Origin of the sequence: Paenibacillus sp. GM2 (assembly GCF_900069005.2) — a bacterium.
GTDB lineage: Bacteria > Bacillota > Bacilli > Paenibacillales > Paenibacillaceae > Fontibacillus.
In genome coordinates, this window is sequence record NZ_LN831275.1 from 1 (window position 1) to 57,347 (window position 57,347).

At 45.8% G+C, this 57,347-nt stretch carries 64 protein-coding genes, 1 rRNA gene and 1 pseudogene (1 of these 66 running past the window's edge); 8 read left to right on the top strand and 58 right to left on the bottom strand.

Features of this window, described 5'->3' with window-relative positions; translation table 11 throughout:
* From BN1360_RS01710 to BN1360_RS01735, 6 genes are all read right to left on the bottom strand, one after another.
* A 16S ribosomal RNA gene (locus BN1360_RS01710) occupies window positions 1-126 on the bottom strand; the annotation flags it as partial.
* A 293-nt stretch (window positions 127-419) separates the two neighbouring features.
* Window positions 420-800: a VOC family protein gene (locus BN1360_RS01715; protein ID WP_068778186.1), complete on the bottom strand. Its 381-nt coding sequence runs from the start codon at window positions 798-800 to the stop codon at window positions 420-422.
* A gap of 551 nt (window positions 801-1,351) precedes the next feature.
* Window positions 1,352-2,074 (bottom strand): TraX family protein, encoded by a 723-nt coding sequence (locus BN1360_RS01720; protein ID WP_068778187.1) that lies wholly within the window; start codon window positions 2,072-2,074, stop codon window positions 1,352-1,354.
* Between the two features lie 260 nt (window positions 2,075-2,334).
* Window positions 2,335-2,685 (bottom strand): DUF2200 domain-containing protein, encoded by a 351-nt coding sequence (locus BN1360_RS01725; protein ID WP_068778188.1) that lies wholly within the window; start codon window positions 2,683-2,685, stop codon window positions 2,335-2,337.
* A gap of 348 nt (window positions 2,686-3,033) precedes the next feature.
* Window positions 3,034-4,023, bottom strand: coding sequence for a tRNA dihydrouridine synthase (locus BN1360_RS01730; protein ID WP_068778189.1), 990 nt, complete (start codon window positions 4,021-4,023; stop codon window positions 3,034-3,036).
* A 287-nt stretch (window positions 4,024-4,310) separates the two neighbouring features.
* Window positions 4,311-4,463, bottom strand: coding sequence for a hypothetical protein (locus BN1360_RS01735; RefSeq protein ID WP_157259330.1), 153 nt, complete (start codon window positions 4,461-4,463; stop codon window positions 4,311-4,313).
* A gap of 535 nt (window positions 4,464-4,998) precedes the next feature.
* On the opposite strand from BN1360_RS01735, the gene BN1360_RS01740 reads away from it, so the two are divergent.
* Window positions 4,999-5,151 (top strand): hypothetical protein, encoded by a 153-nt coding sequence (locus tag BN1360_RS01740; protein ID WP_157259331.1) that lies wholly within the window; start codon window positions 4,999-5,001, stop codon window positions 5,149-5,151.
* Between the two features lie 144 nt (window positions 5,152-5,295).
* Here the strand turns inward: BN1360_RS01740 and BN1360_RS01745 are convergent, their stop codons facing one another.
* The 17 genes from BN1360_RS01745 to BN1360_RS01825 all read right to left on the bottom strand — a co-directional run bounded on the left by BN1360_RS01745 (window position 5,296) and on the right by BN1360_RS01825 (window position 17,896).
* Window positions 5,296-6,069: a DUF3800 domain-containing protein gene (locus BN1360_RS01745; protein ID WP_082789897.1), complete on the bottom strand. Its 774-nt coding sequence runs from the start codon at window positions 6,067-6,069 to the stop codon at window positions 5,296-5,298.
* Between the two features lie 151 nt (window positions 6,070-6,220).
* Window positions 6,221-7,365, bottom strand: a protein-coding gene (locus tag BN1360_RS01750; protein ID WP_420707865.1) for an IS3 family transposase whose coding sequence is annotated in 2 segments (ribosomal slippage) — window positions 6,221-7,071 and window positions 7,071-7,365 — 1,146 coding nt in all. Because the reading frame shifts where the segments join, the coding sequence is not laid out codon by codon here.
* A 1,664-nt stretch (window positions 7,366-9,029) separates the two neighbouring features.
* Complete coding sequence (locus BN1360_RS01755) at window positions 9,030-9,356, bottom strand: hypothetical protein (RefSeq protein ID WP_068778193.1); 327 nt, start codon at window positions 9,354-9,356, stop codon at window positions 9,030-9,032.
* Window positions 9,356-11,290 (bottom strand): tape measure protein, encoded by a 1,935-nt coding sequence (locus tag BN1360_RS01760; RefSeq protein ID WP_068778194.1) that lies wholly within the window; start codon window positions 11,288-11,290, stop codon window positions 9,356-9,358. Before BN1360_RS01760 ends, BN1360_RS01755 begins: the two co-directional genes overlap by 1 nt.
* Entirely contained in the window at window positions 11,278-11,475 is a 198-nt protein-coding gene (locus tag BN1360_RS01765; RefSeq protein WP_068778195.1) for a hypothetical protein, read from the bottom strand. The genes BN1360_RS01760 and BN1360_RS01765 overlap by 13 nt, the downstream gene beginning before the upstream one ends.
* 1 nt (window position 11,476) lies before the next feature.
* On the bottom strand, window positions 11,477-11,866 hold the full coding sequence (locus BN1360_RS01770) for a hypothetical protein (RefSeq protein ID WP_068778196.1): 390 nt from the start codon (window positions 11,864-11,866) through the stop codon (window positions 11,477-11,479).
* A gap of 60 nt (window positions 11,867-11,926) precedes the next feature.
* Window positions 11,927-12,538, bottom strand: coding sequence for a hypothetical protein (locus BN1360_RS01775; protein ID WP_068778197.1), 612 nt, complete (start codon window positions 12,536-12,538; stop codon window positions 11,927-11,929).
* A complete protein-coding gene (locus BN1360_RS01780; RefSeq protein ID WP_157259332.1) occupies window positions 12,531-12,701 on the bottom strand; it encodes a hypothetical protein in 171 nt (56 codons plus the stop codon). The genes BN1360_RS01775 and BN1360_RS01780 overlap by 8 nt, the downstream gene beginning before the upstream one ends.
* 64 nt (window positions 12,702-12,765) lie before the next feature.
* The gene (locus tag BN1360_RS01785; protein WP_068778198.1) at window positions 12,766-13,092 is read right to left on the bottom strand and encodes a hypothetical protein; all 327 of its coding nucleotides are present in this window, start codon (window positions 13,090-13,092) and stop codon (window positions 12,766-12,768) included.
* A gap of 29 nt (window positions 13,093-13,121) precedes the next feature.
* A complete protein-coding gene (locus BN1360_RS01790) occupies window positions 13,122-13,532 on the bottom strand; it encodes a hypothetical protein (protein WP_068778199.1) in 411 nt (136 codons plus the stop codon).
* Window positions 13,489-14,769, bottom strand: coding sequence for a replicative DNA helicase (locus tag BN1360_RS01795; RefSeq protein WP_068778200.1), 1,281 nt, complete (start codon window positions 14,767-14,769; stop codon window positions 13,489-13,491). The genes BN1360_RS01790 and BN1360_RS01795 overlap by 44 nt, the downstream gene beginning before the upstream one ends.
* Entirely contained in the window at window positions 14,726-15,535 is an 810-nt protein-coding gene (locus tag BN1360_RS01800; RefSeq protein ID WP_229520748.1) for a conserved phage C-terminal domain-containing protein, read from the bottom strand. Before BN1360_RS01800 ends, BN1360_RS01795 begins: the two co-directional genes overlap by 44 nt.
* A gap of 42 nt (window positions 15,536-15,577) precedes the next feature.
* Window positions 15,578-15,850: a hypothetical protein gene (locus tag BN1360_RS01805; RefSeq protein WP_068778202.1), complete on the bottom strand. Its 273-nt coding sequence runs from the start codon at window positions 15,848-15,850 to the stop codon at window positions 15,578-15,580.
* A 93-nt stretch (window positions 15,851-15,943) separates the two neighbouring features.
* A complete protein-coding gene (locus BN1360_RS01810) occupies window positions 15,944-16,381 on the bottom strand; it encodes a helix-turn-helix domain-containing protein (protein WP_068778203.1) in 438 nt (145 codons plus the stop codon).
* Between the two features lie 25 nt (window positions 16,382-16,406).
* Window positions 16,407-17,360, bottom strand: a complete 954-nt coding sequence (locus tag BN1360_RS01815; protein WP_195714217.1) for a hypothetical protein — start codon at window positions 17,358-17,360, stop codon at window positions 16,407-16,409.
* Window positions 17,361-17,498: 138 nt separating this feature from the next.
* The gene (locus BN1360_RS01820; RefSeq protein WP_068778205.1) at window positions 17,499-17,687 is read right to left on the bottom strand and encodes a hypothetical protein; all 189 of its coding nucleotides are present in this window, start codon (window positions 17,685-17,687) and stop codon (window positions 17,499-17,501) included.
* Window positions 17,684-17,896, bottom strand: coding sequence for a helix-turn-helix domain-containing protein (locus BN1360_RS01825; RefSeq protein ID WP_068778206.1), 213 nt, complete (start codon window positions 17,894-17,896; stop codon window positions 17,684-17,686). Before BN1360_RS01825 ends, BN1360_RS01820 begins: the two co-directional genes overlap by 4 nt.
* A 262-nt stretch (window positions 17,897-18,158) precedes the next feature.
* Here BN1360_RS01825 and BN1360_RS01830 point away from each other — a divergent pair, with 262 nt between their 5' ends.
* Entirely contained in the window at window positions 18,159-18,710 is a 552-nt protein-coding gene (locus BN1360_RS01830) for a helix-turn-helix domain-containing protein (RefSeq protein WP_068778207.1), read from the top strand.
* A gap of 147 nt (window positions 18,711-18,857) precedes the next feature.
* On the top strand, window positions 18,858-20,096 hold the full coding sequence (locus tag BN1360_RS01835) for a site-specific integrase (protein ID WP_068778208.1): 1,239 nt from the start codon (window positions 18,858-18,860) through the stop codon (window positions 20,094-20,096).
* Between the two features lie 168 nt (window positions 20,097-20,264).
* Here BN1360_RS01835 and rlmD read toward each other — a convergent pair whose 3' ends face one another.
* The 4 genes from rlmD to BN1360_RS01855 all read right to left on the bottom strand — a co-directional run bounded on the left by rlmD (window position 20,265) and on the right by BN1360_RS01855 (window position 24,250).
* Window positions 20,265-21,785: a 23S rRNA (uracil(1939)-C(5))-methyltransferase RlmD gene (gene rlmD, locus BN1360_RS01840; RefSeq protein WP_068778209.1), complete on the bottom strand. Its 1,521-nt coding sequence runs from the start codon at window positions 21,783-21,785 to the stop codon at window positions 20,265-20,267.
* 417 nt (window positions 21,786-22,202) lie between these two features.
* Window positions 22,203-23,090, bottom strand: coding sequence for a diacylglycerol kinase (locus tag BN1360_RS01845; protein WP_068778210.1), 888 nt, complete (start codon window positions 23,088-23,090; stop codon window positions 22,203-22,205).
* A gap of 21 nt (window positions 23,091-23,111) precedes the next feature.
* The gene (locus BN1360_RS01850; protein WP_068778324.1) at window positions 23,112-23,900 is read right to left on the bottom strand and encodes a sirohydrochlorin chelatase; all 789 of its coding nucleotides are present in this window, start codon (window positions 23,898-23,900) and stop codon (window positions 23,112-23,114) included.
* Window positions 23,901-23,959: 59 nt separating this feature from the next.
* Complete coding sequence (locus BN1360_RS01855; RefSeq protein WP_068778211.1) at window positions 23,960-24,250, bottom strand: YerC/YecD family TrpR-related protein; 291 nt, start codon at window positions 24,248-24,250, stop codon at window positions 23,960-23,962.
* 242 nt (window positions 24,251-24,492) lie between these two features.
* On the opposite strand from BN1360_RS01855, the gene BN1360_RS01860 reads away from it, so the two are divergent.
* Window positions 24,493-25,056, top strand: a complete 564-nt coding sequence (locus tag BN1360_RS01860) for a hypothetical protein (RefSeq protein WP_324254217.1) — start codon at window positions 24,493-24,495, stop codon at window positions 25,054-25,056.
* 138 nt (window positions 25,057-25,194) lie between these two features.
* On the opposite strand, the gene BN1360_RS01865 is transcribed toward BN1360_RS01860, so the two are convergent.
* The 13 genes from BN1360_RS01865 to BN1360_RS01925 form a co-directional block, all read right to left on the bottom strand.
* Entirely contained in the window at window positions 25,195-26,418 is a 1,224-nt protein-coding gene (locus tag BN1360_RS01865) for a glycosyltransferase family 8 protein (protein ID WP_068778213.1), read from the bottom strand.
* Between the two features lie 112 nt (window positions 26,419-26,530).
* On the bottom strand, window positions 26,531-27,424 hold the full coding sequence (gene galU, locus BN1360_RS01870; RefSeq protein WP_068778214.1) for a UTP--glucose-1-phosphate uridylyltransferase GalU: 894 nt from the start codon (window positions 27,422-27,424) through the stop codon (window positions 26,531-26,533).
* 543 nt (window positions 27,425-27,967) lie between these two features.
* Entirely contained in the window at window positions 27,968-28,933 is a 966-nt protein-coding gene (corA, locus tag BN1360_RS01875) for a magnesium/cobalt transporter CorA (RefSeq protein WP_068778216.1), read from the bottom strand.
* Window positions 28,934-29,018: 85 nt separating this feature from the next.
* Window positions 29,019-30,008 (bottom strand): inorganic phosphate transporter, encoded by a 990-nt coding sequence (locus tag BN1360_RS01880; RefSeq protein WP_068778217.1) that lies wholly within the window; start codon window positions 30,006-30,008, stop codon window positions 29,019-29,021.
* A gap of 88 nt (window positions 30,009-30,096) precedes the next feature.
* Window positions 30,097-30,711 carry a DUF47 domain-containing protein gene (locus BN1360_RS01885; RefSeq protein ID WP_068778218.1) on the bottom strand — a complete coding sequence of 205 codons (615 nt, stop codon included), beginning with the start codon at window positions 30,709-30,711 and terminating at the stop codon, window positions 30,097-30,099.
* A 223-nt stretch (window positions 30,712-30,934) separates the two neighbouring features.
* The gene (locus BN1360_RS01890) at window positions 30,935-32,008 is read right to left on the bottom strand and encodes a DUF3048 domain-containing protein (RefSeq protein WP_068778219.1); all 1,074 of its coding nucleotides are present in this window, start codon (window positions 32,006-32,008) and stop codon (window positions 30,935-30,937) included.
* A gap of 168 nt (window positions 32,009-32,176) precedes the next feature.
* Entirely contained in the window at window positions 32,177-32,983 is an 807-nt protein-coding gene (locus tag BN1360_RS01895) for a DODA-type extradiol aromatic ring-opening family dioxygenase (RefSeq protein ID WP_068778220.1), read from the bottom strand.
* 235 nt (window positions 32,984-33,218) lie between these two features.
* The gene (locus BN1360_RS01900; RefSeq protein WP_068778221.1) at window positions 33,219-34,046 is read right to left on the bottom strand and encodes an alpha/beta hydrolase family protein; all 828 of its coding nucleotides are present in this window, start codon (window positions 34,044-34,046) and stop codon (window positions 33,219-33,221) included.
* Window positions 34,047-34,144: 98 nt separating this feature from the next.
* Window positions 34,145-34,360, bottom strand: coding sequence for a hypothetical protein (locus BN1360_RS01905; RefSeq protein WP_068778222.1), 216 nt, complete (start codon window positions 34,358-34,360; stop codon window positions 34,145-34,147).
* Window positions 34,361-34,515: 155 nt separating this feature from the next.
* A complete protein-coding gene (locus BN1360_RS01910) occupies window positions 34,516-35,106 on the bottom strand; it encodes a TetR/AcrR family transcriptional regulator (protein WP_068778223.1) in 591 nt (196 codons plus the stop codon).
* A 47-nt stretch (window positions 35,107-35,153) separates the two neighbouring features.
* The gene (locus tag BN1360_RS01915) at window positions 35,154-35,957 is read right to left on the bottom strand and encodes an ABC transporter permease subunit (RefSeq protein ID WP_068778224.1); all 804 of its coding nucleotides are present in this window, start codon (window positions 35,955-35,957) and stop codon (window positions 35,154-35,156) included.
* Window positions 35,954-36,859 carry an ABC transporter ATP-binding protein gene (locus BN1360_RS01920; protein WP_068778225.1) on the bottom strand — a complete coding sequence of 302 codons (906 nt, stop codon included), beginning with the start codon at window positions 36,857-36,859 and terminating at the stop codon, window positions 35,954-35,956. Before BN1360_RS01920 ends, BN1360_RS01915 begins: the two co-directional genes overlap by 4 nt.
* 43 nt (window positions 36,860-36,902) lie before the next feature.
* Window positions 36,903-37,097 carry a hypothetical protein gene (locus BN1360_RS01925; RefSeq protein ID WP_068778226.1) on the bottom strand — a complete coding sequence of 65 codons (195 nt, stop codon included), beginning with the start codon at window positions 37,095-37,097 and terminating at the stop codon, window positions 36,903-36,905.
* An 88-nt stretch (window positions 37,098-37,185) separates the two neighbouring features.
* On the opposite strand from BN1360_RS01925, the gene BN1360_RS01930 reads away from it, so the two are divergent.
* Complete coding sequence (locus BN1360_RS01930) at window positions 37,186-37,896, top strand: hypothetical protein (RefSeq protein ID WP_229520750.1); 711 nt, start codon at window positions 37,186-37,188, stop codon at window positions 37,894-37,896.
* A gap of 153 nt (window positions 37,897-38,049) precedes the next feature.
* Here BN1360_RS01930 and BN1360_RS01935 read toward each other — a convergent pair whose 3' ends face one another.
* Complete coding sequence (locus tag BN1360_RS01935; protein WP_068778227.1) at window positions 38,050-38,388, bottom strand: zinc ribbon domain-containing protein YjdM; 339 nt, start codon at window positions 38,386-38,388, stop codon at window positions 38,050-38,052.
* Window positions 38,389-38,743: 355 nt separating this feature from the next.
* On the opposite strand from BN1360_RS01935, the gene BN1360_RS01940 reads away from it, so the two are divergent.
* Together BN1360_RS01940 and BN1360_RS01945 are read left to right on the top strand one after the other, a co-directional pair.
* A complete protein-coding gene (locus tag BN1360_RS01940; RefSeq protein ID WP_068778228.1) occupies window positions 38,744-39,475 on the top strand; it encodes a hypothetical protein in 732 nt (243 codons plus the stop codon).
* A gap of 48 nt (window positions 39,476-39,523) precedes the next feature.
* Window positions 39,524-40,825, top strand: coding sequence for a polysaccharide deacetylase family protein (locus BN1360_RS01945; protein ID WP_195714218.1), 1,302 nt, complete (start codon window positions 39,524-39,526; stop codon window positions 40,823-40,825).
* 55 nt (window positions 40,826-40,880) lie between these two features.
* Here BN1360_RS01945 and BN1360_RS01950 read toward each other — a convergent pair whose 3' ends face one another.
* The 14 genes and pseudogenes from BN1360_RS01950 to BN1360_RS02015 form a co-directional block, all read right to left on the bottom strand.
* Complete coding sequence (locus BN1360_RS01950) at window positions 40,881-41,843, bottom strand: aldo/keto reductase (protein ID WP_068778230.1); 963 nt, start codon at window positions 41,841-41,843, stop codon at window positions 40,881-40,883.
* A 122-nt stretch (window positions 41,844-41,965) separates the two neighbouring features.
* Window positions 41,966-42,637 carry a ThuA domain-containing protein gene (locus BN1360_RS01955; protein ID WP_068778231.1) on the bottom strand — a complete coding sequence of 224 codons (672 nt, stop codon included), beginning with the start codon at window positions 42,635-42,637 and terminating at the stop codon, window positions 41,966-41,968.
* Window positions 42,638-43,097: 460 nt separating this feature from the next.
* Entirely contained in the window at window positions 43,098-43,796 is a 699-nt protein-coding gene (locus tag BN1360_RS01960) for an SDR family NAD(P)-dependent oxidoreductase (RefSeq protein ID WP_068778232.1), read from the bottom strand.
* Between the two features lie 23 nt (window positions 43,797-43,819).
* Window positions 43,820-44,296, bottom strand: a complete 477-nt coding sequence (locus tag BN1360_RS01965; RefSeq protein ID WP_068778233.1) for a VOC family protein — start codon at window positions 44,294-44,296, stop codon at window positions 43,820-43,822.
* Window positions 44,297-44,366: 70 nt separating this feature from the next.
* Window positions 44,367-44,822, bottom strand: coding sequence for a VOC family protein (locus tag BN1360_RS01970; protein ID WP_068778234.1), 456 nt, complete (start codon window positions 44,820-44,822; stop codon window positions 44,367-44,369).
* Window positions 44,823-44,853: 31 nt separating this feature from the next.
* Window positions 44,854-45,741, bottom strand: coding sequence for a carbohydrate ABC transporter permease (locus BN1360_RS01975; RefSeq protein WP_068778235.1), 888 nt, complete (start codon window positions 45,739-45,741; stop codon window positions 44,854-44,856).
* A gap of 11 nt (window positions 45,742-45,752) precedes the next feature.
* On the bottom strand, window positions 45,753-46,595 hold the full coding sequence (locus BN1360_RS01980; protein WP_068778236.1) for a carbohydrate ABC transporter permease: 843 nt from the start codon (window positions 46,593-46,595) through the stop codon (window positions 45,753-45,755).
* A gap of 48 nt (window positions 46,596-46,643) precedes the next feature.
* Window positions 46,644-47,984, bottom strand: a pseudogene (locus tag BN1360_RS01985) (ABC transporter substrate-binding protein).
* A 207-nt stretch (window positions 47,985-48,191) separates the two neighbouring features.
* Entirely contained in the window at window positions 48,192-49,232 is a 1,041-nt protein-coding gene (locus tag BN1360_RS01990) for a LacI family DNA-binding transcriptional regulator (RefSeq protein ID WP_068778237.1), read from the bottom strand.
* A gap of 308 nt (window positions 49,233-49,540) precedes the next feature.
* Window positions 49,541-50,302 carry a hypothetical protein gene (locus BN1360_RS01995; protein ID WP_068778238.1) on the bottom strand — a complete coding sequence of 254 codons (762 nt, stop codon included), beginning with the start codon at window positions 50,300-50,302 and terminating at the stop codon, window positions 49,541-49,543.
* On the bottom strand, window positions 50,299-50,997 hold the full coding sequence (locus BN1360_RS02000; protein WP_068778239.1) for an ABC transporter ATP-binding protein: 699 nt from the start codon (window positions 50,995-50,997) through the stop codon (window positions 50,299-50,301). Before BN1360_RS02000 ends, BN1360_RS01995 begins: the two co-directional genes overlap by 4 nt.
* Window positions 50,998-51,013: 16 nt before the next feature.
* Complete coding sequence (locus tag BN1360_RS02005; RefSeq protein ID WP_068778240.1) at window positions 51,014-51,385, bottom strand: GntR family transcriptional regulator; 372 nt, start codon at window positions 51,383-51,385, stop codon at window positions 51,014-51,016.
* 46 nt (window positions 51,386-51,431) lie between these two features.
* The gene (locus tag BN1360_RS02010) at window positions 51,432-52,181 is read right to left on the bottom strand and encodes an ABC transporter permease (RefSeq protein WP_068778241.1); all 750 of its coding nucleotides are present in this window, start codon (window positions 52,179-52,181) and stop codon (window positions 51,432-51,434) included.
* Window positions 52,174-53,154 (bottom strand): ABC transporter ATP-binding protein, encoded by a 981-nt coding sequence (locus BN1360_RS02015; protein WP_068778242.1) that lies wholly within the window; start codon window positions 53,152-53,154, stop codon window positions 52,174-52,176. The genes BN1360_RS02010 and BN1360_RS02015 overlap by 8 nt, the downstream gene beginning before the upstream one ends.
* 203 nt (window positions 53,155-53,357) lie before the next feature.
* Here BN1360_RS02015 and BN1360_RS02020 point away from each other — a divergent pair, with 203 nt between their 5' ends.
* Entirely contained in the window at window positions 53,358-54,113 is a 756-nt protein-coding gene (locus tag BN1360_RS02020; RefSeq protein WP_068778243.1) for a MerR family transcriptional regulator, read from the top strand.
* A 97-nt stretch (window positions 54,114-54,210) separates the two neighbouring features.
* Here the strand turns inward: BN1360_RS02020 and BN1360_RS02025 are convergent, their stop codons facing one another.
* From BN1360_RS02025 to ilvA, 3 genes are all read right to left on the bottom strand, one after another.
* Window positions 54,211-55,263: an NAD(P)-dependent alcohol dehydrogenase gene (locus tag BN1360_RS02025; protein ID WP_420707867.1), complete on the bottom strand. Its 1,053-nt coding sequence runs from the start codon at window positions 55,261-55,263 to the stop codon at window positions 54,211-54,213.
* A gap of 28 nt (window positions 55,264-55,291) precedes the next feature.
* The gene (locus BN1360_RS02030; protein ID WP_068778245.1) at window positions 55,292-56,902 is read right to left on the bottom strand and encodes a glycoside hydrolase family 43 protein; all 1,611 of its coding nucleotides are present in this window, start codon (window positions 56,900-56,902) and stop codon (window positions 55,292-55,294) included.
* A 237-nt stretch (window positions 56,903-57,139) separates the two neighbouring features.
* On the bottom strand, window positions 57,140-57,347 hold the final stretch of the coding sequence (ilvA, locus tag BN1360_RS02035; protein ID WP_068778246.1) for a threonine ammonia-lyase IlvA. Its footprint extends 1,055 nt past the window's final position; 208 of the gene's 1,263 nt are visible here — the last part of the coding sequence; the start codon falls outside the window, past its right edge; the stop codon is at window positions 57,140-57,142.

Sequence of the window (57,347 nt, forward strand, 5' to 3'; positions counted from 1 at the left end):
TACGTGTTACTCACCCGTCCGCCGCTAACCCTCTGGAGAGCAAGCTCTCCATTAAGTCCGCTCGACTTGCATGTATTAGGCACGCCGCCAGCGTTCGTCCTGAGCCAGGATCAAACTCTCCAATAAAGTGTTGCTCATTGAAAAGAGCGATTAGCTCATTTTGAATCTGACTTATTTCTTAGATTTCACTTGACGTGAAACCCGCTCACTCGTTGTTCAGTTTTCAAAGATCAACTTCGTTTTTAGCGTCGCTGCGTTCTCAGCAGCAACTCTTATAATATATCATGTCCAGTTCATCAATGCAAGCATTATTTTTCTTTTCTTTTTAGAAGCTGTCAACAACGCTTCAAATTAACGACCGGACTAATAATGTACCACGGTTATTCGCCCATTACAACACGTAAAATATTCCAATTCCTCTAAATAGCTATCCACCAAAACACACCGAATTTATCGATGAGATTAGAACAACACGGATTCCAATTACAAGAGCCGATGGGATCAATGACAGTGCCTCCATTGCTCAGTACATTATAAGCTTTGCGGACGGCTTCCTCAGTTCCCATATCGTATACATTAAATGCCATGGTCTGCCAAGTTGTTTTTTTATGAACATCGCAATCTTTTGGCGCTTCACTCACTGCCATAAACAGCTCGCCATTTAAAGTCAATTCACAATGCGCATAAGCGTTCTGTGTTTCATCCTTAATCTCCAGGCTTTTCTCTAATCCAAATGCTGAACAATACATATCAACCGCTTCGATACTTCCCCTTACATATGCTTGTGAGCTTATTTTCATTCTTCCTCTCCCTTCGATTATTTTCAATTCTCTTAAACACAAAATATTCCATATTCGTTATTATAACTCTATTATACAGAATCGGGCCCAAATCCTGGTGTTAATTTTGATACAGTTAACTGTTCACTAAGGCCAAAGTATTCACAGAAACTCACGATCCGACTCCATTTGGAAGGATCCACATCATTCGAGTTCACATCCATAAGAAGGGAATCTTCTATATGAACTTTTTCGATGCGTACTTCAATAGCAACCAGCGAGCTTGGTTCTTCGAATGGATGTAATCTCCACAAACCTGGCTTCTAGATGGACGAGGCACTCTTTGACACGTGGTGCATGAACTAGCTGTGTTGAAAGAGAGGTTAGCCATGCGGCGCCAAAATTATCCGCTTCGTACCTATAACCTCTCATTGCTTTGAATTCTGACACCGGATTTTGCCCCTTTAATAGAGTCAACCGATCAATTGCAAGAGTTGAACCAACGGGATGGAAGATTAAGTACACATTCGCCCCCCAAGGATCAAATTTTGAAAAAACCAAATGAAAGGCAGCTAATCCGAAACGATATACGCAATCGTTGTAATTATCCATAAATGAGCCGGATAGAAAACATAGAAGAAATACTTCGCAAATCTAGAGTTGCTTCCTCTTTTACCATTATATATATACAAAAACGGGATAACGAAGATAAACATGAAGTCCGAATTAAATGCCAGCATTTCGATTGTTGTTAACACATCTCCGTAATTTACAAATGACATCAAGAACAAAATAAGCGATAAACATAAATAACCAATATTTCTGTATTTGTTTTTACCGTAGGTGAAATAGGTTATAAGCATAAACGGTAGAATGACCATGCCGCCTTCAGCTATCAATATTCCGACCGCCAGCAAAACAACGGAGCAGATGAACCCCCATATTTTATTATTAATTCGGGTTAGTACTGTTAGCATGAATACACCGATAGCCAAGGTTAAAAATATGTTGTTATGAATGGCAATACCGCGATCCTCAAACATTAAGTTCAGCACATAGTTGCCTGCAAACATCATGACTGCCCATGAGAACAATCTTGTAAAATACTTTCTCAGATTGCTAGTATACATGAAACCTTCCACAGCGATATAAGCAAACCATACTCCAACCACTCTTGTGACAACATGGAAGATCATTACCCAAATTCCAGGTATAAAATAAGCGATATGATCCAGCACCATTAAACACGCCATAATTAATTTAATTTGAAATCCGTTAAGCCTCATTGTTTGCATATTGATCTCCTTTCTCCCTCTTTCCTCCTTATTGTTCTATATCGATTATAGTGATCTATGTAAAATCTTACGATCTACCCAACTTACACTAACATTACTTATTTGTAATAAAACATGTTATGGCCGTAAATCCCTTTGCTACATAAAAAAAGACGCAGTTTCCTACGTCCATCTTAAAAACAAATATTTGATTAACTAGCTTCATTCGATAAAATGACTTCATTTATTTAGCTTTGCGCATTCACTTCGGTTTCTTTATATTATTTCCGCAAAATCTTCTCCATTGCTTTTCCCTTGGCTAACTCATCGATCAGCTTATCCAAATAACGAATTTCCCGCATCGTTGGTTCTTCGATGTCTTCCACACGGACACCACAGACCACGCCTTTGATCAACTCCCGCGAAGGATTTAGTTGGGGAGCATTCGCAAAAAAAGTCTCAAAGTCCGTCGTTTGTTCCAGTTGCCCTTCAAACTCTTCCTGGCTATACCCTGTCAACCAACGGATAATTTCATCAACCTCTGCTTTCGTACGCCCTTTTCTCTCCGCCTTCGTAACATAATGGGGATAGACACTTGCAACACTTGTTGTGAAAATCCGATGTTTGGTCATGATTTGTCCTTTCCGTTCTATGCTTAGTTCTTAGTTCATAACTATCACGAATTTGTCTCTATATCAATGTTACTTCCTTCCGAAAGCCCCAATTCTTCCATCCCAAATCAACTTCCGACCTTCAGACTTACCATGACATGACTTATAGAAGTGCAGTGGAACAGTAAGGGTCTGCCGACAACTTCAAGACCAGACTTGGCCAAACAATAACGCTAAATTTCTATTTCGTCTCGGTAGCAACGCTATAGCCTTTACATATGTCGTACAAGCAAAATCAACATAGATCAATAACAGCTAATGGGATGCCTATACTCGTTTAATACCTAGGCTGTAGTAGAGAATCTGAACTTAATTTTCGGGTTCCTCCACCCCATCATGCTCCTTGCTGTCAAATTCATCAAGCAGCGCACGCACTTCATTTGTTGACTTTGTATTCATTAGGTTATTTCTTAATTCACTTGCCCCTCGGAATCCGCGGACATAGATTTTGAAGAAGCGTTGAAGCGGGCTGAACGAACGTGGTTTCTGTCCCGAATACTCATCATAGAGATCCAGATGCAGCCGCAGCAGACCCAGCAATTCCTCACTGCTATGTTCCTTCGGCTCCTTCTCAAAAGCAAATGGATTATGAAAAATACCGCGCCCGATCATAATGCCATCCACACCATATTGCTCGGCGAGCCTCAGTCCGGTCTGACGGTCCGGGATGTCCCCGTTAATGGTTAGCAGAGTATCAGGGGCCACCTCATCACGAAGCTTTTTAATCTCCGGTATCAGTTCCCAATGAGCATCTACTTTACTCATTTCCTCTCTTGTACGCAGATGAATGGACAGATTCACAATGTCTTGCTTCAGGATATGGGTTAACCAGCCGCGCCATTCGTCTATGCTGCTGAAACCGAGCCTGGTTTTTACACTGACGGGCAATCCCCCGGCTTTGGCAGCCTGGATGATCTCCGCTGCGAGTTCGGGACGGCAGATCAGCCCGCTTCCCTTCCCGTTCTCTGCTACATTTGCTACAGGACAACCCATATTAATATCGATGCCCTTGAATCCTTCTTGCGCCATGCCGATGCTCATCTGACGGAAGTATTCCGGCTTATCTCCCCAGATGTGAGCCACAATGGGCTGTTCATCCTCTGTAAAAGTCAGACGCCCGCGCACAGCCTGGTTTCCCTCCGGGTGACAATAACTCTCTGTATTCGCAAACTCCGTAAAAAACACATCCGGTCTGCCCGCCTCACTGACGACATGGCGAAAAACAACATCCGTCACATCTTCCATCGGTGCCAGTATAAAAAAAGGCCGTGGCAAATCACGCCAAAAATGTTCTGTCATATCAAAAACCTCTCTATCAATACCAGGATAAATCTTCATCCCGAAAAATAAAAACTGCAGAAATGGGCTGTTGCTATTGATAATAACAACGGCATGGAACCTTTGTTAATGATTAACTCAAGTGCAGTGATGCTACGCTCTCCACATGCACCGTATGCGGGCAACGATCCCTTTATAATACATTGTGTTATAGTATAAAGAAACCGTGCCAATTATAGGTTTTCTACAATCCTTTATCATCTTTTGTTATTAAATCCAACCCCATAACATCAAGTTTCACATCAATTTCACATCAATTCATACTTCTTTCCCGTAAAGATTTCCGCTAGGGCTAATTTACATCGATCGGGCAAATCGGTTTTAAAGGGATCGATTAAAACCTTCTCACCATCAATCATTATATACTGCCCAACTAACTTTAATTTTTTCCGCATTGCCATCGTCCTACATCCTCCTTCGTAAAATTCAAGCTTTATAAGTCCCATTCTTGACGGCCCTTTTTATAGCATCTGCACACAACTTATGTATAAAATCCTGGGTTTCTTGTGAGAACTGATTGATGTGTTTAGGACTACCGCTTCCTGGCTTTGGGTTGCTCGCTATGTTCTTGTCCCTCCTTGTTATTTAATCGATTGATTTCTTCTATATACTTTGGTAGCACTCTCCCGAGGAATTTATATAAATTCTTCATAGCTTGTTCGGATGGTTGAATTGTATCCATTTTGTATTAACAACACCTCTTAATTTATTTACTGTAATTATTATTTCTTATCAATCGAACTTTTTAAACCTTTAACTTATTCGTTTTTATAACTGGATTAAGGGGATAAAGGGGATTTAAAGGGGAAAGGCTTGATATATAAGGCTTTATAAGCTCTTCTTATTCCCGCAATTAATTCTGAATAAGTCGGGGGTTAAGTCTTAGCGACGGATAAATTTCCCGCAGATCTCAAACATAGGAGTGTATTGGAGACAATGAATAAACGTTTAGAACCTTATGAAGAACAGGCACTGGAATTGATAGCTAAAGGTGTGAAGCTTTTGTATGACAAGAAGAACAAAAATAGTGTTCAAAATAATAAGGAAGTCAATTTAAAGAACGAGAAGAAAGACAACGATCAGAAATAGTACCGGTTTAAAATAAACGTAAAAAAGCCCACCGACCATATAGGTAAGTGGGCTTGTTTATGAATTTACGAATTAAAAAGAGGCCCGGGTTAGCCCAGTCCCCTTTACTTGTTACTTCAATATTATAACCAAAGGGCAATTAAGTCAATCCTCTTCTTGTTTAATTCTTTGGTAAGTTTGGGATGGAAAAGCCTTTAATCCATATCCCCAAAAATCCCCGTTTGATCTAGTGTAGAACTTAGGTTTGATTTCTATGTATGATTGGTAACCTTTCGCTCTGCTGATTATTTTACGCGCAATGGGATAAATAATTAGATCGGTAAGCTGATTCCCGTTCTCGTTATTTATTTTTGGAATAAACTCCAGGTCAGTGATGCAACTTTTAAATTCAGCGCTAGATATATTTTTGTTGCCAAATTCCATCAATCTCTTAAATACATTGTACAGCCTTTCATTATCAGCATCTTCTCTTGATTCTGCTATAAGTAATGCTTTGTTCCCACTCCCTTTAAAATAAAAATAAAGCCTCTCCATAACAAATTCTAAAGTTAATACATACGGATTTGCAGGAGCTGCATATGTTCTGAAGTGGTCTGATTTGTTGATTCCGGCGGCGATTATTTTATAATCAAGTCCGCTTACAAATCCCGTTATATCATCAAGAAAGTGGGTTCTAATTTCACGATCGCGCAGTATATTAAACATTCCCCTCTGTTTTCTTATATCAACAGAATGGAAAATAATATTTCTATGTTTCCAATACTTATACTTAATCCCATCCATAGTAGGATTAACTAAGTTGTAATAGTATTCCCTTTCAAAAATGACGCTACCTAAAGCAAAAACAGGGAACTGAAGATCAATATGTTGCATGCTATGGTCTCCAGACTCATCCAGAAAAGCTATGTGAGTATGCATTTTGTCACCCCGAAAAATATGATGATTCTATCCTACCATATTTTCCCTCGCATCCATAGGATTAAAGATATTAATAGAACAAAAAAAGCCCCGAGAGCTATTAAGGGACTGACCCCCGTTTGTGAGACAGGGATCAAAACACCTTACAAGTTTAGGCAGCCAGTCGTCGGTAATCTACCGGTGACTGGTTGTTTAGTTTTGTTTGAATGCGAATTGAGTTATAGTAAAAGATGTAGTCTCGAACGGTCTGCTCGACGATTGCCGTCGTCGTACAGGTTAAACCTTCGAGATAGAACGTTTCAGACTTTAGCGTGGAATGAAACGATTCGATGGGGGCATTATCAGCGGGCGTACCCTTGCGGGACATGCTCATGGTAATGCCTTTTCCCTTTACAGCTTCTTGATACGCCTGGGATGTGTAGACGCTGCCTTGATCGCTATGGAGTATTGCGCCTCGTAGAGATGGCAACTGACGGAGTGTGTCAAGCACAAATGTAGTGTCCTGCTTGTCAGCTATACTGTATGCCACAATCTCTCCGTTAAACAAGTCTAAAATACTCGACAGATACAACATTTTCCCACCATACGGCAAATAGGTAATGTCCGTCACGAGTTTTTGCATAGGTGCATCGGCTTCAAACTGTCGCTTTAACAGATGGTCCGCGATATGTACTGGTTGCCCTGTAGGTTTCCGTTTCTTGGTTTTGACACGACATTGCAGCCCTTCACGCTGCATGATCCGTTGCACGCGTTTGTGGTTTACCTTGTCCTCTCTCTGAAGCAAGGCAGTTATTTTTCGGTATCCATAACGATATTTATGCTGTATACATAGTTCGCGAATTTTCTCTACCATGTGGTCCTCAGGTCGGTTCTCATATTCGGCCCTCCAGCGATAATAAGTGGCGCGAGGGACACCTATCCATTCACACGCTTGTTTCACACTAACTTCGCTCCGAACAGACTCGACCCACTCTACTACGATCCTTGACGAAACCTCCTCTCGAGCTCCCTGTACTTTTTTAGCAGATCTACTTGTTGTTTCAGAAACCGGTTTTCAGCTTTTACCCTCTCTAACTCCGAAGTATATTCGGGTCCTTTGCCATAGCTGTATTGTTTACCTACGGGCTGCTCTAACCGGTTCCACTCCCCATTCCGATGCCATCTCATCCAAGTTTTCAATTGTGTCTTGTTTCGTATGTTTAACTGCTCCATGACTTCCTTCACCGGTATACCAGCCAGTCTCATTTCAATAGCTTTCATTTTAACTTCTAATGGATAACTTACTCTTGTTGCCAACGCAAAAACACCTCCAAGGTTGTCTCCATATCTTACGACATGGTTGCATTCTCTTGAAGGTGTTTTAATTTGTCTCACATTATGGGGTCAGTTCCTTAACTCCCAGGGCTTCTTTACCGGTGTTTCCGGATTGCATATCAGGGGTGCTGATATGTTGAGTATAGAATACAGCGTTTGTCTTAATTTGTAAACTATATAAAGTCAGGTTTGCTTCACAAGATTCCTGATCCTTTTATTCTGGCCATACTAAACTACATCGCTACCCCCCTTTTTCTTTATATCATTCATTGTCATTGATCATCTTCCAAGCTGAAAGATTATTACACACCATTCAAATTCTATACCCGTCAGTTTGACGGGAGTTCAAGTTACTGGGAGTCCAATTTTGGACTGTGAACATTAACCAACGTAAAATTGCGTTCGTTGGCCATCAAACGCAACAAACTTGCTCACAAGCGCAAATATACCGAGTATTAACCAACCTGGTTAGTACTGAGGGAGATTTCTCCCTTAGCAGATTGCATCTTTCTTTTATATGTTTTCAACCTCAACATTTCTCAACAAAAGGGATGCAACGCAAAATGCAACGCACTACTAAGAAATACTCAGATAAATTCATGTGATTAGATGACCCCGTGGACCGCGGAGTCATCTTTAAAAGTACGAATTTCGTTCCTTTAATCATGGGGTTAAGGGCGCTTTTTGTGTGCAATTATGTCAGGGTTTGCAAGGTATGTTTGTGTGCACCTGTTAGGCCCCTCTCAAAATCTGAGAACGCAATTTTCCGTTTTCAAAACCAACCAGGTCGGCACAAATCCGTGCTCACCCTGCGCCGTCTTCTGATCCTGAATATATACCGTCCTGGTAGGTACTCACTTACCGTCAAACTGTCGAGTACTGATACTGTCCGTTATGCGGAGTTAAAACCTCGCGACGTCGCGAACTTTGTAAGGGGTGCTTATCTTTCAGCAGCCTTGTTTCTGAAGCAGAAACTCCACAGTAACCCAAGTATTTCCCGATGACCTACTTTCAAAGTATATCGTCCTGGATTCATTTAGCCGGCAGATAGAAGGGCGACCCATAATTGTCCTACCCTCTGAACCGAAAATTCGGCTGAGTAAATTCTCTGTGTTGAAAACGGAATTCAAGTTCGGATATGATCACCACGCTTTAATCAATTAACGTAACCTACATATGTACAAAATTCATATTTTGACTATATGTCTTTCCCTGTTGCTGATTACCACAAACCGCGTCATTATAAGGTTTTGCATTTGGCTCGCTTCTCTAATCACTGTGAATCATAGTTAAAATCGCTTGAAATTGCACTTTCTTGATGTTTTGAGAGGGGTTTTTCACTTAAATTCATCTTCGGATATGGTGATTCGCCATGTCTGAATTTCTAACAGGTTCCCGGAAGTGAAGGACAATTTGACCGGTACTCACCACAATTTTGTTGTCAGTCGAACGGTCCCCTGATTTGGTGAGCGTTGTAATTCTCACCCTCCAAAATTGGAGGATCACTTTACCACGGTCTTTCTTTATATACTTTTAAATGTTGGTGTTCGTTACCCTTGGAATCGTGAATTTCAAGGTTCGCTGAACGCGCACAACAAAGAGGACCCCCTAAACCTCGGGAGTCCTTCATAATGATCACTATTCCTTTACTTCCAATACATCCCCAGTCGCTTCATCATCTCTTTCACTTTGCGATTTAAAATGATCGGTTGGTCTAACACGTGGTTAGGTAGATCAATCCAAATCGCGGACGCTGGCAGGCTTAATTCATCTCTGAAGTGAAATGACAGTGTGACAGCTTCCAGGAGCGTCATCTTATTCTTAGACGTTAGGCCAAGCCCATTGGTGTGCCTAATGTGAAGTTCATACCTTCCGTCATCGTCAGCAGCCGCAATGATGTATTTACCTTCTGGGTAACATTCAAACGGGTTATGCGCGGACACTTCATATGTGTGAAAGTCAACTTTGTCCATTACGTATACACCCCGGCGGCAGATGCGGAGATATCTTCTTCCAGGGCTTTCGAAATGCGATCCATTATCTCATTGATATCAGACTCATTTCTTACATGTGTATCACCAAAGGAAACTGTAGGGGTTAGAGTCACAAAATTCTGAATCGACTTCATTTCGGCCAACTCTCGCATGGTCTTTAGATCCTCCTGGCCTATATCGACAGTATCATCAATTTTCCCAACGCTGTTTACTTTGTCGATCGTTCCACCATTAACAAAAGGACTACTGTTCACAATGTTATTTTGCTTGGACGCATCACTTTCCGCTTTTGCAGCTTTGGCAGCGGCTATCTCGGCATTTCTGGCGGCCGTGGATGCTTTTGATTCGGTTATCATAGCTTGTATTGCCTTTTCTCTACCGGCGATCTGTTCATTGACCTTGTTTGCATACTGAGCTAGCTCGTTATTCCTGGCTTGTTTTGCGGCCTCGTTTTCAATCTGAGCATTTGCACCAAAAGTCATCTGATCAATTAAGTCAATACTGACACCTGGGATTTTATTTAGAGTGTCTATAAACCCGTTGATAATGTCGATCCCACCGTTGACCATGTTTTGCAGGATCGTAAGGACACCGGCTTTCATGTCGCCCATGAAGTTTTGGATGTTTGTACTAACAGTCATAAAGGACAACTGTAGTTTATTGAACAGATTCATGACCCAATTAACACCGGTCATAAACCCGACTTTGACCCAATCCCAAGCAGTTAATAGCGCATTGCATACGATCATCCAAGCGATTTTCAAGCCCCCTACTGACTGGATCCACTTATAAATAGCCATTACTACTACACCAATGAGAAGGACGATCCAAGTTAAAGGGTTAGTAAGAAGTGTTGTGAAAAATGCTTTAGCCGCCCCCGTAGCAATCCACGTAGCTGCGGCCTGTATACCAAGCCCGACTGCTAATGTTGCCGCTCCTGCTGCTACACCAACGAGAACCGGTTCGATTTTAGACCAATTATCATATATGAATTGTGCCCCTCGTCCAATCACCTGTAATAACGGACCGAATGCATCAATCAAGATGTTTTGGATAAGCGTGCCCACCTGCGCGAACGTCATAGGCATAGAATTAAATTTTCGGTTTATTTCTTCTGTTGATGATAACATTGCATTTTTTACAATGTCGGCAGTGATTTGGCCATCTGTAGCCATTTCACGGATAGCACCTATCGGCACTTTCATATAATCGGCAATCGTCTGGATGACGTTCGGTGCTGCTTCGAAGACCGCATTCAATTCTTCACCACGTAGAACGCCTGAACCTAAAGCCTGGGTTAATTGCAGGGAAGCAGATGCCATTTCTGCTTGTGATGCACCAGCAATAACAAACTGCTTGTTCAGGTTTTCTGCAAACTGAATTGTTTGGTCATTGGAGCTGAAAACTGCGCCGGCTCTTTGCCCTAACTTTGCAACCACATCAGCTGTAGTTTGATAAGAGGCGCGTGAACGATTGGATGATTCCATGATTTTATCCTGCAACTGAGCTGTCGACTGCAACCCGTCATTCATCAGATTCAGCCGCGCCGTAGTGTTGCTGTACGCGTCACTAATGTTCATAACCGATTTAACACCTTGGAAGGCAAGATAAGCCCCTGCCATCCCCGTTATATTTCTCATTAGCCCAGAAGATGAAGCTGTCCCATTATTCATAGAACGATTAAATCTTTCTTGTGAGTTTGCTGCGTTTTGAATTTGTCGGTTTATTTCTGCTTCAGCTGAGGCTATTTGCTGTTTCGCTGCAACCAATGATTTATCTATGTTTGTATTCTGATTGGTCACATTCTGCATTCTTTGCATAGTTGAAACCATCATATTCATACTGCTGGTGATGCTTTTGAGCGGTCCGGACATAGCGTCGAACATTTTGAGTGTTGAGCTTACTGTGGCCATTCAATCCCCTCCTGGTCCGGTAGGTCGTCTTCATAGTCAATGTCATCTATGATAATGATTGTTTTGTCTGTTACGCCCGGCGGCAACTCTTCACCGGGGTATATAAATGCCACCGGTATAAATCCTTTATCTCTAATCGTTTGCTCTAACTTTTCTAATCGCTTCTTTAGTGCTTGATTCGCCATGTTATTCACTTCTCCTTTCCAATTCCGTTAATCTGGCTTCTATTTCTTCTAATTCAACCGCTTTAATGGCTGTTTCCAACACTGTTTTGGCAGCCATCACTCTAGCCATAGCAGGGGCCTTTGGATTGTCCATAACGCCCTCTAACGTCTCCACAGCCTTTACAGAAGACTGTTGTATTCTTGATATGGCTTGACCTACCGCCTGACGTTTTGCCCCTCTATAAGCCTCCTGAAAGCTGTTGTCCTGCATCCATCTGCGCAATGTTGTTTCACCAATCCCGGCAACTTTAGCAGCTGCGCTAATAGAAGGCTCTGACAATAAAGCAATAACCGCTTGTTCCTGCTTCCTGCTTTTCTTCTCTCCGTGCCCTGTGGAAATAGTACTTTTCATCTTTATCACCTCTCTCTATACAGAAGGAAGGTGAGATCTTCCCCACCTTCCCCCAGGTCATTACTGGGTCAGTTGTGAATCCAACTCCTTGGCCCAGCTCGGCAGTTCGCCCGTTTGATAGGTTTTATCAAGTTCGCTAGTATCAACAAAGGAAAGGAAATTAGGCAAGTTGCTAAGATGCCGCTGATAATACGGATTTTCAACACCTACCATATCCTCAACAGAACCCAACTCCTGTGCCATTCTAATGGCTTTCATCCTGTGGTCGCTTGCCTTTACTGCAAGCTGCAGGAGAGATCCAGCCAACGGCTTCGATTCTTCAATAATCGCATCAATACCATCCCGGATCACCTGAAACTCTCTCTGGTATCCGGCTTTAACTGTCTTGGCCAGCTCCTTCAGCTCCGCTTGCTTCGCACTCTCAAACCGTTCAAGGCGTTCCTTAGCGATCTCAATAATTTGGGCTTCATCATCAGCCGCGCGTTTGGCTGCGCCGATCTTGGCAGCACTGTGGATCTTTGTACCGCTGGTTTCTTCCTCTACCATCTTCCGGTATGCCTGATATGCTTCCTGGTGCGTCCCTTGAGCAGTTGCCAGTTCGGCCCGTGCATCCTCAATGCGTTTATCGTGTTTGGCCACAACCTCATAAAACTCGTTCAATTCTTTAAACATTCTTATTCCCCCATCCATTTCCCGTCTTTTTTTCTTGTTCCCACGGTGAATTCTCATGTAGATCCTTGTGGTACTGATCCACTTTGTTCATCTGTTCGGCTGCTAATTGTCCCTGTCCTTCGGTATGGTTGCGCCATTCATTTCTCTTCTGATCATCTTGCATTATCTATCACTCCTGATATTTATTTAAAAACTCATAAATTCATCCACCTGCGACTATCTGCGTTCTATTCCTGCAACGGAACTTTCCTCATCAACCCATCCCAAAAATCAAAATCATTTAACGGCTCCGGCGGTTCTTCTTTAGGTTTTAAACGGTTAGTGATGATTTCATAATGGAGGTTCATTCTTGCCATGAAATTATCAAGTTCCTCTGGCTTCTTTTTGCTGTACTCATGAAATATAAGCCTGAGTAATGTTTCAAGGCTGCCGATCCTTGACCTATCCGTTTCAATGGTTACTATGTTTCCTTCTAGCCGGATATCAAATCGTCTGCCTTTCTTTTTCTGTGGCTTCTCTTTGCTGTCTTTAGGCTCTTTGATTTTTTGACCCATAGTATTCTCCTTCTTGCCAGTTAGCTGATTTACAGAGCATCCCGAAGCCCTACACGCTTCCTACTACCTCGTTCCCTTGCCCTCCTTCTAGCTTGCTGTAGTTGTTCGCATAGCATGTTGTACCGTTGTACAGCTGCTTCATACTTTGGATGATGGGGACCGATCGACTCTATGAATTCAGCCCCCTTTATGATCCGCTCTTGTAACCTTCCCTCGTGATAATCCACTAGCTCATCGAAAATAACTTCAAAGTGGTCGTAAATGCCTGTACTTGTCTCAGCCTTACATACCTTGCTTAAAAAGTTTAGGTAGACATCCGGCTCCATATGATCACTCTGTAAGGCCATTTCTACCTGTCGTATAAGAGTGTCCTGATACCCTCTGATTAGTTGATGATTATCCTCGGAATAACTCTGTAATTCGTTGTGTGGTTCTGTCATAGTGCAGTTCCACCCTCCCGCACTTTCCATTTCGTTGTTTCGTGAAATTCACTTCCAAAATATTAGGAGTATCGGTATTCGGGTTGTAGTAATCATCCCTGTATAACAAGCCGATCACATCCGCACTGGTCTCAATTCCTGTGCTTCCGGATAGATCCGCATTACCTGGACGCTTGTCCTTGCGTTCCTCTACCCCACGAACAACTTGAGACAGTCCCATCACATGGCAATCGCACTCCTGAGCTGCAGAACGAAGCTTCCTACACACTCGAGCTAGGGCGCTTCCCCCATTGTCATTTATCTCTCCTGTTTCCTTAACATCCTGTAAATAATCAACCACCACGAAATCAAGGCCTAGCGTTCGTTTTAAGCGCCTCATTTCATCGGTAATGTAATCAGCCGACACCGCTCTTGTATCGTCGATATACAGGCGTTTAAGGGCTTCCTTGTGCTTATTCATACTTACATAGTGGTTGTGTGCTAATCTCCCCGTTCTAAATTGCTCAAAATTCACTTGCATGAGGTTGGCTATCATCCGAAAGTATAATTGCTGTTTAGACATTTCAAGCGAGAACATAGCGCATTTATAACCGGCTTTACTCAGCCTCAGAAGCATTTCGATTACAAAGGCTGTCTTTCCCATGCTTGTACGTGCGCCAATCACCGAGAAGTCTTGTCTGTGCCATCCTGTAGTCATTCCATCAATGGTTTTCATCCCAGTAAGAAGGCCATAGGCTAATGACGGGTCTTGAGCAATCTTCATAACATGAGCCGTCCACTCCTCAACATCACGATCAGGATCGGAGCTATCCTTGCTCTCACTAGAGCTAAGCTCGAACACGGATTTCTGCAAGTCCCTTAATAGTTCGTCAGGATCTTCTCCTTCTGACGTAGTTTCTGCAACCCGTCTCGATAATCTTAGAAGCTGCTGACCAAGAAGATTCTTTTTCAGAGTCCTAATCAGTCCTGGTATCCGCTTCTCGCTATAGTAGGCTGAGCGCAATTCATGTAGAAGCTTGATGTTGCTCATATCGCAACGCTGGACAATCCCTTGGAAACTCAGTCCTTCTTCAGAATCTGTTTCATGAAGGATTTTATAAAGCCAGTCGTATTCTCCGAAATGCTCCGGTGTGAGGCCTGACTTCCAGCTTGGGAACAGTGTCGGATCGCTTAGAAAAGCTCCAAGCAATTCTTCATTCGGTTGGGCCTGTCTCGTTTCTACGTCTGTAAATTTCATCGAGAATACTTACCTCCTCATTGCTTGGTGCAAATAACTCCAATGGGGGATGTTTGTTCCTGCGCTTCCGATTCGCTTGGTTAAGATAGTTCTCAAAATTAGTAGGTGTAAAAAGGGTATTAGGTCGTAAATACTTCTCGTACTTATCATTACCTAGCCACTCTTCAACTTTGATATCTATCACCTTTTTCAAATCTTCCATTGTTCGCCCATCATTCAATCTTCCGGAAATCAATTCAACCGTCCTTTTGGTTTTACTGCTGTAGTTCGTTCCTACCTTCTCGTTGAGATAGGAAACGATCTCGACAATATATTCTTTATTGTCATTATTAACATTATTGTTTATATTGTCGGGTTGCCGTTGCTTTCGTGGAGGGTTCGTTGATGAGTCGACGTTGCCTTCGTCGTTGCTTTCGCTAGTTGCCTGACCTTGATAATCCGCATAATTACTAATGGTTACAATGATTGCTTGCGTTGCTTTCGTCGTCGTGATCATCGTTGCTCTCGCGTTGCCTTCGTGGGGCCTTCGTTCCGATTTCATCGCTTTACCGCGTAAAAACTCTAATACCTGGTACACTTGGTCCTTGGTAGGCCGTTCCACTCGGGCTCCTACACGCCATTTACAGGCTTCTATGATCTCTGGAATAGATGTTCTTACCTGTCCTCTCTTTAAGCCCTTATAGTCTGAATGCTGGGCAGACAAAAGGAGATAGATCCAAACTTTAATGTATAAGGGCGGCTTCTCCCAAATCTCGCTTTCAATCATTTTTCGATGTAGACTAATCCATCCGTTCATCAAACCACCTCGTTATTTCTGACCGAATGCCATTTGCAATAGTCGCTTCAAAGAATCATCCCCTTCAACCATGCGATAAATAATCTGAGCTACAAAGTTGCGCCGTTCTTCCAAATGAATTCCGTCTAAAGCATTTATCAATGCGTTTGAATCCGTGTCTCCCTGCACAAATGCCACCCAATCAAACCTGATGTGTCTATAGCAACCAGCGAAGCATTCTAACGGCTGCTTCGGGTATCTTCTGAGAAAATGTACAAGTTCAACAAAAGGAATGCCCTCAGACATTACACACCTCTCCTTGACGAGATCATCCCTTGACTAATTTCTTGAAGTTATGTAATAATGTCGCCAAGGGAATACCCATTGTGTTAAATTGCCTTAACGTCCGGCCAAAGACAGGTTAAGGTGATTTTTATTTCTCGCTAACTCGTTAAACACATTGAGCAATACCGCATTTTCATGCTGTACATCATTTAAAAGTCGGCTCAAATCTTTGAATATGTCATGCTCTGCATACTCGGGATCGCTTGAATGAAGCAGCAATATTTCAGATACTTGATTCATTATGGAAGTAGTAAAAGTTAAGTTCCGTGCTAGTGGATAGACCTTTAAGTTTTCTTGACTAAATGTGACATCATCCAGCGATACCCCATAAATATTGCAAAGTTCAATTGCCTCATCCGCAACCAATTCCCCGGGATTTTCTTCAAACCATGCAATCCGTCTAACAGAGTGCCCCGTCTTCTCGGCCACCTCCTCATATGACAAACCTTTCTTCTTCCGCGCTTCTTGCAGAGACACTTTTTTTGTTCCCATCGCCAAAACCTCCTTTTTTTGTTCTTCAATGATCTTCCTGTACCGCTTTATTCGTGCTTATAAGCTTCAAGGTAGGCTTATTCGGAGTAAGAGATACTACATCTCCATATTCATCAAAATCTGCCGTATAAGTCTGTAATGGCTTGCCTGTAATCTGTTCAAGTAGTTCAAACGGGTTAATCGCTTTAGTGCCGGTTTCTTCCTCATATTGATCCATCATCTTGAACATATGGTCCATGAAAATATCGCATAGATAACAGTCATCGGGATGCTCAATCTTTTCTATAAAAATCAAATTTTCAAAGGTTTCTAAATCAATCTCTTCAGGGATGCTTGCATACTGTTCACTAAACTTCTCGAAGTGTACACCGTCCCAATACTTCCCTTTCTTTTTTAGCGTAATCACTTGCAGCAAATCATCTCGTTTTATAGTCTCACCATTCAAAAACAAACTGTGAATGTTAAACATGTAATCCTGATCGTCTTCAAGAGCTAAGTCAATCAACTCTTTCGTTTTATTTTGGAGAGCTAGTATATTGGTTTGAATGTTAAATAAGTCATCTGAACGCCCCTGCTTGGTCAGCTCCCTTGCCTTCATATCAATTTCTTTCAATTCAGCAAACAACTTTCTGATAACTTCTTTCTGCTGACTGAATTCACGCTGCAATTCGACTATTTTTCGGTAGAAAACTCTTAGAACAGCCAATGCATTTAGTGGGCCATAAGATTTCAGGCGATTAGTACGTTCAAATTCAGACTGCACAAATTGATCAACCCCTAACTCGGCGGCTTCCTGCAATAATCGCTCTCTTTCTGTTTCAGGGATACGCTTGTAAAATGCTGATCTGAATGATTTTAAAATTGCATTTTGATAATCATTCATCTTTAAACTAAGCGCTCCATGAATTAGTTCAGTTTCAATGGATTCGTGATTAAGCTTGCCAATCCAGTCAACTAATCTTGTCTCTAGTTGTTTCACATCAAAGGGGTTTAACATCAGGACAACGTTCCTTTCGGATTATATTTTTGACTATAATAGTATGTTGAAGTGGGCTATCGAACCATAAACGCGCCAGGTTTGTAATGCTTGTCCGCTATGGCAACTCTTAAGAGTCGCCTAAACTTCACCACCTTGCGCAATTATCTGATTCGCAATTATCCAACCGGCAGCGTGGTACTCAGATAAAATCCTTTCGATGCCTTCAGGAGTCTTCTCAAAGCAATCGTCACAAATTGAGATATGCACATTGCCATAAGTGATCTCTTTAATTACATTTCCAGTAGTCTGAACACCTCGGTTAGTCATCCCCTTCCCCCTCCCCCTTGGATGGACAACTCTTTAATTTCAGAAGATTGGCTTCGTAACCAATTCTCAATAACTTCTCGGTGGAAAAGAATTCGACTACGAATTTTTATGTGTGGAATCTGTTCTTCTCGCGCCATTTTATAAATCGTTGCCGTAGAAACACCAACTAATTCTGCTGCTTCAATTACGTTTAATGTAATTTTTATCATTTTATCCAGCCTCCTTGATTAACTTATAAATTCTCATTTTCTGCACCATCCAATGTTTTACGTCGTGGTCATTGTGCAGTGCGAAAACAACCCATTTATTCAGCTCTCATCATTCACCTCACATATATTCATTATGAATAATTTATTCTATGAGAATAATTTACCATGTGTTATTCTATTTGGCAACCCCTTTCATTGTGTTGTATTCATTTTGAATATTTTATATACTTTGATTAGTTATAATGAGAGGGATGAGAATTGTATGGATTCTGAGGAACAGAAGAAATTATTTGAGGCCAAAAAATTCGGAAATTATTTAAGAAGTTTAAGAAAAGGAAAAGACATGACTTTAAAACAATTATCTGAAGCAACGGAGCTTACCATTGGGTATTTATCGAACATCGAAAACGGTCGGAGAGGGATTCCTTCCCCAGAAATATTAAAAAAACTCGCCGATCCATTAGGTGTCTCTTATGGTGAGTTAATGTTTTATGCAGGATATTTAAATAATGAGTCGGGTATTTCGGAATTGTCTGCGGAAGAGAAAGAGGGAATAGAGTTTCAAGTACTATACTTAACAAGCGGTGAAGTCTTAAGAGGAGAAGAAGCCACCAACTATTTACGTTCACAAGGAGTAGTCTTTAAGAGCGAGGAAGAGGCAGAGGAAGCTGGTAAAAGGGCTGATGAATTAGAGTTGTTAAACATCTTAAATAAAAGCATTACCTTATTTGGGCATAGTTTAACTAAGGATGACCGAAAGCGAATCGAAGAAATGCTTGAATTAATGTTTCCGCAATATGCCCCCAAAGGATAGCAAATAATTAATCCCGGGCTTATTCAGAAGTTAATTTAGGATAAAGTAATGTCTGAAAAGCCTCATATAGCAAGGGATCTCCGTTTAAGTCCCCTTTTCCCCCTTAATCCTAGGAAATACATATTAAAATGCAAAGGAGTGAATGAAATGGCTAATATTCAAAAGCGCGGTGAAAATTCCTGGTTCTTTACCGTGTATACAGGTAGAGGACCGAACGGAAAGTATGGACGCAAAACAAAAACCATCACGATTACCGATGAAGCATTACTGAAGACGACAAAGAAGCTGCAAAACTACTTAGACGATGAATACTCAAAGTTCCGTCAAGAAGTTGAAGCCGGTGAGTACATCGCACCCCAGAAGATGACATTCAGCGCCTTCATTGAGGAATGGCGTACAAAGTACGCTTCCAAGCACCTTGAACATAAAACGCAATATACCTATGAATCGCACTTAAAAAAGCGGATCATACCTACTTTTGGGCACATGAGGCTTGAAGATATAAAGCCACTTCATGTTGTGGACTTTCTCGAGTCTTTAGCCAGGGACGGAAGCCGTGGTGATAATAAGGCCGGCAGCTTATCTTCTGGTACTGTTCAAATGAACCACAGAGTTCTAAAGAATATCTTTACTCGTGCTGTTGAGTGGAAGATCATCAAGACTAATCCTGTTGCTTCTGTTCAAAAGCCAAAAGTAACAAGCAAGGAAATTGTGCCCTATGATGAAGAAGAAGTATCCCACTTGCTCCAAGCCCTTGAAAAAGAACCCTTTCACTGGCGTATGATGATCACTCTGGCTCTGACAACAGGAATGAGGCGGGGCGAATTATTAGGTTTAGAATGGAAGCACATCGACTGGAAAGCTGGGGTAATAGACGTTAATCAAACCCTGGTTCATGCACTTAAAGGTGAAATAATTGTCAAAGAACCGAAAACCAAGAACTCTAGGCGCAAGGTATCGTTGCCGGCCTCAGTACTTGAAGAATTACGGGAATACTATGCCTATAGAGTTAAAGAAAGGGACAAGCTGGGTGATGCTTGGAACGGAAGGGATCGGGAAGGACGTGAATGGAACTTTGTATTCTCACATGCTGATGGAACGCCATTTCATCACGAACGCCCGTATCTGTGGTTTAGACAGTTCATTATGAAGAACGGGTTTCGATACATTCGTTTTCATGATCTACGTCATACATCGGCAACACTGTTGATTAACCAAGGGGTTCATGCAAAGATCATTTCTGAACGACTAGGACACGGAAACATTACAACAACCATGAACATATACGGTCATGCTCTCCGTTCAGCTGACCAAGCAGCGGCAGATAAGCTTGATTCACTGTTTTCTAAACGCGAAAATAAGCAAAGCAAAAAGACACTCGGTTAATCGTACTGAGTGTCTTCTTTTATGTTGAATTATAATCATTTATTGTGGGTGTATTCGAATTTTCACATCAATTTCACATCAATCTAGAAATTTTACATCTGTTACAATCAGAATACGCTATCTGTAATACCTCACAACCTTTGATACATAAGGGTTTATTAATCTGTATCATTTGCGCACAATTAAAACTACGTTCTCAATATGTGTCGTATGCGGGAACATATCCACTGGCTGCACCTCAACGGTGCGGTAGCCGCCGTCTTCCAGTACACGCAAATCCCGTGCCAACGTGGACGGATTGCACGATACATAGACCACTCGCTTCGGCTTCATTTCGAGTATCGTCTCTAACAGACGAGGATTACAGCCTTTGCGCGGCGGGTCGACGACGATGATGTCGGCTTCGACGCCTTGCTCCTTCCAGGCCGGGATGACATCCTCGGAGGCGCCGACCTCAAAGGTTACGTTATTCATGCCGTTCAGCTCCGCATTGCGACGCGCATCTTCAATCGCTTCCGGTACAATTTCGACTCCATATACTTTAGCGGCATGCTGCGCCAGGAACAAGGAAATGGTGCCGATTCCGCAATAAGCGTCGATTACCGTCTCTTGGCCGGTGAGTCCGGCATATTCTACAGTTCTCCCGTACAACAACTCGGTCTGCACAGGGTTCACTTGATAAAAAGAACGCGCCGAGATGGCGAACTTCACATCTCCGATATAATCATAGATCGTCTCACGCCCCCACAGGACGCGGGTGACATCGCCAAAGATGACATTCGTCTGTCTCTTATTCACGTTCTGACAAATGCTCGCGACCGCTGGAATTTCATTGCGGATCGCTTCGATCCACTCCTTGACATGGGGAATCTTGTCCCCATTCGTCACTAGAACGAGCATCATTTCGCCCGTACGGAAGCCTACCTTCACGACAACATGGCGAAGCAAACCTTGTCCGGATTCCTCATCGTAGGCAGTGATGCCAAGACGACGAGCGATCTCCTTCACTCTAGCAACTACAGCGTCATTACTCTCATGCTGGATGAGACAGGTCTCCATGTCGATGATGCGATGGCTGCCACGGGCATAAAAACCGCCGACCAAGGCCCCATCCGTCACACCAACAGGTACTTGAGCTTTGTTGCGATAACGCCATGGTTCAGACATTCCCAGGGTCGGAAGCACCTTAATAGGGTCAACTTGCTTCGCCAGGCCCGTTCCTTCAGAGTTCCAAGCATTCTTTCGCTCATCTGGCACTGCAGAGCTCTCCTCTTCCTTCGCTACCGTCAGTTTCCCGATCCGCTCCAGGGCATCTACGACATGCTGACGCTTCCACTCCAATTGGCCCGAATAGCTCAAATGTTGAAGCTGGCAGCCGCCGCATTGATGATAGATCGGGCAAGGCGCTGCTACACGCTGCGGACTGGTCTGAAGCAGCTCTAGCAGCTTGGCGTAACCATACTGCTTCTTCGTCTTCAGCACCTTGACCCGCGCTTGTTCACCCGGGAGCGCCCCTGCGACGAACAGCGTGTAGCCTTCGGCACGGCCTACACCCTCACCGTCATGGTTCATCCCGATGATGTCGATCATTACCTCGTCATTCTTGGCAACCGGTAATCCGGCTAGCGCTTCCTTATTACCTGTATCCGCTGCCTTCCTGCCTCTTGCCCGATCCCGCTGTTTCCTCATGGCTACCGCTTCACTTCTTTCCACTTAAGTCTAAGTCTATTTCATGTTACGACGTACACTCTCTCACTTCATGCAAAACCCCCGCCAATAAGGCAGGGGAACGCTGATTCCAGTTTCTAACGAAACTGGGTATCGTTATTTGGAACCCAAAAAGCTTCTGCAAATTTTAACGAAACTAGGTAGCGCTATTCGCTCAAATCAGGAGCTTAAAGCCCCTATTTCTCCCTAATAACGATCCAGAGTTTCGTTAGATTAAAATTGCCGCTATTAATGCGGAAATAGCGATCTGTAGTTTCGTTAGAGCTTCAAACGATTGGTTAGCTTCGTTAAAGTCCCAAACGATTAGCTTCCATCGTTAAGGCTTCAAACGCCTGCCTAACGGTCATATCCGCAAACGAACCACGCTTAAATCTTCTTCTACTCATGCGAAAAAATATGCAAATGCCGCGGCAAAATCTCGAAAACGCCTGGAAGCTCGCCGCCAAGCTCACCGTCCAGGTTGAGCAAGACATGTCCTGGGGAGGTAACCTCCATCCGTTCGGTCTTGAAGTACATAATTCGCGGATCATTGAAATGATCGCCGCGCAATGCCATGCTGACCAGGCGGATAAACTCCGCCAGATTGCATTTCTTCACGGCAATGACATCAAGCAAGCCGTCATCGATTCTGGCGTCCGGCGCCAGCCGCTCGAAGCCGCCAACCGAGTTGCTGTTCGCGATCAGGAACATCATGAACTCGCCCTCTACCTCGCCGATCCCTTCGGCACGGATAACCAGCTCCGTTGGCGAGAGATTGATCATCTTCTCGATACCCTTCATGTAATAAGCCAATTGACCGATCATCGTCTTCAGACGGCTTGGAACCTCATAGGTTAATTCCGTTAGCGAGCCGCCACCAGCAATATTAATAAAATGTCGTCCGTTCACCTTGCCGATATCAATCGGTCTCGTCTTGTTCTCAATCACCAGATCACAGAAATCTTCCCAGCGCTTCGGAATTTTCATGGCCCGCGCGAAGTCATTGGTCGTTCCAAGCGGAAAAATACCTAATGGCGGCAAATCATCATACCCTGCCATCCCGTTCACGACCTCGTTCAGCGTCCCATCGCCGCCGGCAGCAATAAGAATGTCATAGCCACGCTGCACGGATTCAGCGGCCTCACGTGTAGCATCGCCGTCTCCCGTCGTCGCATGACAAGACGTCTCTATACCGGCCTGGTCCAACCGATCCAGAATAGATGGGAGCAATCTCCGCATTTCTTCCCTTCCGGAAGTAGGATTATAGATAAGCCTAGCTTTTTTCATTACTTGAACGCCACCTGTTTATCATAATTTCAATGATCCCATTATATTCAATATCTGATAAGATATCCAGCGGGACAACCTGGAATGCGGCAACAAAGCCTCCCCCAGGTAATGATAAGGTAGTCCCTCAAGACGAGTTGGAATCACTGTACCGGTGAAGTAGCCCTTACTCAAAAAAAGCGGAGCAACGATCACCTCATAGCCCCGCTCCTCCTGCCAATAGCTTACTTTGCTGCGCAAGCTATCCGGACTAAGAAGCGCATAATCCGCATGAGCCAGCCCGCCAAGGCGGCCAACACGCGCGGATAGTCCTGCGATCCCCCGCTCCCAGCGCTGCCGGAAACCCTCATGCCGGCTGCCATGGCCAACGAGAAGCAGCACCTCCCGCTCCGGCCAGCTCGATAGCTCCTTCACCTTATCCCAGACGATCTCGGCCACGATCGGATCGTCGTCGATGGGATCGCCAAAAAACACGCGGGCAGATAAAGAAAAAGGCTCTAAATCCGTTTCCTTCTCCGGCGTGCTCTTCATGCCAAGTGCATATGAAATCTCATCGATATGAGTACTGCCCGACGAGACAAATAACGGGATGACAATAATATCTGTCACTCCCCAAGCTTCCAGCTGATCGATTCCATCTTGAATCAGCCGTCCTTCCACAATCTCCAGGAAGGAGGATACGATTGGAATATTGGCCTGCAGTTCACTCGCCGCACCTGCAACCGCTTCGTCGACGAAGGCTACCCAGTCCGAGTCAGGGGACCCGTGACTAATAACAAGTACCCCTGGCTTCCCCGGAGAACTCTTTATATCACATGCCTCCTGACCGACCGTCCAATCCTGTGATGTCCCTGGCCCTGTCTTCACAATTACAGGTTGATGCGCTCAAGCGCCATTTTATACCCGTCGTTGCCATAATTAAGACAGCGCTTAACGCGTGAAATCGTTGCCGTACTAGCTCCAGTCTCAGCTTCGATCTGATTATATGTAGAACCCTTGCCAAGCATTCTCGCTACTTCCAGACGCTGGGAGAGCGATTGTATTTCGTTAACTGTACAAAGATCATCAAAGAAGACGTAGCACTCCTCAACATTCTTTAAAGAAAGTATCGCTTCAAACAATTGATCGATCGTCTTATCATTCAACTTCTTAAGTTGCACTGAATCATCATCCCCTACCGTTACTGTACCACACCACCATTGTACCCGAGTAAGGTCATCTTTTTCAAGCATTAACGATTTCACGCATCACAGAAAGAACGCCCATTTTCCGCAAATGCCCACAAAACCGGGACATTCGTCCAGACGAAAATCTGGGTAGATACATACATTGTATTATTGCAAATGCCTATTTACTAAAGAATTATCCTAGTCACACTAACGGTTTATATGCATAACCAGGAATGGGAGAAGCGCCGGAGGCTGCTGCCCACCTCCTGACACAATACTATGTAAAGGAAAGTGATATGATGCCGCATTACACTCCTCCACGGCGAAGTGCGACGCCCCCTTCGTATCCCTACTCGCACAATTATCCAGGGATTACGCCGTATGATTCCGATCCATCCGAGATCGTCGAGGCTTCTGCGCTTGTTCCTTATTCACAGCCGACCGATCCGCTCCCCGCTGCTACCAATTCGGCAGCCAAGGCTGGAGGCGGATTCTCCATCCCGAATCTGGGCGATCTGAAAGGCATGATCGACCGCATGGGTGGAATCGACGGAATCGTCGCCACCATGGGCAAGGTACAAAAAATTATGCAAACCGTTCAGCAATTCGCGCCAATGGCTAAAATGTTCACCAGCCTGCTTCCAGGATCCAAGGGCAAGGGCGGCAATAGCGACGACAATTTAGACGAATACAAACCGCGCCGCAAAGGAAGCGGAAGGAAGAGCGGAAGGAAAGGCAGCAAGCGCCCGTCCTCCCGTCCACGCAGCGGCAAGGCACCTGCCAAACGCCGTCGTTAAGTTCAAACTCCCGCAGAGCAGTAAATTTATGGGCGCAGAGCTGTCGAGAGGTCTCGGCAGCTATTTTTCTTTGCCTAATCGTAATATAGACAAGGATCCCCATCCGCTTCATCACGGAATTGAGGTCCTTGCCCCACTCTAATACCTGTGGTTGGCCCGAGAGTGCACCGTCTTCCAAGGGGTCCGGGCAACCCTTCCTCGCCGAGGTACTACGACTCGACGTCTCCTTCTAGGAAGTGCAGCTCTGGCAGGAGACGAATTCCATCCTCCGCGTTCAGGCGACAATCGATTTCTTGGCTGCACCGATGCTGTCCGATGCATGCGACGTAAAGAATATGATCGTAAAGTCTTGTGTCTTCGAGCCAAGCCAAGTCGTCTTCCTGATTTCTGCAATACCTTCAGCTTCGTCAATCTTCTGGACTTTTTAAGCCTCCATGATCTCTTCATCCGCTTCATCCGCGATCTTTCTATAGAGTGACGACGCCGGGGCGGATGCCCTCCATGATGGCTCCCGACATGTTCCAGGGGCAGCAATTGATTATCCTCCATGGGATCAAGCAGCCCTGCAAAATACGATTTCGGCAGTCTCCACGGGGTCTGATTCAGATATTCCTGATACAGGGTGAAACCCGGTGACACGGGTTCCCACCACTTCGCCCCTCCGGCAAAGTGTACAATTCTATGATTAAAGTCCAGATCCGGAATATTGATAATAAAAATATTGAAATTCCCATCCAGCTGTAAATAGTTGTCACCGTAAAGGTGATTGAGTACATCCTGGTCCGGCAGGCTCGTGCTGGGGTGCTGCCGAAGGAAATCCTGCATCTTCACATACCACTCCGAATTTTGGCGAATATTGTCCAATTCAAATACGATTACGCCCGAATTGAAGTAAGTATCCGGATTAAATCCTAAGGGGAGAAGAACGTCAGCGAGCCCTGCGGCGCCTAAATCTCGGGCCGCAGCCAGATAGCATCCGTTCAAATCGACATCCCACAATTCTTGAATATCGAGATTTACCAGCACATCGCAATCCAGATAGATTACTTTGCTGACATCCAGCAAAGAAGGCAGGAGCAATCGGTACATGCTGCCCCAAGTCCAGGAATTAACCGATTGGGCTCCCTCAACGGTTTCGGCCAAATCACGATCCAGGACAACAGAGTAGAATTTCACTGTATGATTATGATGTGTAACCAGTTGCTTGATTCGCAGCATGTTCTCCCGGGTCAACGACTCGTCATGAAGAATATGAACGTTAACTTGTGAACTTGTATTGTGGAAGACCGACGTCAGAACGACAGCGGCATGTTCTGCATAGCTTCCATCCTTATCTGTAAATGCCAAAGCCAATTCAACCATTTACGATGAACACCTCTCCCTGTTTTTTAGATAACCACGCAACTCACAACTGCCGTGCTTTTTACGCTCACGGTCTTTAGAGCCTGCGTTCCTACAGATCAAACGTAGATAGTTATTGCTCGGAACTAGGGATATCCTTGTCAACTTGCAGCAGCCTGTTTACCTCTTCTTGAAGATCATTCTTTAGATTTCCACGGTGCCCTGTAATTGCGAGAATGGCCTTAAGATAGCCAAGCGGGTCTCCCACATCATGCCAGCGGCCGTTGATCTCGCAAGTATAGACGGCCTCCCTGGCCAGGAGCCGATTCAACGCGTCGGTGAGCTGGATTTCACCTCCTACACCTGGCGGCTGATCTTCCAGAATATCAAAGATGGATGGCGTAAGAATATAGCGCCCTACCATAGCCAGACGCGAAGGAGCCGCACCCGGCTGGGGCTTCTCGACTAATTGATTGACATAGGCGAAAGCACCAACCAGTGGCTTGGCATCCACAATCCCGTATTTGGATACTTTCTCTTCGGGTACCGTCTGGACCCCCAGTATGGATGTCTGGAATCTGTCAAAGCCTTTGATTAACTGCCCCAGAGCCGGTGGCTCTGACTCGAAGAAGGTATCTCCAAGCAGCACGGCAAAAGGCTCTCCTCCGATAAACTTTCTGCCCACATGTATGGCGTGACCCAGCCCTTTACGATCAGACTGGCGGATATAATGAATGTCTGCCAGACCAGTAAACTCTCTCACCTTGCGAAGCTCTTCGAACTTTCCCTTCTGTTCCAGGAAGTATTCGAGCTCATGTGCAGAATCAAAATGGTCCTCAATGACCTTTTTCCCTTTGCCAGTGACAACCAGAATCTCTTCGATTCCGGCCGCCGCCGCTTCCTCGATAATGAATTGAATCGTTGGTTTATCAATAATCGGAAGCATTTCCTTGGGCATTGCCTTGGTTGCTGGAAGAAGCCGCGTTCCGTAACCTGCTGCCGGTATGATCGCCTTTCGAATCTTCAACTGGTCCTCCTCCTTAATGATGCAGTTGTATATGATGTCATCGTATGCCAGAGAAGCTTTTGAATAGTGGACATCTATCTAATTAGGCAAAAATAATTAAATGCCCGTCCAGCGCAGCCAAAAAAACGGTCACTTCCCGTCGAAATTGGGAAATGCCCGTTTTAAGTTGAAGCCATAAATGATGTTTAAAAATAGTGTGATCTAATCTGGGTCGTCAGTTTAATTAAAATGGTGAGCATACCGTATGTGAGGAGTGCATTGAATATATAGATGCCCAAATCTATAGAAGTGGTTAAGAAGAAGTTGTTGAAGATTTGAAAAGGACCCTCCGGAACTGTGAAGTTATGATAAGTAACAAATTTTAATGGAAAACCTAACTTGAATATTTGATCATCAACCTGGGTAACCCAAAGCAAAGACAACAACGGAATAATACAACTCCATAAGAACAGCGCCCTTTTCTTCATTTCTTCCCCTCCTTGGCACTATATATATCATAACGCAGCGAGCCAAATAATGTTGCCAAACAGGACTGGCAGCCTGCTATTTGAACCAGCCTCGCCGCATGAAGCTGAATATCATCCAAATGCTGAGTATACCCATCAAGCTCAGTACGCCAAAATATCCATAACGCCAGTGCAGCTCAGGCATGTTCGCAAAGTTCATGCCATAAATGCCAGCGATGAGCGTCAGCGGCATAAATACACTGGTGATCACGGTCAGCGTCTTCATAATGCCATTCATCCGGTTAGAATTCAATGAGAGATAGGAATCGCGAAGATCCGCCGTCATCTCACGGTTGGATTCTACCATTTCCGACAGCTTCAGTAAGTGATCGTAGATATCCGAGAAGTAGGCGCCAGCTTCCTTCTGCGACTGAATATGCTTCGAATTGAGGATATGGTACATAAGATCGCGCATCGGAATGATCGTGCGACGCAGCTTGAGCAGCCTGCTGCGAAGATCGAAGACCTGGTTCATCAGCTGCTCAATCGATTCACGACTGCCCAGCTTCTCAAGCTCGTCCAGTTCATCCTCCACCGCATAGACACAAGGGAAATATTGATCGACCAGATTGTCGATGACCAGATAAGCAGCGGTAAAAGGGCCGCGCTCCCACATTTTTCGGTTCAACGCCCGCTTCTGAATGCTCTCCCAGGCTATATCGATCTCCTGAAGCTCCCGGTAATGAAAGGATACCAAATAGTTCTCGCCAATGAACAGATTTACCTCAATCAGCTCCAGCGTGTCCGGATCCAACGCGTGCAGAACAAGAAAATCATTATCCTCGTAGAAGTCAATTTTGGGACGCTGCATAACATGCAGCATACAATCCTCAATGGCTAATGGGTGGAATTGGAAGAAGGAATCCAGGAGCTTTGCTTCCTCCTCTGTGGGTTCACTGAAATCAACCCAGCTCCACAAAAAATGATGACTATTATGAATGTCTTCCAATGCAATATCCGTTTTTACCTGATGGTCATGCGTAATCCCCATCACACGAATCATTGTTCAAAACCTCCCGCACATGCACTAGAATACAAAGAAAGCCAATCCTGCAGCAGATTGGCGTCATTGTTATTCGCTTTATCTTTTAGAACAATACAACATAGATCAAACCTGCAAGTACAGCTACGATTGGAATCGTAATCACCCAAGCGATAACAATTCGACCGGCTAGCCCCCAGCTAACTCCAGAGAACCGTTTCGCAGCGCCAACGCCAAGAATGGATGACGTAATAGCATGCGTAGTGCTGACAGGCAAATGAATCAGGGTCGCCCCGAAAATAACCGAAGCCGCCGAGATATCAGCTGCAAAACCGTTAATCGGTTCAATTTTAAATATTTTCGTCCCCATCGTCTTAATAATCTTCCAGCCCCCAAGAGATGTACCCAGAGCCATCGCGGATGCAGCAGCAATCTTAACCCATAGCGGAACTTCCATATGATCCTGGAATTTAGCCGTTACAAGCGCGAAGGTAATGATCCCCATCGCTTTCTGCGCATCGTTCGTCCCGTGCGAGAAGCTCTGAATCGCCGCGGTCAAGACTTGAACGGAACGGAAGCCTTTATTGACGGTATGCGGGCTTTTCTTGGCAAAGACCCATTTCAGAATCAACATAACAATGTAGCCAATCCCGAAGGCAAGGAACGGAGAAATGATCAGGGCTTCCACAATTTTTGTGAAACCGCCCCAGTTCAGCTTGTCCGGACCTGCGCCGACATACACCGCACCTGCCAACGCACCAATCAAAGCATGTGAGGAAGATGAGGGTATGCCAAACCACCAGGTAATCAAGTTCCAGATAATTGCCGCAAGCAGGGTAGCGATCAATACTTCCAGTCCATTATCCAGTGCGGCTGGGTTCGCTACACTGCCTCCGATCGTCTCTGCAACGCCCGTAAATAACAGGGCTCCGAGGAAGTTCATTCCGGCAGCCATCATAATCGCCGTCCGCGGCTTCAAGGCCCGGGTGGAGACCGATGTTGCAATCGCATTGGCTGTATCATGGAAGCCGTTAATAAAGTCGAAGCCTAACGCCAGTATGATAACAACGAAAATAATTATTAGACTCGTATCCATGTTTTTTTATTATTGCACAGATGGAATTTTTCTCTTTACAGGATCCGCGCAATTCCAACCTCCCGTATTTCGAATGAGTAGTTTAATCTTATGAATTGCGCATTATTATGGATTCAAGCATATTGGCAACATGCTCGCATGCATCTGTGGTGGTCTCGAGTCGCTCGTAGATTTCCTTCTTCTTGATCAGAGTGATCGGATCCGTTACCTTCGCAAATAGTTCATTAATGCAAATGCGGAGTAATTCATCCCCCTGATTCTCCAGGTCATTCAGACGGATCGTATATTCACGAATTGCCAACAGCTTCTTCTGCGACAGCAAGTGAATCGCCTTCTGAATCTCATAGGCAGAATTGCGCAGAATCTCGGCAAACTTCGTGATATGCTCGTCCGGCTCATGCAAATGATACATGAAGAAACGGGACGTTGTCGCTTCCAATCCGTCCATCACATCATCCAGTGTTGTCGTCAGACTCATGATATCGTCTCGTTCGATCGGAGTGATAAACGTCTTGTTGAGTTCAACGATAATCGTATGTGTGTAGTTGTCACACTGCGATTCAAGCTCTTTCATTTTTTTCGCGAATTGGTCTACGTCTTTAAATTCCGCAACCTGCTGGGCGAAATAATCGGCCGATTGTACAATCGTATCCGCCATGTTCTCCAGGGTTTGGAAAAAGATATCCTTCTTCTTAACTCGCATCTGGAATCCTCTCTTCTCTTTTACGTTTGTTATACCCCTTACACTCCTATTACTAACCCACAATATATTATCATAACTTGAGAGGGTATAGATCATTTTGTCGAAAACATTTCATCTATATAACTTATTTTTGCCCCAGTGTTCCCAGCTCTATCCTTAAAGCTCCAGATTCATCCAAAGAAACATCCAGATTGAGCCAATAAAGCCCTGTCATGACCAGCAATTATTCAAGCTTAATATGACTCTCGAAATCAGGTTTGTTAGGGACGATATTGAAGTATGTTTTACCTGGGTAAAAGGGAACCTCGACATTGTCCTTAATGATGCGAATCACGTCATCCGCCTTGCGAATCCAGGTGCCACGAATGACTTTGCCATTTTGCAGCAGGATCGCATCCCCGCCCATCTCCAGATTAATGCTGAGATGCCCGATATCATCAAGCACCTTATGATCCGTACCCAGAATGACCACGTTCGTGCAGGTCAGCTGTTCCCCGGTGTCCAGGTCCTTGTGCGGCTCGCCATTAATAAAGCGCTTGTACAATTTGCTCTCCGCATCATATACATAGGATACCTTATATTTTTCAAGCTGAAACTTAACCTCCACAGACGTTGCCGGATCCCCTTCTCCCGGATCACTCGAATCGCGGAAAGGGTAGGTAGGAATCTCGGTATCCTGGGTCGAGTATTTCCGTTTATCAGCACCTTCGAGCAGCTTCTCTACATTGGAATATAAATTATGCGGTGCTTTTCGCGATTTATCTCTCCAGAAATAAGGTCCCGCATTCGTAATCTCGTCCAAATCTTCCTTGTGCTGGCGCTGTAAAATAGCAAAAGCATCGTTGCTGGCTCCGGCATGAACCGTAATCCCATGGTAACTTTCGCCAAGTTCGATCATATAAGGACGTATACTGCGGATTGGACCAACCTTGGCTACTTCGCCACCGCTTTGATATATGGCCACCAGCCGAGTAATACCACCCTCCATTAGCAGCTCATAAACAATATCCGCCCCGCCTAATCCTGATTGTGGTCTGGCAGCAGGAGCGTTATTGATCATAATGGCTAAAGGTCTTTGTGTAGTCGGCTCATCAAGCGGCAATCCGGTAAAAGGAGACTTGTATAGCGCCTGTTGTTCATCCGGTTCTTCCACCGGCGGTTCCTGAACATCTTCGCTTGGAATGGGCTGATCCGGTTCATTCAATGCATGGTTGCCTCCTTTCCCACATGCGGGAACAAGCAGCAAGCATGCCGCTAACAGCAGGGACAGACTGATTCTGGATAGATAAGATTTCATAATTCCTCCATTATTTTCTTCTATTAGCTCTGGTTCCCTCTATTATACGTTGAACCGACTCGCCTAGAAAAGACAAAAAAAGACTGCCGAATCGATCCATGGATCATTCGACAGTCCTTGTTGCGATATAACTCGCCTAAGTATTCTATATATGAACTCAATAATGTATCATTCAATTTTTTTTGATATTGTTCCACCGAATACCCAGCAGTTTAGACTTATACTGCCATATTGGTAATCCTGGAACAGCTTCACCGCTCTACGCTCATCATCCGCAGCTCCCATCGCATACAACAAAGGGGCGAAATGCTCATTTGCGTAAACAGGAACCGCCTTCCGTACATGCGGAGCCCGCCGCTCATAATCGAACAATATTCGCAGATTCCACTCTTGCAGCTGCTCGCCAATCCACTCATCAAATTCCACCGCCCAATCGGCGGGCGAGGATGCTCCGGACTCCAGCAGCCGCAGGTTATGCACTAGACCACCGCTGCCAAGGACAAGCACATTCTCCTGACGCAGTCGGGTCAGCATTTTGCCAATCGCATATTGCTCTGCAGGGGAACGTCTGGAATCCACCGACAGCTCCACTACAGGCACATCTGCCTCAGGGAACAACATCCGAAGCAGCACCCAGACTCCATGGTCGAGCCCTCTTCCCGAGGACATCTCATACGTTAAATTATTGTTGGCGAACAGTTCTCCGATCTGCTTGCTCAGTTCCCGATCTCCGGGAGCCGGGTAATGAATGCCGTACATTTCCTCCGGGAATCCATAGAAATCATGCATCGTCTCATGAATATCATCATTGCTTACAGCCTGAACAGGTGAATCGAAATGGGCTGAGAACACAACGACTGCCCTGGGTCTGCGCGGCAATTGCTGTATCAATTGCTTCAGAAATTGGGTGTAGTTATTGTCTTCAATCGCGAGTGTAGGGGACCCGTGCGCGAGAAACATTGCAGGCTGAGTCATCATACATACCTCCAGGGCACCAGAATGGTTACATCTTCATTGTATCCCTATATGTCGGTATTTACTAGTTCCCCCTAACGCAGCTTTGATCACGAAGTGAATCAAGAAATATGCCAGGCATCGGACCTTGAATTCAACCGGGACTCCCGGGGCCTCAAGCACCCACTACGTATGCTCCGATCCGCAGGCTCTAACTTCGTCCAATCTTTTTCGGTGCTGGAAGCGTTTTTTGCTGTCAGATCATCCAGTCTTGCCACTCGCGATGGGCATGCTCAAGCCCGCCAAGCCAATCCCTCGTCTTATGGATCAGCTGCTGCTGATGCCCACCGCTCGAATACGTATGATCCGCCTGGAAAATAATCTCCTTATCGCAGCGTCCTTCAGGCCGCATCCAGAATACCTTTTGGTATAAAAAAGCATAGTCAACTGGTATCGCATCATCAGAGGTACCGTGAACGACGAGCACATCGCCGGCGAATTTCTTCGCCTCCTGGAACGGCTGGTAGCCAGCAAGCGATTCAAAGAACTGCGGCGTAAGACCATAGCCCAAATAGTCGACCTTGCCTTTCGTTATCGCTTCATCATACAACTTACGGCTTGTGATCTTGACGATATCGTTGAATGGATAACCTACGGCTGACCACAGCACCAGATTTTTCACACGCCGGTCACGGGCCGCTGTCAGCAAGGCGATCATCCCGCCCAGGCTATGACCAATTAACGTCACTCGTTCCGGATCAATATCGCCCAGCCCCAGCGCATAATCCAGTACTTCCCTCGTCTGTGCGATCATGGAGTCCACACTCTCGCGGCCATAATCCCCACTGCTCTCCCCACAGCCGACATAGTCGAAGCGCACGACCATGGATCCCGCCTGCGCCAGCTCCCGTGACGTCTTCACGAACAAACGATCAACGCCAATCCGGCTGCCCACGAAGCCATGGCAAATAATAACCAAGGGCATCCGGTTTTTGCAACGCCCTTCTGTTTTCACCCCGACCGGGTAGTGAACACTCGCTGCAATTTCCTCAGTTCCATGCTGTATGATGATTTGCCGTTCCATCTCTATTCCTCCCCGTTACAACAATGAATACAATTCCGATAATTTTAATATGAATTATTGGTTTTATATTATCATCGCAGCTAACAGGGTGTCAATTATCAGCTATAGTATTGTCTGAGATAATGTGCGATCTTCTCTTTTCCTGATTGTTCTTCTTCAAACAGGGTTGGAGGGATATCCTCGGAGATCTGGATCGCCAGTTCCCGGCCATCCGCCAGCTCCAATTGCTCATCCTCGCCTACGACTTCCTCCAGACTGCCCCGTGAATGACTGTTGAGCAAATAACGGCGTGTTAATTCCGCTTCATTCTCCATGGATACTTTCCTCCTGTTTAACAAATTCCGTGATGATGTAGTTTCGTCTTGATAGCTGCCTTTTTATGCGATGTTCACGAAAAATACAAAAAGGACACCGCTTCAAAGCGGTGTCCTGTGCAGCCTGATTCAACTCAAGTGCAAAAAAGTCCATCCTATTCTTTTGGAGGCCCGGTTATAGACGGCGTATTGGAAATGCCATGAATCAGCAACGATATGAATTGATCGGCCAGTACATTCATATTCATAAATGGCTCCAGACGACCAGGCTTCGCCATGAATTCCTTCATGGAAGACAAGTACAGCACCAGCAAATGCGGTGAGATATCCTTTCGAATTTGCCCATTCTGTTGGCCACGGAACACCATCTCCTCGAACAGCGGCATGTTCTTCTGCTCATTATATTCAATCATCTGCTGCGTATATTCGGGGTATACATTAACCAGATCATTGATAAATTCGGGAGAATAGTCATTCATTTTCTGATAGCGAAGCAAATGGTGCATGAGTTCAATTGCATCATTGGATTGCTCCATCATTTGTGCAAAATCCGCATGCGTCTCTTCATTGATCGCCATAACTACGTGCTCGATCAAGCCATCCTTGCTGCTGAAATATTTGTAAATGGTCATTTTTGAAACAGGTACAGCCTCGGCAATTTGATCCATACTCGTGCCTGCAATCCCCTGCTCATAAAACAGCCTGCGCGCCGTCCGGATGATTTGCTCCTTTTTTCCATTAGCCACGGACAGTACGCCCCCTTTGTTCAGTATCATTTTCTATCTATTATAAACTAAATATCCTGCCGACGGAGCAAAATTGCAGCCAGCACTATTCCCAGAAAATAAACCAATAAGCAGATAGCTACCCCTGTCCAGGAAAGATACGATTCGGTTGCCATTCTGAGGCTATCAAAGATATTGAATAAGCTCCATTTCGACAGCCAGGAGATGGATTCACTTAGCCCGGAGAGCATTTTCAGCAGGAAGGATACCATAACGATACCGATGCTGATCGACATAGCCGCCCGCTCCGTGCGGACCAGTGTTGTGAACAGATAACCGATTCCGGCAAAGGCCATCGCTACCAGCAGGCCGGACAGCATCATGACAAGAACTGCTTCCGGGTTGCCAACCGTGCTAAATAGAGAGCCAAATAAATAGACGGAGCCCATAACAATAAGAAATACAACAAGCATCTGCACCAAATGCGCCAGCACTCGGGACAGAAAGATTTGCGTGCGTGAATAAGGTAGCGTAAACAGGAAATCCTGCGTCTTATTTCCCCGCTCACGTGCAATCGTCTGACTCCCCCACACTGCGGCAAATCCACCGAACAGCATCTGGTAGAACAATAGCGGCTCACTGCTCATCCAGCCCTCAAAGCTAGCCATCTGCTCCGGATGCATCCCGAAGGCTTCCAGCATGGCAGAAGGAATGGTCTCCATCAATTTGATAATGTCATTATTCTGCAGATAAATATCCGACACACCGGTGAACAGCACCTGAAAGCCAACAATGATGAAAAGAGCGATCGCGAAATTGCGCCGATTTACCCACCATTCATTCCTGACCAAATTTCCAATCATGCCTCTCATTGCTCTCCCTCCGTATGCTCCGAATAATCCTTCATAAATATCTCTTCCAGAGATGGCCGCTCCACGCGCAAATCATTTACGCCGACATCAGCCAGCATTCTCAGTACAGGTTCGATGGGGCCTGATACCTGAAAGGTATGCTCACCGTGCTGATACTCCGCATTCGGATCCAATTGATTCAATGCCAGCCTGTCAATAAGGTTCCCCTGATCGCGGAATAGGACTGTGAACTTGCGCAGCATTCGTTCTGCAATCTCATCCACCCGGGATACTCTAAGCAGCTTGCCTTCCCGAATAAAAGCGACCCGATCGCAGAACCTCTCTACCTCAGACAGAACATGCGTAGAGAAAAATACGGTCATCCCTTCTTTATTCAATTCGCTTAACAGGTTGAAAAATTCATGTTGAATGAGCGGATCCAGACCCGAGGTTGGCTCATCAAGCACGGCCAGCTCCGGTTGATGTTGAAGACATTGCACAATCCCCAGCTTCTTGCGGTTCCCAAGGGAGTAATCGCGAACCTTGAGGCTCAGATCGAGCTGCAATCGTTCCGCCATCTCCAGCGCCATGGTATCCTGCAGATTTTTGCCGTAAGCCCGAGCGGCAAACTTTAGCACCTGATGGCCGTTCATATCGCTGTCATACTGCACCTCGGAAGGAAGGTAACCGATTCTGCTGCGTATATCCGGGTTCTCCTTCCCGAGCGTCCTGCCCAAGAGAGAGATTTCTCCACCGGACGGATGCAGAAGCTGCATCAGCATACGAATTGTCGTAGACTTGCCAGCACCGTTAGGGCCGATAAACCCGAATTTCTCCCCCTCTGACACGGTAAAACCGATATTTTCTACACCGATCTTCTTGCCATAGTACTTCGATAGACCAGATATCGAGATCGCGTCCATGTCCTTCAACCTCCAACTGTACTTATATTAAATAATGAGTACATTATATATTATTTATTAATTTATTCAATATATTTTTATACTCAAAAATATTAATTAGTACAATTTTAGGTGTTATTTTATCAACGATATCTGCTGAGAAATCTTGATTGCCAAGCAAGTCTGCCTTGAATTGAATCGAGGGCTGGCCAGCTCTGAGCAACTCGATTGGCTTTCTTGTCAAAAGCGGACTTTCCACACGAACCCTGTATCCCCCTTCCCTTGCGATTCGGATAAAATTTACCGTATACTATTGAACAATATCAGCATAGTTGGAGGGTCTTGGATTGAACACTCAAGAGAAAGCTGCTAGAGTTGAACAACTCCGCCAGCAAATGAACCAAGAGAATGCAGCTTATTTTCAGGAAATGTGCAATTATGTCCGCAAAGAGGAAGAGATCAGCGACGCCAAAAAGGAAGAACTGCTGCTCTACCTGGCGCAGAAGATCAGCAAACATGAGCCTAAAGGAGTTAACGCTGACCAATTATTTGGAGCAAACGCCGCTGTTTACTGTGCACAGCTCATCGACGATGTCCAAATGCGCAGACCTCGGACTTTAAGAGAGAAGATCAAATACTACATTATGATTCCATGGGTGACGATCACCTGGGTATTCTTCATCTTTATGATTACCGGCTTCTTCGGCAAATGGTTCGGAGGGGAATTCGCCAATACAACCATTAATAGCGGGATCCTGGTGTTAATCGCCGGGCTGGCCATCGTATTTATCGAATCGATTACGCGGTTTCTCGGACCCGGGCAGGAGGAGGATGACGCCAAGCAAGCCGCACCTTCTCCAGACCCGAGGCAGTCGCGTAAATTTTTCGATATGAAAGCCTTCGGCATTTATATTATTATCGCTCTGGCCGTCGTTGCCGCCGGTTTGCTGCTCAACCGGATTATGCCCTCCTTCGTGGTTACCCCATGGCAGAGCTTGATCATCTTTATCATTGGGCTGCTTGGTCAAATCTTCATCTTCGCGCGGCGCAGCAAATGATTTATTGACTCAATCGGCAAAAACCTTGCTTTAAAATTGCGAATTTTTGAGGTAGGAGATCCCGATGGCAACCGGATGGACATATACCGCTCCTTAACAAAAATACAGCCCGATCTCCTAAGGAGACGCGGACTGTATTTTTTCATGCTCTTGCTAGATTTTCTTCACAAATTCCGACTTCAATTTCATCGCGCCGAAGCCGTCAATTTTGCAATCAATATCATGATCGCCCTCGATCAGACGGATATTCTTCACCTTGGTACCAATTTTGATGACCGATGAGCTTCCTTTTACTTTCAAATCCTTGATTACCGTAATAGAATCGCCATCGCTTAGCACATTGCCGTGAGCATCCTTCACGACTCTCGCATCTTCATTCTCCACAGCGGAAGACTCAGCAGACCACTCGTGGCTGCACTCCGGGCAGACAAGCAAGTCTCGATCCTCGTACGTGTACTCAGAATTACATTTCGGGCAATTTGGGAAAGGCATAACTTCATGTCCTCCATTCATCATTGTCAGTTGTCCATGTAACTCCAGCTTACAAGCTTATAACAACCATTGTACTATAGTGACATAGTTCCATACCCTTGGCAAATCCCTCTTAGATTCAATGAACCGCAATCCAATAGGACTTTATTATTGTATTTCTATATTTACATTTATAAATAATAGGATGTAAGACCTAGTACAATAGCATTATATTGACATTATCCTACATAATTATACAATGTGAATAGATTGATTTAATCATGACGGATCATTTATACATAACTGCTACTTTAGTAATGTTTTTCACATTTTTACGAGGAATACCTATACTATTTCTTATTTAGGAGACGAAACTATGGCTAAAGATGCTAGAAATAAGTCGATGGGTTGGTTGAAAGGTGTTCTAACTAATCAAAATGAACCCGTTCCTACGAACCTTGAGGGGAAGGAAGAACCATTAGAGCTGGTGGAGATTATTACTAGTAATAAGGAAATCTCCAATCCGGCCGAGAACTCCGGCAAGAAATACATATTGTCCAAAGAGAATCTTGATAAGGTCTCTTTCGATCTGGTGCTGTCTCTGGAGAATATGCTGAATGAACGGCAATTGCTCGTGTACAAGAACGAAGATTTCGAGACTCAACTGGATGCGGCCAACGAGACGATCAGCCGTCTGAAGTACGATTTGGTCAAGAAGGAACAGCTCATACAGGACAAGAGCAAAGAGATTCGCACGCTCGAGACCAGCCTCACCAACAAACAGATGAGTTATGATCAATTGCTTGAAGACTATAAAGAGTACCAAAGCACTTCAAACCATGATTTTGAGAAGATCTCTAATCAATTGGAGAAAGAAATTAACAAATATAATTTATTAAAGGAAGAGTCCGCTAATATTCAGTATCAAAACATGGTGAATATTAGAGAACTGGAAGAGAGAATTAGAGAGCTGGAAGTTGAAAATCAGAAGGTAGATGAGCAATGCACTAAGATTAAGGCCGAGAAAAATGAATTGATGAAGACCATCAATGATTTCACGGAGCGAATGAGCTTCTCCTTCTCTTCCAAGCCCACTGTAAGCGATTAACGACCACCTGATCTCTAGTCACACTAGAGAAAGGAGATTACTATGCCTGTGCCAGTCTATCTAGGAAAAGTGCTGGAATTGCAGTCCGTTTCAAACCAAGCGGATCAATCCTATTTAACTATCAAAATATCATCTGAGCAAGAACCAGGTACCGAGGTACTATGGAAAATTGACAACACTACAGCGGATCATTTGCAAGCCATCTTTGAACAAGAACTTGATCCCGATACCGTTAATAAATATCGCTTGTCCTTTTATACCGCTCGGGATTCCGCCAATAGCTGCTATGTCAGCTATCTGACGAGGACTTATTGCGAGCAAAGCGAGCGGATCTATTTCACCTGTTCTGAACAATATGTGCACGACTTGCAATCTATTAGAACAAATAAATCCATCGATGGGCTAGAGTTCCTGACCCCCTTACCCGAAACAGCGCCTGAGCCTGATTCTTCGAAATCTGAGAACGCGCGTCCATATCTATCCAACCGGGGACTTATCTGGTCAGCCATTGTTTTGATGAGCATCATTATTTTAATGCTGATAGGTTCCGCGGTACCTGCTTTCTCTTACAAGATGGCTAGCGGCATAGATGCCGATACTCAGCTGGTCGGGGGCATGACCAAGACAATTGATAGCATTGAGGGGCTTACTTCAGAGATAGGATCGATAACCGCCGTCAATCCTCAATTCCAAGCACCAGCAGCGGAGCAGAAAATAGCTAAAGCCGTGGACGCTCCGGCAAGGCCTGCAAATGAGCCGGTTGTTTCGTTTGTGGAATTGAACGATACCTTGAATTTTAGTATTACGAAAGGCCATGTCGCCCTTACCTTTGACGACGGACCTTCCAAGTTCACAGAGAAGATTGCCGACGTATTGAAGGAGTATCGAGTGGGAGGAACTTTCTTCTTTATCGGAGAAAATGTTGAGAAGTATCCCGAATCGGTTCAGTATGTGAAGGAGCATGGGTACTCAATCGGTAGCCACAGCATGCATCACCTGGAACTGACCAAGCTATCCAAGGCGAAGCAAAAATACGAAATTACCCAGCCTAATGAGATGATTGAAAAATTGACCGGAGAACCTGTCGTTCTCTTTCGCCCGCCCTACGGGGCCAAAAATAAGGCGCTCGTCGATTACATAAATAATACGAATCATAAAATGGTATTATGGGATATCGATACGCTTGATTGGAAGAGCCGGAACGCGGATAAAATTTATCAATCCATCCAAAATGCGCAACCCGACGGTTCTATCATACTCATGCATGAAACGAAAGCTACGCTCGAAGCCCTGCCTAGAATTATTAAATATTTGCAGGATCAGAAGCTTGATATGGTGAGTTTGCGATAATAGCTATGGAAAAGCCGACACCTTGAGGGTCGGCTTTTCCATGTTCTATGACTTATTAGCCCTCGCGTAAATAACACACAGCGGCGGAGTCAAGCTGAAGGTCGCCGGCCTTGAGACTCTCCTCAAGCTGCTGACTTGTACGGCAACCGATGATCGGAAATGCCGGGAACGATTGAGAGGTCAAATAGGCGAGCGCCACCTCCGTACCGGAGCAACCCAGCTGCTTAGCCGTCTCCTGGACACGCGCCAGACGGCCAAAATTGACCTCATTGTAGAACATATTTACAACGCTGACTTTGGTACGTTCTTCTGGACGATATTTCCCGCTAAAAAATCCTTGGGCTTGCGATGTATAAGGGATAGCGGCAAGTCCTGTTGATATATGATAATCCAGCATCCGTCCATCCATCTGAACCGTCGTTGGATCGGCAATCCCCTCCGGGTTCACCACAGCCAGACTCCATTGCATCTGATTCGCAACAAAGCCTGATTTGCCAATAGAAGCAGCATACTGTCGTGCCGCCTCAATCCGCTCCACCGTCCAGTTTGAGCAGGCGTAATAACGAATACACCCCGCCCGTACATGCTCCTCAAGCATATCGATGATATCCTCCACAGGTCTGGAGATATCATCGCGATGCAGCCAGTATAGATCAATGACATCAGTGCCTAGATTAAGCAAGCTATGATCCAGATCGAAGGCAATGTCCTCCCGGGTTAATCTGCCCATGGACATCTTATCCCGAGCCGGATGTCCCCCTTTGGTCGCCAAAATAATCGAACTACGCTGGCCCCGGCTCTTCAGCCATTTGCCCAGGGTCTTCTCAGTAACGCTCTTCACATCGCTCTCCCAATCAGAGTACACACTGGCCGTATCAATGAAATTTCCGCCCCGCTCACAATACGCATCAAGCAGTGTGAAAGCATCAGCCTCGCTAATCGAAGCTCCAACGCCAGCCGTCCCGAAGCAAATCCGCGCCGCCTCAAGCTCTGTATTTGGAATATGCCCGTATCTCATATGTATATCCCCTCCCATCAATCCTTTATTAGAAATTTTGAAATCATCATAGTTTAAAAAGCCTCTTTATGAGAATAAGCAGCGGATAACCTGCTTATAGGCAAGTCATCCGCTAGGCAAGTCTATGGTTCAAGCTCAGTGCACCAAGCAACGAGGCCTCTCATCACCTCAATAAACTGCGGCATCAGCAGGCCTTCGGAGAGATGGGCTGGCGTCAGGCAGCCCACTCGCCCTGAGCCGTACGCATGGTACCAGCCCGCTTTACTCTCGCCGTCTATAGAAGAAGAACGCAAAAATACAGTCGTCTTGGACTCATCGCAAGCTACGAAGTAATGCTCATCCATGAAAGCGAACGACGCCCCAAGCTCTCCCAGCTCCGTGCCTGGCAACGGGGTATACGTGACTTTGCTGTGCTCTGACGGATGGGATAAGAAGTGCCCCTGCAGCATTCTCACATAAGCCCCACCTACAGGGTAGGAGGCAAGACCGGAGTGCCAGGCAAGCCAAGCCCCGCCTCCGGCAACATAATCCGCGATGTTCTCTGCCACCGGAGGTGTCATCCACTGTTTCACCTGTTCCGACTGCGGATCGATCCGATCCTCAGCGAACAGAACGACCAGATCAGGCAATACACCTGACGGACGAACCAGCTCCTGCTCAAGCTGCTCCACACCTGCATAAGCGACCTGTAATCGACCATCCTTGACGAACGGCTCGACCACCCGATCGAACGACTTCTTGGCCCGTTCAGCATCATGATAGAAGTCTCCGACAATTGCTAGTACACGCTTCATCTCTAATCATCTCCAATCTGCTTCTAATAGAGTTACTATATACGTAAGAACGGAAGACGCAATAGAAAAGCCGTTCGACTAGCGCCCCTTCATCTCCGGTTCTAACGGAAATGGGAGCCGTTATTAGGTCAAAAAAGCGACCGTGGAAAATCTAACGGAAATGAGTGACCTTATTAGGCAAATTTTCGGCCAAATGGGGTCGTTAACCCACCAATAGCGCACCACATTTCCGTTACAATTCTAATGTGCTAATAAATAGCAAAATAGAGACCGTGGTTTCCGTTAGCTCACTTCTTGAGCTTACTCCTAGTGCTCACTTCCAGTGCTCACTTCCAGTGCTCACTTCCAAAACCACTTCCAGTGCTCACCCAAGCTCACTTCCAAAACCACTTCCAGAGCTCACTTCCAGAACCCACTCCCAAAGCTCACTTCCAGAGCCCACTCCCAGTGCTCACTCCGATCAATAAGGCATAGCCTCGCCCTTATGATTGATCATCCAGCTCTCCTGCTCCGGCTGAATCTTCCGCTCTGCAAGGTTCAAGAGTCCAACCGCTGTATCCTGCGGATGCCCGGGGGCCCGGTCTCCCCCCATCTGCGTCTTGATCCAGCCAGGGTGTACGCTGTACACTACGAAGCCCTGCGGCGCGAGTTCCTTGCGCAACTGCGCAGTGAAGAAGGTCAATCCGCACTTTGACAACGCGTACGGATAATCTGCTCCGTATGCCGCTGAGAAGCAGCCCGCCTCTGAGCTGATATTGATAATGCACGGCTGATTGCTCTTGCGCAAGAGAGGCAGGAAATGCTTGGCCACCTTCATCGGTCCATACAGATTGGTCTGCATTGTAAGCTCCATATCCTTGAAATCAAGCTGCTCCAGCTTCTGATCACGCGCAATCAGTATGCCTGCATTGTTAATGAGAGCGTCGATATGACCGTGCTTCTGCTCGATCTGAAGCCTGGCCTCGCGAATTTCGCGTTCATCATTCACATCCAGTTGTACGATATCAAGCTGCTGCGAGTATTTGTTACTCAGTTCCTGCAAATGTCCAATGCGCTTTATGTCCCGGACAGTAGCCATCACCTGATGCCCGCGCTCCAGCGCCTCGCTTGCCGTTGCCAGCCCTAAGCCCTGAGCGGCCCCTGTCAACAAAATCTTCATATTTTGCTCTCCTCCCTCTAGGATCAGTCCTGCTCCGGACCGAGCTCCTGCAAGCCCAGCGTTACGCCAAGCCTCTTCTCCGAATCGAAATAACAGTAGCGCCCGGCGCCATACTCTCCCTTATGATTGAGTGGATAACCCCTCTGCTCCATGAAATCGATATGCTGGTTGAAGCCGTCGACCGTAAACATAATAAAGTGAACACCCTCGCCATGCGCCTGCTTGAATTCATTCCACGGACTCGGCTCATCGTACGGCTCCAGCAATTCCAGCACCATCGGCCCCATCTGCAGCACACACATCTTTGTGCGGGTAGGGCGAAGCTCACCGCGCTGCCAGGTATAGGAGTCAGCCGAAGGCTCGTAGACCGCATCAGGATCAGGAACAGAGATCGCGGGAACCTCCATCCCGAACAGCTGGCAGAAATGCTTGGCCGCCGCTTCAATATCGTTAACGACAATCCCCATCTTTAACAAGTGATTATTCGATATATGTTCCATTCTTCTCCACCCCTATTTTTAGAAGTTGTTCACAGAGACCGCTCTGGACAATAAAGCCAGTTAAGGGTATTCAATTATCATTCTCCAGCAATTCCACCAACACCTTCAGCTCGGCAAAAGAATCCATATATGCATAACGCCCGCCGGTATATTCGCCCTTTTGAATCAGCGGCATTTGCTGCGCCTGCATAACGCTAACCTTCTCCTTCATTCCCTTCACGAAGAAGGCGATATGATGCACTCCTTCGCCATGCTCGTCGAGAAATTCCCGCCAGGTGGAAGGGTGCTGATCAGGTTCGATCAGTTCAATCTGCAGTTGGCCGCAATCAATGAACGCGAGCTTCGCCCGGGCCGGGGAGGACTCTCCCTTATATTCCGTCTGTGCAACATCTGCGGTATCCGTCCAGGACCACTTGGGCTGCTCAATTCCGAAAAATTTGGCGTAGCTCTGGGCTACCTTCTCAATATCGCGAACAATAATACCAATCTGAGTAACAATCGTGGTCCCGAGCAAGCTTTTTTCCATAATAAATCGTCTCCTTATGATTGAATTATAATTATGCTTCGTCCGAGCTGAATCCATTGGACAGCTTGAACAGGGCTAACGTAATAATTAATGCAAGGATCAGCAGGATCCAGGCCATCGCTGAAGCGTAGCCCATCTTCGCATACTGGAATGCATTCTGATACAAATATAGCGAATAGAACATCGTTGAGCCGTCGGGACCGCCATTGGTAATAATGAAGGATTCGGCAAAAGACTGCAGAGTTCCTATCACGCCCGTAATCACATTAAACACAATCGCCGGCTTCAGCATCGGAATCGTAATGTTCACGACCTGTCTCCAGGAGCTGGCCCCATCGATGGATGCAGCTTCATACAGGGAATCGGATATGCCCTGCAGTCCAGCCAGATAAATGATGATCATCTGTCCTGAACACCACAGTCCCATCAGAATGAAAGCAGGCTTCGACCAAGCAGGGCTTGAAAACCAGCCCGGGCCCTCAATGCCAAACACGCCCAAAAAGGAATTTACCACTCCGTTCTCCGGCTGCAGCACCCAAATCCATAGCACAGAGAGGACAACCAAAGGCACCAGTGTTGGCAAGAAGAAGACCACTCTGAAGAAAGACAAACCCTTGATTTTCTTGCTGTTGAGCAGTATTGCAATAAATACTGCGCCGATCGTTGTCACGGTCGTACCAATTACAATCATATAAAGCGTGTTCATCAGCACCTTGTAGAACAGTGAATCCCCGGCGAACAGCTTCGTATAATTATCAAGGCCCACCCAGACCGGCGGGTTAATAATGTTATAGTCCGTCAGTGAATAATATAGTGAGCTTATTAGCGGATAGCCGGTAAATACAAGGAACCCGATCACCCAAGGCGATATGAACAGCAGGCCGTTCCGCAGATTGCGGCGGTCCAATTTGGAACGCATAGCTTCTCCCCCTATCCTTTGATCCCTGTGAAGGTAATCCCCTGAATGAAATATTTCTGCAGCAGGAAGAAAATGATTAATACGGGAAGCGTCATACTAACACCCACGGCCATCAGCAGCGTCCATCGTGGATCATTCACCGACATAATCTGCTGGATCCCAAGTGAGAGCGTATACAATTTATTGTCATTCAAGAAGACAAGCGGACCGATGAAATCTCCCCAAGCTCTTGTAAAAGAAAAGATCGCGACCGTGATCATGACCGGCAAAGAGAGCGGCAAAGTCAGCTGCCAATAAATACGGAACTCGCTGGCTCCGTCCACCTTGACCGATTGGGACAGCTCCTTCGGAATTCCGATAAAGAACTGACGCAGCAAAAAGATAAAGTAAGCGTTGCCAAAAAAAGCAGGAATTACAAGCGGTTTAAAGCTCCCGATCCAGCCAAACTTCTGAAACAACACGAACAACGGGATCATCGTTACCTGAAAAGGCAGCATCATTGTAGCTAATACAATAATGAACAGCGTATCGCGGCCTTTCCATTCAATCCGTGAGAAGCCGTATGCAACCAGACTGTTGGACAGCACTCCGCCTATAATTGCCATAGCGCAAATATACAGGGTGTTCCGCAGATAGAGCAGGAACGGAAACTGCTGAAAGGCGGTTACATAGTTAGCCCACTGAAGCTTCGCCGGAATCCACACCGGAGGATCGGCGAACAGCTCTGTATTGCTCTTTAATGAACCTGAAATCAGCCATATAAAAGGAACAATATACGCAAGTGCCACAGCAACCAAAATTATATAGACAACGACCTTCTCGATCATATCTATCCTGTACTTGGTGTGTATCATAATCACCCCTTACTCTTTAATCAAGATTCAGGCAGCGAATCGACAGGCTTACTTGGACTGTTTATCCACCTCGGCTTGAAGCTTCTTCTCAGCATTTTGCAGCAGCGGCTTTGGATCGCTGTTATTATAGATCACATTATCCCGAAGCAGCGTAATCTCATTGGACATCTCTTTAGCCACGATCGTTAGCGCCGGGTGGCCTGAGTTTGGTGAAGAGGCGATTTCGCGAACGATTTTATAGACTGCGTCTCCTTCTTTATCCCATTTAATCGCATCATTTGGCGCTTTGTAGATCGACAGCGATCTCCAGATGTTAATGTTGTCGGCCATGACCTCCGGCTTCACACCAAACAGGATGAACCTCATGGCCGCTTCAGGATTTTTGGCTCCCTTCGGAATCATGAAGATGTTCGTGCCGAAGTTCGAGGAATTGGCCCGGCCTCCCTGCGGGGCTGGTATAGCTGCCACACGGTAGTTCAGATTAGGCGCATATTCTTTGAGTGCATTCGCGAACCAGTTGCCGTTTACGGTCATCGCCACCTTGCCCTAGAAGAACGGGTGATCCGGCGAGAACGCTCCACCAAAGCCGGACGAGAATGATTTAATCTTCTCCGGATTGTACTTCCGGGCATAGGTATTCATCCAATTCAGCATATCGACCATATGCGGGTCATCAAGTACCACCTTCTTGTCGCTCACATCATAGAAGTCAGCGCCGAAGATATACCCCCACATGAACGCTTCGTCTCCTGCATCAAGCCATGGAATGAAGCCAAGCCGGCTGATCTTGTTATCCTCTACCTGCGATAAACGCTCGGCCGCCGCATCTAATTCCTCAATCGTTGTTGGCGGTTCATCCGGATCGAGCCCTGCCTCAATGAATAAATCCACATTGTAATAAAGCAAGTTAACGTTTGAGTCTTCCGGGAAAAGGTAAGTCGTGCAATCGACCTTCATTACATCTCTATAAGCATCCAGAATTTCATCCTCTTTAAAATCAGTATCCGCGAGCAGATCATCAAGCGGCATCAATGCCCCCTGAGCGGCAAGCGCATAGGCACTGGCATATTCATTAGTGATGACGACATCGGGAGGGTTGCCGCCGGATATGGCAGCGAGCAGCTTACCGTTGGATATTCCTCCATCCGGTGGAACATAGGTTGCGTTGAAGTTCACGTCCGGATATTCCTTCTTGAATTCATCCATCCGCCATTGATCCCATTTCTCCGAATCACCGCCCCAAGGGTACCAATAGGTTAGCGACCCACCTGCTCCCTGGCTGGATTTGCCGCCAGAAGCTGCCGGTTCCGTTGATCCCCCGCCACATCCTGCAAGAACTAGACTTAAGCCTACCAGTAAGCTTAACAGTACTGTTACTTGTTTCTTCATAAGATACCCCTCGCTTTATTAGAGATTATTGTACCTTGATCAAGATGTGCTTCTTGAACCTCCCAACATCAATCCGCCGGAATGTCTGCCCATCACCTCCCCCCTTTTGTGAACACGTGTTTATCATTAATCAAAAAAATACTATCCTACGGCAAATAGTATTTTTTTGGATTAACCGATCTATTGGATTAAGCACCTGAATCACCGCTAAATGGCACGGCAGGAGTCCCTGATTACCAGTTCGGTAGTGCCGACATATTTCTTGAATCCCTTCGGATCTTGCTCGATCGCTTCGATAATATTGCTGATCAATGTATGTACCATTTCCGTAAAATCCACATGGATGGACGTTAATGCCGGCTGAATTCGGGAGCTAAGCGCGTGATCATCGAAGCCGATCAGGGAGAGCTGATCCGGTACGGTCAGATTCGCTTCCTTCAGAGCCGCCAGCGCACCGAAGGCGACGCTATCGTTGCAGGCGAATATCGCCGTCGGCAGCTCTTGGACCTTTTTGAGCCATTGCCTGACCGAATTGTATCCGCCCTTCTCAGTGAAATCGGACGGGATAATCCAGCGCGGATCCACCTCGAGCCCATGCGAAGCCATCGCATTCTTGAAGCCTTCAAGCTTCTCTGGCCCGGAGCAGCGCTGAGGATCGCCAGTAATAAAGGCCACTTTGCGATGATTCAGAGCGGCCAGATAATCGACTCCCTGCTTCATGCCTTGCAAATTGCCAAAGTTGCAGACGACCCGATTGGACTCATAACGTCCTTCAATATTCTGATCTATAATGCCAACAATGTAACCTTCGGCGATTAATTCTTCAATCAGTGGTTCATGATTGGCTGCGCCGACGAAAATTCCGCCGTCGATCCGCTGCTGGTAGAACGTCTCCTTTACTTTGCGAACGATGTCCTGGTCCTTGGTATTTCTGATAATATGCGTCAACACGTAATACCCCTTACTGGATGCGCTTTCAATGAGTCCGGTAATTAATGAGGTTGTTAACGAATCATGAAACACCTCTTCAGGCGAGATCATAAACAGACCGATGGTTCGGGTCTTCATGCCGGACATGATTCGGGCCGAAAAATTAGGCGAGTACTTATACTGCTCGATCACCTGCATCACCTTATCCCGCGTTGCCTTTGGCACGTTCGGATAATTGTTGATTACCCGACTGACCGTGCTGCGGGATACACCGGCAATTTTAGCGATTTCAATGCTATTGATATCCGACTTTTTCAAAAAATGCCCCTCCTGCCTAACACGTGTTCATATTGATCTATTCTTAATTCCCTGAATCAGCTGATAATTTCCGATAATTAAACCCAAAACTCCTATAAAATGAGTAGATTTCTCTCCAAATTAATAAACACGTGTTTATGGTTACAATTTACATCAGCCCTATTTGATTGTCAATCTATAAATTGGAATGGATACCCGAAAAATAAAAATCCCTCTCACGGAGTCTCTTGTTCGCTAATAAGCTCACTCAAGACCCTTGAAAGGGATCATTTCTTTCTCTATAATGATCTATCCATGTATTGCTGAGGTTAAGCCTCCACCCTGCGGTTCAGCAGAAGAACCGTTGCATACAGCATCAGGGCGATAAAGACCGCTTCTAATAGGGTTTCTCCCCAATTAATGAGCATGATGTCATTTGGAAAGATCATCTCTCCGCCAACCATCAAATCCGTTTGAACACTGACGTTGAGAAATGGAATACCTCCGAAGTTCACTTGGAACAGCCTGGATATGATCCAACTGATTACATTCTGTATAATAACGAAGCTCAGAATCCCGATCCATACTCTACCACGCTGGAACATTAATGCGATCGCAATGGACAGGGCTATAGCCATGTAAGAGAAGAGATAGGCCCAGAACGCCTGGAATATAAATATCGCTGTCACCCTCAAAAGCTCGGGAACTGCTTCCGCAGAAATTCCCTTAAGATCGGGAACCCCATAAATTAGACTGAAGATTCCTATATGAATACAGATGAGAATCCCTAGCCCAATCAGCACCAGCATTCCCAGAACCATCGGGGAGAGAACACTCCATATCGTACGGACAGGAAGCAGTCTGCGGCTGTATGACTTGGCATTGCTAAAAAAGGTTCTATATGTCATGATGACCGCCAGCATCGCGACGAAGATATACAGCATTATGCTGAGCCCAAAGGTGATTCCCTCTTCCCAGCCCCGGGTATAGCTGGCTATCGTTAATCCTGCTTCGGCAAGGATCAAAATAACGGCTGTACTTAACAGCATCGTTGAGTTCTTCTTCCAATCGTACTTGAGCAATCTCATCATTCGGCAAACACCTCCTTGAACATATCGTCCACGCTCTTGCCATGCTTGAGTCGCAGTTCCTCTACTTCCTCATGCAGCACAAGCTCCCCATTCTTGATGAAGATCACCTCGTCAAAGATCCGTTCAATATCCTTAACCAGATGCGTCGATATGATCAAGCTGCTGTCTTCGCTATAGAACTCCACAATAGCGTCAAGAATTTTCGTTCTGGCTACCGGGTCTACTCCGCCAATCGGTTCATCCAGCAAATAGAGCTTGGCATTTCTGGACAGGGCCAATGTTAATTGCAGCCGTTCATTCATCCCTTTGGATAAAGAACTGATCCGGTCCTGCGGATTCAAATTCATAAAATCGAGCATTTGCAGCGCTTTTGCCATATCGAAGTCCGAATAAAAATCACTATAGAACGTAATCGCGTCCCTGACCTTCATCCAGGATTCCGTCAAGGGACGGTCCGGCATAAAGGAGACGATTGATTTCGTATTCAGATCAAGCGGCTGGCCAGCTACCGTTACGCTTCCGGAGTATACCGGCAGCAGTCCGGCGGTTATCTTCATCAGCGTACTTTTGCCGCTTCCGTTCGTACCCAGCAGACCGATAATTTTGCCGGGCCCGATGCTGAAGGATACATCGTTCAAAGCTTTTCTCGATCCATAAGATTTAGAGACGCTCTGAAATTGCAGCAGATTATCCATATCCTCTCTCCTCTCTCTATTCACTCTTTATTTCAACGGCTTCCGCTACAATACTTGCGATATCCTTATTGGAGAAGCCCAATTCCTGCATTCCGTTAATGAAATTATCCAGCAGGTCCCCGGCCATTTCCTTCTTGATCGTCATAATCTTCGCTTCCTCGCTCGTCACATATCTTCCTAGCCCGCGTCTTGTCTCCACGACTTCCTCACGCTCCAGTTCCTGAAATGTTCGTTGTATCGTATTCGGATTGATTTGCAGCTCGGCCGCAAGCTCACGAACCGATGGGATCTTATCCCCGGCCTTCAACTTTCCAGTGACAATCTCTTTCTTGATAAAATTCATGATCTGCAAATAAATCGGTAGATTGTTATCAAATTCTATGCTCACGATCCGTTGGCTCCTTTCATCCGTTATGTTCCCAGGCCATTGTGACCTATGCAACATCCCGTTTTTTAAAGGTAACAAAGCTTACCATAAGAAACAATGCCATATATACCGCAATAACGATTACGGAGAAGCTGATCGTCATCCCTGGCAGCGGTGAACCGCCGTCCACATATTTGGACAAATCGGTATTCGCAAAGATCAAGTACTTCGTAAAGGAATATTTCGCAAGCAGGCCAACAATCAGACTCTCCAGCATCATCAAGAACATAGTGAGCCCGACCGTTATTCCAGTAGAACGGGTGAGTACCCCCAACATAAACGTTATTGTTGCATAAATCACGGTATAGACCAAGGTGTAGAGCGACGTCTGAGCGACATCATTCCAGCTTACGCTTGGCGTCCCCGCTCCGAAGGCAATCGTCCCTGTGATGAAGGAGATCACCAGCATTGTGAGCATTAGCGACAAAATATACACGACGATGCCGATATATTTGGAGAGTAAAATCTTGCCACGGCTCTGGGCACGGATCAGCAACAGCTTAATTGTTCCCTGACCATACTCTTTGGAGACAACCCCCGCCGTTCCCACCACGACCAGGAAGAGGAGCAGAGTGCCAAATCCGCTGGGCGACATAGCCATAAAGACGAAATCCCGTGCATTAAATACCTCGTCTCCCGACAATTTAGCCATAAAGTAGGCAGCGCCGATGACAAAAACGGCAATAGCCAAATAAGCAACGAAAAAGCTTCTTTTCTTAAACAATTTCAACCACTCATTAAAAACCAATTTATGCACTTTGACTTCCTCCCGTCCATTTCAAGAACTCGTCTTCCAGCGATTCCTTCATTTCCTCGATCCGGTACAATGCGACTCCTTCATTCCGCAAAACATCGATCACATTCGGGATATCTCTGTCGTGTACGGCAATCGTAACTTGATTCCGGTCGGTATCGATTCCAACCACACGCAGTTCCTCCATCTGTACGAGTCTTAACTTCGCCTGCTCCGCATCATTGACACGCAGCATGACTTGAATTTGTTCCTCTTCCTTAACAGCTGACGAAGCGCCCAGCGTTCTGACGGTAACCAGCTTGCCTTCCTGAATGACGACAACCCGGCTGCACATCAGTTCCATCTCCGATAACAGATGGCTGGAGACGAGTATGGCGATGCCTTCCTCACGGGCAATTTTTTTGAGGTAGTCGCGCATTTCCCTGATTCCCGCAGGGTCCAGGCCGTTCGTCGGCTCATCCAGAATCAGAATCGATGGATTATGCAGCAGTGCCTGGGCTATGCCGAGACGCTGGCGCATTCCAAGCGAATAAGCCTTCACCCTCTTCTTCATCGCATCCTGAAGACCAACCAGTCGCACCACCTCAGCGATCCTCTCTTCCGTAATGCCCTTGGCCATACGCTGATATTGCTTCAAATTATCGTAGCCTGTCATATATGGATAGAATTCCGGATTTTCAATAATACCGCCAACATGGGCAATCGCCTTGGCGAAATGTCGCTTCACGCTCTCCCCCTTAATCAGCACGTCACCTTCGCTCATACCGATTAATCCGACAATCATACGGATCGTGGTCGTCTTGCCCGCTCCATTTGGTCCAAGCAAGCCAACGATCTCTCCCTGATGTATATTAAATGACAGCCGATCGACTATTTTCTTATGTCCAATCTGCTTGGTCACTCCATTCACTTGAAGGACGACCTGACCCTTTCCGTTCGCAGGGCCTGTTCCGACCTGGTTTACCGCTTTATTCATTACGGCCACTCCTTATTTGTATTAGTGTTATAGTTGAATAGTACACTAGTAAATAGATATTGTAAAGCCTATTTTTGAAATTTCGCAAAAACATAATAACGGTATTGACTCTCCTCCAAGAGGATAGCTTATAGTTCCTTTTATAAGAAAGGGAGGAGGGAACAATGTTACTATGATTTATAGAACATGAAGAGGGGGAAATCATGTATACCGTTCATGAAGTTGCAAAGTTGGCTCATACAACAGTAAAAACATTACACCATTATCATAGAATAGGACTTCTGATCCCGGAGCAAACAACGGAGGCCGGTTACCGTTTGTATGGATTAAAAGACCTGGAGCGACTACAGCAAATTCTTTTTTACAAAGAACTGGATTTGCCACTCAAAGAAATTAAGCAATTGCTGGATTGTGAAATCGACAGGGAGAATACATTGATTCAACAAAAAAAGTTACTGGAGCAAAGGATCGAACGATTTAAAGGACTGATCAAGACGATCAATTCCTCTATCCAAAGCGCTAAAGAAGGGGTAGATGCAGATATGGAAAATATGTTTAAAGGGTTTGAAACCGAAGAAGAATGGAAGAAAGCCTTAAAAAATCAAGATGAGCATTTGCAGCAAGCGTATGGCTTTGACTTGTCGTATCAAAAGGTTGACGTAGAATCCATGAATGATTCTGCTGTAGAAGCACAGTCGTTTAACGAAGATATGATCTGCTACTTGCGAGAAGGTTATCCCGCTAATGATCCGGAAGTGTTTGAACGTGTCCAAGAGCATTTATCCTTTTTAGATAAAATGGGGCATCCCTCCACAGCGCAAGATTTTCTAAATCAAACCGAGTTTTTCATCGTTGATGATTTCCATAGAAATATGCTTGAACAATGGCAATTGGGTTACGCTTATTTTCTGAATAAGGTAGCCGCTAATTATTTGAGGAATGAAAGCGATGCAAAATAACATTAACGAGGAATGCTTCAAAGCTATATACGGCAATGGTTATAGCAGTACACCCCTCCACTTGTGTGGAGGGGTGTCTAAGCTAATGCCTATGAACTTAAGGCTGCGGATAAATCATCACTTTGATACCCGTCTCTTTCTCTGTCCGGGCGACTTCCACTGCTTCCTGAATATCCTTCAGAGCATACTTATGTGTAATAACCCGCTCCACATCAATGTCTGATCTGCCAAGAGCCTGAATAGCCGACGGATATGTATTGGCGTAGCGGAACAATCCATACACATCGATCTCACCGTCGATAATCGTATTGATATCCACCGGGATCTCCTTAGCCGCAGGCATGCCAACCAGTACAACCCGGCCACCGCGATTCACGGTTGTCAGCGCATCGGAGATCGCCCGGCCATTCCCTGATGACTCCACAACCACGGTAACCCCCCGGCCTGAGGTTAAATGTGCAATCCGTTCCTTCAGATCCTCCTTCGCCGGATTGATCACCGCAGTGGCGCCCATTTCCAGCGCGAGGTTTTGACGAAACGGTACAATATCTGTCGCATAGATTTCAGTGACACCGTATATTTTAGCCGCCTGGATCGCGAGTAAGCCGATGGGGCCAAGCCCTGTAATCAGCAAACGGTCAGAAGGTTTTACCCCGCCCCGGATCATCGCGTGCATGCCTACCGAAAGCGGCTCCAGCAAAGCGCCTTGCTCGAAGCTCAGACCGTCCGGAAGGCGGAACAGAAAATCACTGCGCACCGCGACATATTCGGCCCACGCGCCGTCCACCGGAGGAGTGGCCATGAATACCACATCCGGGCACAGATTGTAACGGCCTGACTTGCAGTATTCACAGCGTCCGCAGGCTACGCCAGGCTCTACCGCAACACGGTCGCCGACAGATACATTCGTTACCCCCGCTCCCACCTGTACGACTTCCCCGGCCAGCTCATGGCCAAGAATAATCGGCTTTTCCACGACATAACGGCCAATTCTGCCATGCTCATAATAATGAACATCCGAGCCGCAGACACCGATACAATACACTTTAATAAGCGCCTCATCTTCCTTAATCCTAGGCACAGGTACTTGTTTCAATGCCATATCCATCGGTTTATTCAAGACAGCTGCTTCCATTACTTCAGGTATCATAGACATCGTTTTCGACTCTCCTCTGTCATTAATATTCATCCAGCTCACGGTACGTAAAATAATCAAAATCCGCATGCAGCCCGCGGCCGCTTAAATCTTGAACACACATGCCGAGAAATGCCCCGGTAAAACCTTGGTCAAGCGCAACGCCTTCTTTAATGAATTCTGCATTTTCGTCCGATAGCTTCGTTGCATCCAGTTCACCGCCGATGAGCTGCCATTCCTGCCCATCCCGGGAATAGAGGAACTGCAGCCTTTCCCTGCGGATCATTGCTTTTAAATAACAGCGTTCCCAGCCTTCAATTGACACTGGCGATTTCAACGGTTCATCATAGGACCCCCGATCGCTGGACATAATCCCTACACATTTTCCAAGCTCCTCATCCCAGCTGATCCATAAATAATAATAATTCCTTGAATTATAGTAATAGATCAGTCCGGCCAACTGTTGATAGCTGTCCGGCGCAAATTCAACAACCGTCTCGGCTTCAACCAGGAATGACTGCTGGCGGCGGGCGATCAAGCTCTGTTGATGATGGGAGGATAAGGATTCCCTCCCTCTTAGACGTAGAAATCCAGGGCGTTCACGGAGAGACGCCCAATCCTCAGCCAGCGGCTCGCGCAAGCTATTGAAATGAATGCTGATCTGATCACTATCAAAATGCTCTGTCTCCGGCTCAGGCTCAAAGGAATATTCCGGTATTGATGGGGCCGTTACCTTCACTTCAGGCTCATGATCTCTCGAAGCCAGACTTAACCATCCCGCTTCGTTCCATATACATCTCTGAATTGCTGTCTCCCTGCCTAATGTGCAGTACAGTGACGGCCTCAAAGGACGTCCGCACAGATGAACAAGATACATCTCTGCGGATGGCGTCTCCACCAGGCAGCCGTGTCCCGCGCGTTGCAGTTCTGCCTCAGGACGGTCTGCGGAGGTTAGCACAGGTCCCGCCGGATCAGCCTCATAGGGCCCGAGTAGCGAAGTCGAGCGTGCCATCGTAATGGCATGTCCATATCTCGTTCCCCCTTCCGCCGTCATCAGGTAGTAATAGCCATTGGCTCTATAAATATGAGGCCCTTCGGTTAAACCAAGCGAGGTCCCCCTGAAGATGTTATGAATCGGACCAACAAGACTCTTCTCGGTTTGCGAGTATTGCTGAATAACGATGCCACCGAAATGATTTTTCCCTTTGCGATGGTCCCATACCATATTGACAATCCACTTGGTTCCGTCCTCTTCATGGAACATCGAAGGGTCGAAGCCGCTGCTGTTCAGATAGATCGGTTCACTCCATGGACCATGTATGTCACTCGCGGTAACCATATAATTATGCGTATCCTTGAACGGTCCCATATGACTCTTCACATCGGTATAAATAAGATAATATGTCCCTTCATGGCAGCTGAGACAAGGCGCCCAGACGCCACCTGAGTCCGGATTTCCCGTCATATTTAATTGGCTTGTTCGAGTTAACGGATGACCGATCAGCTTCCAGTTCTGCAAATCCCGGGAATGATGAATCTGTACACCCGGGAACCATTCAAACGTTGAGGTCGCAATGTAATAATCCTCGCCAACCCGGATGATCGACGGATCGGGGTTAAATCCTCTCAAGATCGGATTCACAATATAAGACACCAGGCATTCCTCCTCTTGTGCTCTAATGTGGCTGCTGTTTTAAATTATAATAGCTTATTTATCCATTTCTCTGCCCTGCCCAATTCCCGCACCTATTTACCCTTAAGACTCGTATGGACATAGAAAAAGAGCAGGCCCAGGCATAAAATGCCGCAGACTGCTCAAGAATGCATAGCTGTTTTATTAATATATCGTTCATCTACTCTTATCCGTAGAGTAAATTCCTATTCGTCCTGCTCAAATCAACAGGTTAAACAAATTCAAGTCGCGATTCAGCTCGGTATAGGCGATATTCTTCGATTTCATCCGGTCGATCAACGGCCCGTAGTCCGCCTGGTCGCTTAGCTCGATTCCGACCAAGGCCGGGCCATTCTCCTTGTTATGCTTCTTTGTGTACTCAAACCGGGCGATATCGTCATTGGGCCCAAGCACATCCTCCAGGAAC

Bases quoted from the DNA above. Each gene is read 5' to 3' on its own strand.
- BN1360_RS01715 (WP_068778186.1), bottom strand. From the start codon at position 800: ATGAAAATAAGCTCACAAGCATATGTAAGGGGAAGTATCGAAGCGGTT.
- BN1360_RS01720 (WP_068778187.1), bottom strand. From the start codon at position 2,074: ATGCAAACAATGAGGCTTAACGGATTTCAAATTAAATTAATTATGGCG.
- BN1360_RS01725 (WP_068778188.1), bottom strand. From the start codon at position 2,685: ATGACCAAACATCGGATTTTCACAACAAGTGTTGCAAGTGTCTATCCC.
- BN1360_RS01730 (WP_068778189.1), bottom strand. From the start codon at position 4,023: ATGACAGAACATTTTTGGCGTGATTTGCCACGGCCTTTTTTTATACTG.
- BN1360_RS01735 (WP_157259330.1), bottom strand. From the start codon at position 4,463: ATGGCAATGCGGAAAAAATTAAAGTTAGTTGGGCAGTATATAATGATT.
- BN1360_RS01740 (WP_157259331.1), top strand. From the start codon at position 4,999: ATGAATAAACGTTTAGAACCTTATGAAGAACAGGCACTGGAATTGATA.
- BN1360_RS01745 (WP_082789897.1), bottom strand. From the start codon at position 6,069: ATGCATACTCACATAGCTTTTCTGGATGAGTCTGGAGACCATAGCATG.
- BN1360_RS01755 (WP_068778193.1), bottom strand. From the start codon at position 9,356: ATGGACAAAGTTGACTTTCACACATATGAAGTGTCCGCGCATAACCCG.
- BN1360_RS01760 (WP_068778194.1), bottom strand. From the start codon at position 11,290: ATGGCCACAGTAAGCTCAACACTCAAAATGTTCGACGCTATGTCCGGA.
- BN1360_RS01765 (WP_068778195.1), bottom strand. From the start codon at position 11,475: ATGGCGAATCAAGCACTAAAGAAGCGATTAGAAAAGTTAGAGCAAACG.
- BN1360_RS01770 (WP_068778196.1), bottom strand. From the start codon at position 11,866: ATGAAAAGTACTATTTCCACAGGGCACGGAGAGAAGAAAAGCAGGAAG.
- BN1360_RS01775 (WP_068778197.1), bottom strand. From the start codon at position 12,538: ATGTTTAAAGAATTGAACGAGTTTTATGAGGTTGTGGCCAAACACGAT.
- BN1360_RS01780 (WP_157259332.1), bottom strand. From the start codon at position 12,701: ATGCAAGATGATCAGAAGAGAAATGAATGGCGCAACCATACCGAAGGA.
- BN1360_RS01785 (WP_068778198.1), bottom strand. From the start codon at position 13,092: ATGGGTCAAAAAATCAAAGAGCCTAAAGACAGCAAAGAGAAGCCACAG.
- BN1360_RS01790 (WP_068778199.1), bottom strand. From the start codon at position 13,532: ATGACAGAACCACACAACGAATTACAGAGTTATTCCGAGGATAATCAT.
- BN1360_RS01795 (WP_068778200.1), bottom strand. From the start codon at position 14,769: ATGAAATTTACAGACGTAGAAACGAGACAGGCCCAACCGAATGAAGAA.
- BN1360_RS01800 (WP_229520748.1), bottom strand. From the start codon at position 15,535: ATGATTGAAAGCGAGATTTGGGAGAAGCCGCCCTTATACATTAAAGTT.
- BN1360_RS01805 (WP_068778202.1), bottom strand. From the start codon at position 15,850: ATGTCTGAGGGCATTCCTTTTGTTGAACTTGTACATTTTCTCAGAAGA.
- BN1360_RS01810 (WP_068778203.1), bottom strand. From the start codon at position 16,381: ATGGGAACAAAAAAAGTGTCTCTGCAAGAAGCGCGGAAGAAGAAAGGT.
- BN1360_RS01820 (WP_068778205.1), bottom strand. From the start codon at position 17,687: ATGACTAACCGAGGTGTTCAGACTACTGGAAATGTAATTAAAGAGATC.
- BN1360_RS01825 (WP_068778206.1), bottom strand. From the start codon at position 17,896: ATGATAAAAATTACATTAAACGTAATTGAAGCAGCAGAATTAGTTGGT.
- BN1360_RS01830 (WP_068778207.1), top strand. From the start codon at position 18,159: ATGGATTCTGAGGAACAGAAGAAATTATTTGAGGCCAAAAAATTCGGA.
- BN1360_RS01835 (WP_068778208.1), top strand. From the start codon at position 18,858: ATGGCTAATATTCAAAAGCGCGGTGAAAATTCCTGGTTCTTTACCGTG.
- rlmD (WP_068778209.1), bottom strand. From the start codon at position 21,785: ATGAGGAAACAGCGGGATCGGGCAAGAGGCAGGAAGGCAGCGGATACA.
- BN1360_RS01845 (WP_068778210.1), bottom strand. From the start codon at position 23,090: ATGAAAAAAGCTAGGCTTATCTATAATCCTACTTCCGGAAGGGAAGAA.
- BN1360_RS01860 (WP_324254217.1), top strand. From the start codon at position 24,493: ATGGGAGAAGCGCCGGAGGCTGCTGCCCACCTCCTGACACAATACTAT.
- BN1360_RS01865 (WP_068778213.1), bottom strand. From the start codon at position 26,418: ATGGTTGAATTGGCTTTGGCATTTACAGATAAGGATGGAAGCTATGCA.
- corA (WP_068778216.1), bottom strand. From the start codon at position 28,933: ATGATTCGTGTGATGGGGATTACGCATGACCATCAGGTAAAAACGGAT.
- BN1360_RS01880 (WP_068778217.1), bottom strand. From the start codon at position 30,008: ATGGATACGAGTCTAATAATTATTTTCGTTGTTATCATACTGGCGTTA.
- BN1360_RS01885 (WP_068778218.1), bottom strand. From the start codon at position 30,711: ATGCGAGTTAAGAAGAAGGATATCTTTTTCCAAACCCTGGAGAACATG.
- BN1360_RS01890 (WP_068778219.1), bottom strand. From the start codon at position 32,008: ATGAAATCTTATCTATCCAGAATCAGTCTGTCCCTGCTGTTAGCGGCA.
- BN1360_RS01895 (WP_068778220.1), bottom strand. From the start codon at position 32,983: ATGACTCAGCCTGCAATGTTTCTCGCGCACGGGTCCCCTACACTCGCG.
- BN1360_RS01900 (WP_068778221.1), bottom strand. From the start codon at position 34,046: ATGGAACGGCAAATCATCATACAGCATGGAACTGAGGAAATTGCAGCG.
- BN1360_RS01905 (WP_068778222.1), bottom strand. From the start codon at position 34,360: ATGGAGAATGAAGCGGAATTAACACGCCGTTATTTGCTCAACAGTCAT.
- BN1360_RS01915 (WP_068778224.1), bottom strand. From the start codon at position 35,957: ATGAGAGGCATGATTGGAAATTTGGTCAGGAATGAATGGTGGGTAAAT.
- BN1360_RS01920 (WP_068778225.1), bottom strand. From the start codon at position 36,859: ATGGACGCGATCTCGATATCTGGTCTATCGAAGTACTATGGCAAGAAG.
- BN1360_RS01935 (WP_068778227.1), bottom strand. From the start codon at position 38,388: ATGCCTTTCCCAAATTGCCCGAAATGTAATTCTGAGTACACGTACGAG.
- BN1360_RS01940 (WP_068778228.1), top strand. From the start codon at position 38,744: ATGGCTAAAGATGCTAGAAATAAGTCGATGGGTTGGTTGAAAGGTGTT.
- BN1360_RS01950 (WP_068778230.1), bottom strand. From the start codon at position 41,843: ATGAGATACGGGCATATTCCAAATACAGAGCTTGAGGCGGCGCGGATT.
- BN1360_RS01955 (WP_068778231.1), bottom strand. From the start codon at position 42,637: ATGAAGCGTGTACTAGCAATTGTCGGAGACTTCTATCATGATGCTGAA.
- BN1360_RS01960 (WP_068778232.1), bottom strand. From the start codon at position 43,796: ATGAAGATTTTGTTGACAGGGGCCGCTCAGGGCTTAGGGCTGGCAACG.
- BN1360_RS01965 (WP_068778233.1), bottom strand. From the start codon at position 44,296: ATGGAACATATATCGAATAATCACTTGTTAAAGATGGGGATTGTCGTT.
- BN1360_RS01970 (WP_068778234.1), bottom strand. From the start codon at position 44,822: ATGGAAAAAAGCTTGCTCGGGACCACGATTGTTACTCAGATTGGTATT.
- BN1360_RS01975 (WP_068778235.1), bottom strand. From the start codon at position 45,741: ATGCGTTCCAAATTGGACCGCCGCAATCTGCGGAACGGCCTGCTGTTC.
- BN1360_RS01980 (WP_068778236.1), bottom strand. From the start codon at position 46,595: ATGATACACACCAAGTACAGGATAGATATGATCGAGAAGGTCGTTGTC.
- BN1360_RS01995 (WP_068778238.1), bottom strand. From the start codon at position 50,302: ATGATGAGATTGCTCAAGTACGATTGGAAGAAGAACTCAACGATGCTG.
- BN1360_RS02000 (WP_068778239.1), bottom strand. From the start codon at position 50,997: ATGGATAATCTGCTGCAATTTCAGAGCGTCTCTAAATCTTATGGATCG.
- BN1360_RS02015 (WP_068778242.1), bottom strand. From the start codon at position 53,154: ATGAATAAAGCGGTAAACCAGGTCGGAACAGGCCCTGCGAACGGAAAG.
- BN1360_RS02020 (WP_068778243.1), top strand. From the start codon at position 53,358: ATGTATACCGTTCATGAAGTTGCAAAGTTGGCTCATACAACAGTAAAA.
- BN1360_RS02025 (WP_420707867.1), bottom strand. From the start codon at position 55,263: ATGATACCTGAAGTAATGGAAGCAGCTGTCTTGAATAAACCGATGGAT.